This window comes from Streptomyces graminofaciens (assembly GCF_030294945.1).
GTDB classification, from domain to species: Bacteria; Actinomycetota; Actinomycetes; order Streptomycetales; family Streptomycetaceae; genus Streptomyces; species Streptomyces graminofaciens.
The window spans coordinates 4,657,031-4,714,189 of sequence record NZ_AP018448.1 but is presented as its reverse complement, the minus strand read 5'-3'; the positions used below and the strand labels follow the sequence as shown (position 1 = coordinate 4,714,189).

Below are 57,159 nucleotides of genomic sequence, written 5' to 3'. Positions count from 1 at the left end.
GCGCCAGTGCCCGGCGCAGCAGATCGGATCCACGGTCGAATTCACCGCGCTCGACCGCCGCGGTGCCCTCCTCCGCCAGCAGTTCGTACTCCGTGATGTCGAGGGCCACCCGCGAAGTGGACAGGACATAACTGCTGCCCTCGGTTATCAGAATTTCCTCGGAAACCACGGCGACACTTGTCCTGAGTGCTTCTGCCAGGATGCGCCGGACATGGCCTATGTAGGTCTGAATCGTGGCTGTCGCGGTTCGTGGGGGGTTGTTCCCCCAGAGTTCTTGCATGAGTGCGTTGACGGATATCGCGCGATCCGCGTTGACCGCGAGTAATGCGAGAAGTTTGCGTGGCTTCGGTGGCAGGATCACCGGCTCCGACTCCTCGTCGAAGACGGTCATCGGGCCGAGGACATGAATCTGCACCATTCCCCCTTATTGGTACATTACATTCCGCTCGCTGGCGGAATGCGATATTCCCCTTCTCTCAAGGTCTCTCATACATGTAACCCTGAGTGACCATTCCACTGTATCAGGGTTCTGGCTTGAAACCGCTGGATTGTTTTATGGAGCAGGCAATATTTACCGGGGGGAGCGCTTGCTGTTACCAATCTCACTTCGGCCGAAAAAGGCGGAAAGCCACGGTGAGTCAATCACCGTGGCTTTCTCGGAGGTGCGGATCCGTGAGCGGAATGTAGGAATCCGCTCAGGGGGCCGAGCCCAGTGAACCCAGCAGAGCGATCGCCCGTTCCAGGTATTCCTCGAACTGGGCCAGTTCGTCCGGCGTGAACTCGGCGCTCAACGCGCCCTCGACGCGAAGCGCGGCCTTGTCGGCCTTCCGCGCGACCGCGCGCCCGGCCCGGGTCGCACGGTTGACCACGACCTTCTGATGGAGCTCCGAAGGCTCGCGCACCACCAGGCCGGCCTTCTCCAGGTTCGTCAGGACCGTGGCCATCGTCTGCGGGGTGACCATGCACTCGCGCGCGAGCTGGGCCGCGGACATGCCGTCGGAGACCGACAGCAGCAGCAGCACCGAGTACTGCGGCACCGTCAGGTCGAACTCCCGCAGCACTTGCGTCTTGCGTGCGATGAGAGCCTGCTCGGCTCTCTTGATCGTGTGCCCGAGTCGGCCAGCGGCGACCGTCTCCGTCGTCGTGTTCGCCATATCAATAGTCTTGCATACGACAGAGGACGAAGCATGAGCCCCGCAGTGCCGTCGCCCTGTCGGTCCCCGGCCCCCCGAAGGGGCCGTCACCGCGGCTTCCGGCGCCTGGTCGACGGAATCGCACACGTCAGCCGGGCCGTACAGGTGCGCCGGTCCCGCTCGTCGGTGATGACGATCTCGTACGTGGCCGTGTGCGTGCCCACGTGCAGCGGTCGGCAGACGCCGGTGACCAGGCCCGAGCGGGCGCCGGCATGGTGGGTGCAGGACAGTTCCTGGCCGACGATGATCCGGTCGGCGCCCGCGTGCACCCAGGCCGCGAGCGAGCCGAGCGTCTCGGCGAGGACCGCGTTGGCCCCGCCGTGCAACAGTCCGACGGGCTGCCGGTTGCCGTCCACCGGCATGGTGCCGACGACCAGGTCCGGCTCGCAGACGGTGATCTCGATACCGAGGCGCTCCACCAACTGCTGGTCGGCGTAAGGGGGCAGGACCTCGACGGGCCCCAGGGCGGTCTGGGTCACGGCCGGCCCCTCAGTGCGCCGAGGCGGGCTCGGGCGCCGCCGAGGCCGTTCCGCCGGAGGACTCGGAGGACTCGGCGGGCGCGTCGCCGGACGGCTTCGTGCCCGACAGCAGGAAGCCGACGGCGACCGCGCTGGCGGCACAGGCCGCCGCGACGATCCACATCGTGGTGTGCAGCCCGCTCGCGTACGCGTCGGCCATCGCGCCCACGACCCGGTCCCGCACCTCGCCCGTCGGCAGCTTCTCGGCGGCCTCGGTCAGCCCGCCCTGGAGCGCGCGGGACGTCAGCGCCTCCCCGCCGCCCGGGTACGCGGAGACCGCGCCGTTGTCGAGGGCGCTCTTGGTGAGCGCGGTGACCAGGGCACCCAGGCCGGCCATGGAGACCGCGTCGGAGGCGAGCCGGACCGTGTTGAACATGCCAGCCGCCATGCCCATCCGCTCCGGCTCGACGGCCGAGACCGCCGCGCCGTCCAGGATGCCCAGCGAGATGCCGTACCCGATGCCCAGCAGGAGCAGCGGACCGGCCAGCGCGGCGGCCGACGCGCCCGGCTCCACCAGGGTCAGCCAGGCGGCGCCGACCGCGGAGCAGCCCAGCAGCACCATGAACAGGGCGCGCTGCGAGACCTTCTGCGCGAGCAGCCCGGTGAGAGCGGGCATCACCAGCGACGGGCCGGTCAGCAGCAGCAGGACCACGCCGATGCGCAGCGCCGACATACCGCTCGTGGACGTCAGATACGGCGGCAGCACGATGACCAGCGCGACGAAGCTGAACGCCAGTACCAGCGGCACCAGGCAGACGGCCAGGAACTGCGGCCGGGCGAACAGGCCCAGGTCGAACATCGGGTGCTCGGTACGGCGCTCCACGGTCACGAACACCGCCAGCAGCACCAGGCAGCCGGCGGCCGCGCCGAGCACGACCGGGTCGGTCCAGCCCCGGCCCGGACCCTCGACCAGGGCGAGCACGAACAGGGCGACACCGAAGCCGAACGTGAAGCTGCCGGCCCAGTCGAAGCGCGGCCCCTTGTGGGGCTCCGAGTGCGGCAGCAGCGGGGTGCTCAGCAGGATGAGCGCGGAGACCGCGGCCAGTACGAGGAAGACCGAGCGCCAGCCCCACAGGTTGACGAGGGCGCCGCCGAACGCGGGGCCGAAGGCGAGGCCCGCGCCCAGGAACGTACCGAAGAGGCCGAACGCCTTCGCGCGGGCGGCGCCGTCGAAGGCCTGGGCCAGGATCGCGGTGATGGAGGCGAGCGCGGCACCGCTGCCGAAACCGGCGATCGCCCGCGACAGGTCGAGCAGCAGGATGCTGTTCGCCAGGCCGGAGACGGTCATCCAGAAGGCGAAGAAGGCCATGCCCCAGGTGAACATGCGCCGGTGGCCGACGCGGTCGGCGAGCGAGCCCATGGCCGCGAGGCTGCTGGACGCGGTCAGCATGTAGCCGTCGACCACCCACTGGGCGGCGGCGAGTGAACTGTGCAGATCGGCGCCGATGTCGGGGACGGCCACGGACGGGCCGGTCACCACCAGGGTCATGAGCGGGCCGACGACGCACGCCGCGGCGAGCGTGGCCCGCGGGTTGCCGGTGGACACGGGGAATCACCTCTGTCTGTTCGAGGGCAGGTATGAAGCAGAACTCTGTCATAGGTTAGAGGTCTAACCGACTCTGCTGTCAATGTCGTATGCCAGAGTTCTGTGTAAAGATGAGGGCCTGTCACTCAGAAGCGGGAAGGCGGTGCGCACGGCGATGCGCAGGATTCAACTGGGCGGCTCACAGCGGACCTTCGCGGCCGTCGGCCTCGGCTGCATGGGCATGTCGTGGGGCTACGACGAGCTGGGCCGGGACGAGACCGAGTCCATCGGGGTGATACGTCACGCGGTCGAACTCGGCGTCGATCTGATCGACACCGCGGACCAGTACGGCCCGTTCACCAACGAGCTGCTGGTCGGCAAGGCGCTGAAGGGGTACCGCGAGAAGGTGCTGCTCGCCACCAAGGGCGGGCTGGTGGTGGACGACCCCGCGACCTATCGCAGCCACCGCGACGGGCGGCCGGAGTATCTGCGCTCCGCCGTCGAGGAGAGCCTGCGCCGGCTGGACGTGGACCACATCGACCTCTACCAGCTGCACCGCATCGACCCCGGGGTCCCGGTCGAGGAGAGCTGGGGCGCGCTGGCGGAGCTGGTGAAGGAGGGCAAGCTCGGCGCGCTCGGGCTGTCCGAGGCGTCGGCCGACGAGATCGGGCGGGCGCACGCGATCCACCCCGTGGCATCCGTGCAGAGCGAACTGTCCCTGTGGAGCCGTGAGGCCCTGACGGACGGGGTGGTGGAGTACTGCGGCCGCGAAGGCATCGCGTTCATCGCCTTCGCCCCGCTGGGGCGGGGCTTCCTGTCCGGGCTGATCGCCGCCCCGAAGGACCTCCCGGAGGCGGACGGCCGGCATCGGCTGCCGCGTTTCCAGGCCGAGGCACTGGCCGCGAACCAGGGCATCGTCGACCGTATGCGCGGGGTGGCTGACGGGCTCGGCGCGACCGTGGCGCAGGTGGCGGTCGCGTGGGTGCTGGCGCAGGGGGAACACGTGGGTGTCATCCCCGGCACGAAGACGCGGCGCTATCTGGAGGACAACGTCGGGGCGGGTTCTTTGACGCTGTCGGCGCAGGCGTTGGCGGAGCTGGCGGGGGTTCCGGAGGCGACGGGCTCGCGCTGAATAGGGCGAGCGCGGGTTGTGGGTTGCTCGCGCGGTTCCCCGCGCCCCTGAGAAGACCGGGCTGCGCCCTGGTCTTTTCAGGCCCGCAGGGCCGTTGAGCCTCCGCCAACTTGAAGGCGCAGGCCAAAGGGCTGGTGTGATGTCTTCGGCCGGCGCCACCAACCAGCAGACGTACAGAGATCCCCGAGTCGTGGAATTCCAACGTTGTCCGACACGGGCTTCCAGGGGGCGCGGGGAACCGCGCGACCAGCCCCCATCGGGCCGCAGCAGGACAACCCACCCCGCCGCCCCTGCCCGACCCGGAGGTCCGGGGGCGGAGCCCCCGGCTTGGATGGGACGGGTAGGGGCGGCGGGGGCGAAGGCAGCCCGGGGCACTACACCGGCTGGCGCTGCGTCCCCGACGCGAGGGTCGCCGGGATCACTGGCCAGCCACGTTCCGCCGCCTGCGCCGTCATCGTCGGATTCGCGCCGACCACCGTCGGGTGACCGACCATGCGGAGCATCGTCAGATCGCCCGGATCATCGCCATAGGCGTAGCAGTCCGCCGGGTCCGCACCGAACTTGGCCAGCGCCTCCCGCACCGCCTCCGCCTTCGCCGGCCCGAACATCGCGTGCCGGATCGCCCCGGTCATCCGCCGGCCCTCGTCCAGCTCCGGCTCGGTGCACAGCACCAGATCGATGCCGAGGTCGTCGGTGATGGGGTGCAGCGTCGCCGGCCACGAGCCCGAGATCACCACCGTGTGATGCCCCGCCTCCTGGTGGCGACGCAGCCGGGCGACCGTCGGCTCGATGAACGGCGCACCGTGCTCCCGCAGTTCGGCGTACCAGGCGCGAGCCTCCGCGAGCAGATGGTCCCAGGGAGTGCCGGCGTGCAGCTCGTAGAACTTGGACACCACCTCGACCGGGGTGACCCCCATCGACGCCAGCCGCCGCAGCGGCTCCACCATCCGCTCGTACGCGGCTCCGGTGACATCCCCCTGACGCCGCAGCCGGTACCGCAGCAGCGAGAACGGGCTCTTCATCGCGATGAGCGTCTCGTCGGCGTCGAAGAACGCCACCACGGGGCGGGAGTGGCCGGAGGCCGGGGGAGTGGGGGCGGGGGAGGGGAACGTCGTCATGGCCGGCTCCTTCGGTGTGCCGCTCGGTCGAGCAGTCGCGCGGTGTCCTGTGGCCGCCCGGGGTCGCACCGGGCCAGCAGATGGCCGTCCGGGCGGACCACCGCCACGGTCGGCGCGGGGCCCAGCGCCCGCGCCGGACCCGAGGGCAGCGCCCGGGTCAGGTCGAGCACCGGCGTCCCCTCGGGCAGCGCCTCGCGCACCCGGTCGCGCGTGCGCTGCCAGTCGGGCGGCGGCGTACGGGTGCCGGGCCACAGCAGTACGGTGTGCCGGTCCCGGGCGATCACCGGCCAGCCCCCGCTGCCGAGGTACGGCGCGTCGTCGGCCGCGCCCGCCACCTTCAGCGGCAGCCGGGGATGCCGGTCGCCGTCGTAGCTGACGGCCGTCTGACCGAGCTGCGGGGCGACCTTGCGCTGGAACACGCCCGTACGGTCGGCCGCCATGAACGCCGCGTCGCGCAGCGCGACCTTCGCCGGCGTGTTGACCAGGCCCGCCTTGGTCAGCCACTCCGTCGAGCGCGCCACCTCGTGGGAGACCGCCCGCCGCTCGCTGTCGTACGAGTCGAGGATGCCCTCCCCGAACTCCCCGCGGATCACCCCGGACAGCTTCCACGCCAGGTTGAACGCGTCCTGCATCCCGGTGTTCATGCCCTGGCCGCCGGCCGGGCTGATCACATGCGCGGCGTCGCCCACCAGGAAACAGCGGTCGCTGCGGAACGCGGACGCGATCCGGACCCGTACCCGGAAGGAACCGCTCCACAGCAGCTCCTCGACCACACTGCGCCCGGCCGCCCGGTCGTCGACGACCTGCTGGAACATCTCGCGCGGCGGCGGACTGTCCTGGTCGTACATGTCGTGCGGCACGTTCAGGGCGATCCGGTGGACGCCGTCGCCCATCGGGCCGAGCACGATGGCGCCGCTCGGCGCGTAGCAGTAGTGGGACAGGTCCTCGGGGAGGCTGGTGGTCAGCCGGGCGTCGGTGATGGCGAACGACACGTCGACCGGCGGACCGTCGTACGCGACGCCCAGTTCCTTGCGTACGGTGCTGTGGGCCCCGTCCGCGCCGACGAGCCAGCCCGGTTCGAGCTCCTCGACCCGGCCGCCCTCGTGCTCCAGCTTGACGGACGGCACGCCTTGCGCGTTGTCCAGGGAGGTCAGCCGTACGCCCTCCTCGACCGTGCCACCGAGCGCGGTGAGCCGCCGCCGGAGCACCCGCTCGGTCTCGTTCTGCGAGATCGTGAGCGCGAACGGGTACGGCGAGTCGGGCAGTCTGCTCATCCAGGCCGTGGCCAGGCGGCGGCCGCGCGAGTAGAACGCCGTCCCCGCCAGCCGGTGCCCGACGCCGAGCAGGTCGTCGGTCACCCCGATCCGGTCGAGCAGTTCGAGGTTGCGCGGCCAGATGACGTTCGCGCGGGAGTGCTCCGAGGGACCGCGCCCCGCGTCCACGACCCGTACCGCGACGCCGCGTTGGAGCAGCTCGCAGGCGACGACCAGACCGACCGGGCCCGCGCCGACGACCAGCACGGACCGCTCGGGCCGCGCCGGCCGGTCCTGTGTCACGCCGCCCACATCAGCCCCCCGTTGACCTCGACCACGCTGCCGTTGACGTACGAGCTGTCCCGCGAGGCGAGGAACACGGCGGTGGCGCCTACCTCCTCGGGGCGGCCGAGCCGCCCGGAGAGCAGCCGGCCGCGGTAGCTCTCCCAGGCGCGCTCGTTGGAGGCCAGCTCCTTGCCCATGCCCTCGTCGATGTAGCCGGGCGACAGGCAGTTGACGGTGATGCCCTTGGGTGCCAGCTCCGCCGCCGACGTCCGCGTGAACATCTCCACGGCGGCCTTGCTCGCGCTGTACGCGGCGGCCCCGATCGCGGCCCGCCCGGCCACGCACGACGACACGTTGATGATGCGGCCGCCCGCACTCGTCGCCTTGTCCGGCGCGGTCATCGGGGCGATCACCGCGCGGGTGCACAGGAACACCCCGGTCAGATTGGTGGCCAGCGTGGCGTTCCAGTCGGCCACCGACAGCCGGGCGATCTTGCCGTCCCGGCTGACGCCCGCGTTGTTGACCAGGACGTCGATGCCGCCGAACGCCTCGACGGCGGCGGCCATCAGCCCGGCCACCGACCGCTCGTCGGTGACGTCCGTCTGGTGGTAGAGCAGCCGGTCGCCGTGCTCGTCGGCCAGCTCCTTGATGTCGTACGGGTTGCGCGCGGCGACCACCACCGAGGCGCCCTCCGCGAGGCAGGCCTCGGCGATCGCCCGGCCCAGGCCCCGCGTGCCGCCGGTGATGACGGCGGTCTGTCCGTCGAGCCTCATGGCTCCTCCATCCGCTGCGTGTGATTGGTGTGTGCGTACGGCGACGGGTGACAGGGCGTCAGTACCAGGTCAGCAGCGCCGCGCCCGCCGTCATGCCCCCGCCCACCGACGCCAGCAGCACCCGTTCGCCGCGCCGCAGGGGCCGCTCCCGGTGGGCGGCGTGCAGGGTGAGCGGTACGGACGCGGCGACGGTGTTGCCCAGCTGCGGCGCGGTGTAGGCGACGCGCTCCGGGTCGATGCCCGCGTCCGCCACGAAGGTCTCCAGGAGCCGGGTGTTGGCCTGGTGGAAGACGAACCGGTCGATGTCCTCCAGGGCCAGCCCGCACTCGTCGAGGGTCACGGCGGTCAGCTTCGCCAGCACCGACAGCGCGTAGTCGCGCACCGCGCGCCCGTCCATCCGGAAGAAGTGCTCCCCGGCCTCCCGGGCCCGCGCGTCGAGCGGTGTCCGCGTACCGCCGGCCTCCACCCCGACGTAGTGGTGGAACTCCCCGTCCGTGACCAGATGCACCGACTGCAGCCCGTAGCCCTCGGGGACCGGGCCCAGTACGACGGCGCCCGCGCCGTCGCCGAACAGGCTCACCGTGCGCCGGTCGGACCTGTCCATGATCGTGGAGAACATGTCGGCGCCGACCAGCAGGACGTGCTCGCCGTGGCGCCCGGCCCGGACCAGCCCCTCGGCGACCGAGAGGCCGTAGAGGAAACCGCTGCAGACGGCGTTGATGTCGAAGGCGGGCAGCGCGGAGAGCCCCAGCTTGTGCTGGAGGATCGCCGCGGTGGACGGCTGCGGCACGTCCGGGGTGCTGGTCGCCACGACCAGCGCGCCGAGCCGTGCGCGCACCTCGGGGCCGACGCCGTCGAGCGCCTCGCGGGCGGCCGGGACGGCGAGGTCGGACGTCGTGGTGCCCGGCTCGGCGTACCGCCGCTGGAGCACCCCGGTGCGCTCGGTCACCCAGGACTCGGGCATCCCCGTCCAGGTGCTGATCTGCTGGTTGTCGACGACCTTGTCCGGTGTGTAGGAGCCGATCGACAGGACACCGACTGGCATGGTTTCCCTCTCTTGTTCCTGTGCTTTCGTGGAGTGGTGGACGCGGGGCACGGGGCGTCAGTGACCCATGCCGAGCCCACCGCTGACCGGCAGCACGGCGCCGGTGACGTACGAGGCCTGCTCACTGCTGAGGAACCCGACGGCCGCGGCCACCTCGTCGGCGGTTCCGGCCCGGCCGAGCGGCGTCATCGCCAGGTACTGCTCCAGGCGGGCCGGGCGCACCTCGCGCAGCATGTCCGTCTCGACGAGGCCGGGGGCGACGACGTTCACGGTGATGCCGCGACCGCCGAGCTCCCAGGCGAGGGAGCGGGCGAGGCCCACGAGAGCGGCCTTGGCGGCGGTGTAGTTGGTCTGGCCGGGCGACCCGGTGAACGCGACGGCCGAGGAGATGAGCACCATCCGGCCCCAGCGCCCGCCGAGCATGGCCCGGGCGGCGTGCCGGGCGACCCGGATGACCGCCCGCAGGTTGGTGTCGAGCACCTCGTCGACCGCGTCGTCGCCGAGGGCCAGCAGCAGCCCGTCCCGGGTGATCCCGGCGTTCGCGACCAGCACCTCGACCTCGCCCTGCGCGGCCGCGACCTCCTTGAACGCCCGCTCGACCTGCGCCTCGTCCGTGACGTCGCAGCGCACGCCGAACAGCCCCGCCGGGGGCTCACCGGTGCGATAGGTGACCGCCACCCGGTCGCCGCGCGCGGCGAGCGAGCGGGCGACGGCCAGACCGATGCCCCGGTTGCCCCCGGTGACGAGGACGGAACGGCCGGTGGGCGTAAGGGAGTTGCCGGGGCCCGGGGTCCCGGGCGTACCGGCGTTCGTGCTCTCCGCAGCCGTACTCACGCCGGAGTCACCACGATCACCGCGTTCTGGCCGCCGAAGCCGAAGGAGTTGTTCACCGCGGCGCCGATGTCCAGCGGGCGGGCCTCCTTGGCCACCACGTCCACCCCGATGCCCGGGTCCTGACTCGTCAGGTTGGCGGTCGGCGGGACGAGGCGCCGCTCGACGGCGAGCACCGTGTACACCGCCTCGGCGGCTCCGGCCGCGCCCAGCAGATGGCCCACGACCCCCTTGGTGGAGGTCACGGCGGGCTTCTCGCCGAAGACCCGGCGGATCACCCCGGACTCGGTGATGTCGTTGAGCGGGGTGGACGTGCCGTGCGCGTTGACGTGGTCCACCTCGGACGGGTCGACCATCGCGTCGGCGAGCGCCGCCCTGATGGCCCGTTCGGCCCCGCCGCCCGTCGGATCGGGCGCCGACGCGTGATGGCCGTCGGCGGACGCGCCGAACCCGGAGACCCGGGCCCGGATGCGGGCGCCCCGCGCCCGCGCGTCCTCGACCCGCTCCAGCACCAGCATCGCCGCCCCCTCGCCCGCGACGAAGCCGTCACGGTCGGCGTCGAACGGGCGCGAGGCGGACGCCGGGTCGTCGCCACGGGTGGACAGCGCGCCCGCCCGGGCCAGACTGGCCATCGCCGTCGGGGACATCGCCGCCTCGGCGCCGCCCGCCAGGACGATGTCGCAGACCCCGGACTCCAGCAGCGCGCGGGCGTACCCGATCGCCGTGTTGCCGGAGGCGCAGGCCGTGGACACGACCTGGTTGGGGCCCAGCGCCTTGAGGTCCATGGCGATGTAGCCGGCGGTCATGTTGACCGGCCCCATCACCATCAGCAGCGGCGAGACGAACGCGGGGCCGTCGGCCAGCCGGTTGCCGTGCTCCCGCTCGACCGTGGACCAGCCGCCCAGCGACGTACCGACGACCACACCGACCCGGGGGCCCTCCCAGGCGGCCGGGTCGAGCCCGGCGTCCGCCACCGCCTGCCGGGCCGCGACCACACCGAAGTGGCTGACCGGGTCCATCCGGACGGCACTGCGCCGGCCCAGCAGCGCGCCGGCGTCGAAGTCCGGCACACGGCAGGCGAAGTCGACGGGCAGGCCGGTGAGGTCCGGGTCGGCCGCCGCCGTGGAGACGCCCGACCAGACCCGCTCCACATTGGCCTCGACGCCCAGACCGGCCGGGGTGACCAGGCCGACCCCGGTGACGGCGACGTCGAAGCGTCGGCCGCGCCCGGGACGGGCCTGCGTGCGTATGTCCGTCATCAGGCCACCGCGGCCGTGGTGTCGATGACGGAGAGGACATCGGCGAAGGTGTTGTCGGGCGTCAGCGCGGTCTCGTCGATCTGGACGCCGAACTCCTTCTGCACGATGACGCTGAGCTCGATCAGCGCGAGCGAGTCCAGGTCGAGCGCGTCGAAGGTGGCGGTGGTGTCGAGGTCCTCGGGGGCGACGCCGAGCTTCTCGGTGACGAGGGCGAAGAGACGGTCCTGGTGTGCGGACATGAGTGGATCTCCTTGGATCGTGTCGGTTGCTGCTCGGTGTTGAGGTGGGTGTGAGAGGCGGCGGATCAGGGCCTGCCGACCACCACCGCGGTGAACGTGAACCCGCCGCCGCCGTTGAGCACGAGCGCGAACTGCCCGGGCTCCAGCAGATCGGTGCGGGCCAGGTCGGCGAGGGAGGCGTTGAGATCGCCGGCCCCCACGTGCCCGGTGGCCCGGCCGAGGTCGAGCACCTGCGCCGAGGTGACGTCCGTCAGCGGCGGGATGTACGCCTCCGCCATGGCCTTGCTCCCCAGCCTGGGGATCACGGCGTGCCGCAGCCGAGGGTCGTCCGGGGCGAGCCCGGCGTCGGCCAGGCACTCCTCGACGACGGCACGGATGCGCCCGGCGGCGGTCTTGAGGAAGAAGTCGACGCCGTACGCCTTGATGAACGCGCGCTTGGTGCGCCGTACGTCGATCATCGAACTGTGGCCCATGGGCGTCGCGTTGAGCTCGTCGTCACCGCGGTGCATGACTTCGAGTTCGGCCGCGACATCGGTGGCGAGGGAGTGCAGCAGCAGGTCCGGTGCGAGCGCGTGTGCCGTGCCCTGAGCCCCGGAGGCGACCCGGTGGACGAGGACGGCCGTGGCCGCGTCGCCCGCCGCCATGCCGTAGTCGCTGAGCCAGCGGTGCCAGCTCGGCATCAGGAACCGGTCGGCCGTCGTCACCAGCGCGGGCCCGGCGGCCGGGTCGCCCTGCAGGCGGCTCGCGGCGAGCTCGATGCCGATGGCGCCGCCGTTGCACTGCTGCAACAGGCCGATCGGTACGGCACGGTGGGCGCCCAGCCGCCGGGCCACGTAGTGCGGGGCGGACCAGGCGTCATGACCCTGGTGGTGGACGCTCGCGTGCAGGACTAGGGACAGCTGGGCGGCCTGGGCACCGGAGAGCCGCAGCACCTCCGCCGCCGCCTCGACGGCCATGTCCGGCGGCGCCGTGCGCTCGCTGACCGGAAGGGACGTGTAGCCGAGTTCGCGGGCCGTACGGCTGTCGATGTCGCCGGCGGCCAGGGCCTCCTCGACCGTCTGCCGTTCCTTCGGGTACCAGGCCGCGGCGATCAGCCCGAGCGGTGAGTCCAGTCGCACGGACCGTCACCCGCCGTCCGTGGTCGTAGCCGCAGCCGCCGGGAGCCCGGCGACACCGACGGTGGCCGTGCAGACGGACGCGCCGTCCTGCCGGAAGTCGACGGTGAAACGCTCGCCCGAGGGCTCCACGGTGACCGTCACCGGGCTGTCCAGCTCCACGAACCGGCTGAACGTCGCGTCGAAGGCGTACGCGTACCGCCGCTCCGCCGGCGCCCCGGCGGCGAGCACCGCCGCCTGCCGGGCCGCCTCCAGCAGCGCCATCGCGGGCACATGGTCCAGCGGGTGGTCGTACATCGCCGGGTGCTGTACGGGCACGTCGAGCGAGGCGCGCAGGAGAGCGGAGCCGCCCGGCTGTTCCACATCGGTCAGCACCACGTTCCCGGCCCGCTCCCGGCCCACGAGCCCGGGCGCCACGGGGACACCGGCGCGCTCGACCGGCATGGCGGAGGAGAGCGGTGGAACGTTTCCCCGGCTCTTCTCGCGGTGCGCCAGGTAACCGTCCCGGCTGAGATAACCGGCCACGACGCGGCTCGTCCCGGCACGCCGGCCCCCGACGACGAACACGCACTCCAGCGTGGCGGCCAGCAGCCTCGTACCGCGCCGCTTCAGATCACGGGTGGTGACCTCGACGACGAACTCGTCCGGCGCGTCGCCACGGGTCCGCAGCGCGGCCGGCTCCGGGAACTCGGTGGTCCAGTCGCTGATCAGGAACGAGGTGTCGTACGAGACCCCGAGCCACTGGTGCGCCACGACGGTGACCGCCTGCCGGGCCGCCTCAAGGAGGAACAGCGGGTCGAGCAGCGCGGGCCGCTGGGTGTGGTCGTTGTAGTAGCTGTGCGCCCGGGGCGCCTGGACCGCCACGGCGAACGTGTCGTCGCCGAGCCGCGCCGCGTCCGTGACGAAGACCTCCATGACGGCGCGGCGGTGCACCAGCACCCGGTCCATCGAACGCTGGTAAGCCGGTTCGGCCGAGGCCGCGGCCGGGGCGGCGTCCGGCCGCTCCTGCTCAGCAATGGTCATGCCAGTCCCGTTCGTTCGTCCGTGGTTTCGTTCGGCGGCCCCTGGAAGGCGTTCTGCAAGGCGTCCCGGGAGGCGTGAAATCAGCCTTGCAGCCGCCTCTGGGGCTTCGGCCGAGAACACCGAGGGGTTTCACCGACGGCTCCGCCACGGCTGGGCCGAGACTCCGGCAGGACCGGCCCGAGAGCCGCTCAAGGCTCACTGAAGAGCCGGAAGGAGGCGCGCCGGACACGGAACCAGGCATGAGAAAAGGGCCGCCCGACCAGGGACGGCCCTTCCGCGCTCGTACTGCTGACCACCTACGGCCTACGTCTTCGGGGTCAGGCCGGCGTCACCGCCAGAACGACCTTGCCGCGCACATGCCCGGTCGCCACCAGCTCATGGGCGCGCGCGGCGTCCGCGAGCGGGAACTCGGCGCTGACATGGACCCGTACCGCGCCACGGTCCGCCAGCGCGACCAGTTCGGCGAGGTCGGCCGGGTCGGGGCGGACGAACACATAGCGCCCGCCCAGCCCGGTCACGTCCCCGGAGATGGACGCGAGGCGCCCGCCCGGGCGCAACAGGGCGGGCGAACCGTGCAGCGTGTCACCGCCCATGAGGTCGAACACCGCGTCGACGCCGTCCGGGGCCAGCGCCCGCACCCGGTCGGCGAGGCCGGGGCCGTACGTCACGGGCTCGGCGCCGAGCGAGCGCAGGAAGTCGTGGTTGCGCTCGCTCGCCGTGCCGATGACCCGCGCGCCGAGCGCCCGCCCGATCTGTACGGCGAGGGAGCCGACCCCGCCGGCCGCCGCGTGCACGAGCAGTACGTCACCCGGGCCGACCTCCAGATGGCGGCGCAGCGCCTGGTAGGCGGTGAGCCCGGCGGCCGGAAGCCCGGCTGCGGCCCGCCAGTCGAGGGCGCGCGGCTTGTGCGCCAGGGTGCGGACGGGGGCCGCCACCAGCTCGCCGTACGTGCCGCGTTGCATGTGGTCGGCGCGGACGTAGCCGACGACCTCGTCGCCCGGGGCGAACTCGGTGACGCCGATGCCCGTGCGCTCGACGACACCGGACAGGTCGCAGCCCATCACCATGGGGAAGTGCGACTCGAACCAGTCGTCGATGTACCCCTCGCGGATCTTCCAGTCCGCCGGGTTGACGCCCGCGTAGCGCACGCGGACGAGCACGACGTCCGGGCCTAGACGCGGTTCGGGCAGGTCCATGAGCTCCAGGACCTCCGGCCCTCCGTAGCGCTGGATGGCGACGGCCTTCACGTACGAACCCCCTGTCTGTTGCGGGCTATGCCACTCGGCACTATAGATGAGCGATAAGCCAGAGCTCTGCTTCACAAACGGCAATTGACATATGGCCGAGGACTCCGACAGAGTCGAAGGCATGCTCGTACTGTCCGCCACCACCGGCAAGTTCGGCACGAACGTCCACGTCGTCGCCGCGGGACCCGGATCGCCGTGCCTGATCATCGACCCCGGTCACGACTCCGCCGACGCGGTCGCCGAGGCCGTCCGCACGCACCGGCTCCAACCCGAGGCGATCCTGATCACACATGGCCACATGGACCACACCTGGGACGCCGTGCCGCTCGCCCGGCGCTACGGCATCGCCGCGTGGATCCACCCCGCCGACCGCTACCAGTTCGGCGCCCCCGCCAAGGGGCTGCCGGACTCCTTCCCCCGTGAACTACTCGTCGGCCACCCCGACCAGGAGCCCGACGAGGTCGGTGACCTGCCCGAACACGGCGGCGAACTGGCCTTCGCGGCGGGCCGGGTCACCGTGCTGCACACCCCCGGTCACACCGGCGGCTCCGTGATGTTCCGCTTCGACGGCGACGAGGCACCACTGCTCGCCACCGGCGACACCCTCCTCGCCACCGGCGGAGGACGCGCGGACGCGCCCGGCGCCAGCCCGGCGAGCCTGGACGCCTCCCTCCGCACGATCGCCACCGCCTGTCCCGGCGGCACCCGCCTGCTCACCGGACACGGCCCCACCAGCACTCTCAGCGAGACAGGAATCCGATGACGAACACCTCCCAGACCCCCGCGGCCCCGATGCGCACGGTCCGTGTCGACTCGTTCGGTGGCCCGTCCGTCCTGACCGTCACGGACGCGCCGACACCCGAGCCGCAGCCCGGACAGATCACCGTCGACGTCGAGTACGCGGGGGTGAACTTCGCCGAAGTGATGTTCCGACGCGGCCAGTTCCCCGTGGACCTCCCGCACTTCCCGGGCCTGGAGGCGGTCGGCACGGTACGCGCCGTCGGCACCGACGTCACCGGTTTCGCCCCCGGTGACCGCGTGGCCGCCCTCACCCTGGGCGGCGGCGGAAACGCCGAGGTCGTCGCGGTGGGCGCGGAACACGCCGTACGGCTGGACGGCGAACTCGCCGAACTGGACGGCGCCCTGGCGGCCGGCGCCCTCTGCAACGTCACCACCGCCCTCGGCGTCCTCACTTCGGCCGGCCACCTCACCGAGGGCGAGACCGTGGTCGTTCTCGCCGCCGCGGGCGGAGTCGGCACGGCCGCCGCCCAACTGGCCCGCTCGCTGGGAGCGGCCACGGTGATCGGCGTGACCAGCACCCCGGCCAAGGCCGAATACGCGCGCGGCTTCGGCTACGACAGCGTGGTGTCGTACGAGGAGATCGAGCGGGAGGTCTCCGAGCGGACCGGCGGAGCGGGCGCCGACCTGGTCCTGGACTCGGTGGGCGGCGCGTTCCGCTCCTCCGTGACGGGCTTGCTGGCAGCCTTCGGCCGGCACATCGTCTTCGGCAACGCGGCGGCCGAGGACGTGACATTCGAGGGCAACCACCCCTGGTACACGAACAGTTCGCTCGCCGGCTACAACCTCGGCGGCGTCGCCGGCCGCGCCCCCGAACTGTTCCGCGCCCACCTGGAACGTGCCCTGACGGAGGTCGCGAAGGGCGAGGTCCGCGTCGACGTGAAGGTGCTGCCCCTGAAGGACGTCGTACACGCCCACGAACTCCTGGAGACGAGGGCGTCCACGGGCAAATACGTACTCGACGTCCGTTCCTGACACCACCACCGGCACCATCACAGGCATCAGCATCAGGGGGAACGCATGCGCGAGTCGGAGTCCGGACTGCCCATCGAACCGGTCTACGGTCCCGGGGACCTGGCCGGCTGGGACCCCGCGGAGAAGCTGGGCGAGCCGGGCGCGTACCCCTTCACCCGTGGCGTCTACCCGTCGATGTACACGGGCCGGCCCTGGACCATGCGTCAGTACGCCGGCTTCGGTACGGCGACGGAGTCCAACGCCCGCTACCGGCAGCTGATCGCCCACGGCACCACGGGCCTGTCGGTCGCCTTCGACCTGCCGACCCAGATGGGCCACGACTCGGACGCCCTGATCGCCCACGGCGAGGTCGGCAAGGTGGGCGTGGCGATCGACTCGGTCGACGACATGCGGGTGCTGTTCGACGGGATCCCGCTGGACCAGGTCTCGACGTCGATGACGATCAACGCCCCCGCGGCGCTGCTGCTGCTGATGTACCAGCTGGTGGCGGAGGAACAGGGCGTACCGGCGCGGCAGCTGACGGGCACGATCCAGAACGACGTGCTGAAGGAGTACATCGCGCGGGGGACGTACATCTTCCCGCCGAAGCCGTCGCTGCGGCTCATCGCCGACATCTTCAGGTACTGCCGGACCGAGATCCCGAGGTGGAACACCATCTCGATCTCCGGCTACCACATGGCGGAGGCGGGGGCCTCGCCCGCGCAGGAGATCGCCTTCACGCTGGCCGACGGCATCGAGTACGTCCGCACCGCGGTGGCGGCCGGAATGGACGTCGACGACTTCGCCCCGCGGCTCTCCTTCTTCTTCGTGGCCCGTACGACGATCCTGGAGGAGGTGGCCAAGTTCCGTGCCGCCCGCCGGATCTGGGCCAGGGTGATGCGGGAGGAGTTCGGCGCCCGCGACCCCAAGTCGCTGATGCTGCGCTTCCACACCCAGACGGCCGGGGTCCAGCTGACGGCCCAGCAGCCGGAGGTGAACCTGGTCCGGGTCGCCGTCCAGGGCCTCGCGGCGGTGCTCGGCGGCACGCAGTCGCTGCACACGAACTCCTTCGACGAGGCGATCGCGCTGCCGACGGACAAGTCGGCGCGGCTGGCGCTGCGTACCCAGCAGGTCCTGGCGTACGAGACGGACGTGACGGCGACGGTCGACCCGTTCGCGGGGTCGTACGTGGTCGAGAGGATGACGGACGACGTGGAGGCGGCCGCGCTCGACCTCATGCGCAGGGTCGAGGACCTCGGGGGCGCGGTGGCGGCCATCGAGCACGGCTTCCAGAAGAACGAGATCGAGCGCAGCGCCTACCGGATCGCGCAGGAGACCGACTCCGGTGAGCGGGTCGTGGTCGGGGTGAACCGTTTCCAGCTGGACGAGGAGGAGCCGTATGAGCCTTTGCGTGTCGACCCGGCGATCGAGGCGCGGCAGGCGGAGCGGCTGGCGAGGCTGCGGGCGGAGCGGGATCAGTCGGCGGTGGACAGGGCGTTGGCGGAGCTGAGGAAGGCGGCGGAGGGCACGGACAACGTCCTCTACCCGATGAAGGACGCGTTGAAGGCCCGCGCCACGGTCGGCGAGGTGTGCGACGCGCTGCGTGAGGTGTGGGGGACGTACGTGCCGTCGGACGCCTTCTGACGACAGCCGAGAGGAGACAGGAAACCGCAGTGACACCGACACCGACATCGACACCCGTTCGCGTCGTGATCGCCAAACCGGGGCTGGACGGCCACGACCGTGGCGCCAAGGTCATCGCCCGCGCCCTGCGGGACGCCGGGGTGGAAGTCGTCTACACCGGGCTCCACCAGACACCACGCCAGATCGTGGACACGGCGATCCAGGAGGACGCCGACGGAATCGGCCTCTCGGTACTGTCCGGCGCCCACATGACCCTCTTCGCCGAGGTCCTCAGACTTCTGAGGGAAGCCGACGCGGAGGACATCACCGTCTTCGGCGGCGGCATCATCCCGGAGGCCGACATCCCGACGCTACGGAACATGGGCGTAGCGGCCCTCTTCACCCCCGGCGCGACGACACACGACATCGCCGAGTGGGTGAGGACGAGCGTGCGCGCGGGGTGAAGTGGGAGTGCGAGGGGCCGTCCCCTCAGCACTCGATGATGTTCACCGCGAGCCCGCCCCGGGCCGTCTCCTTGTACTTCACGCTCATGTCCGCGCCCGTGTCCTTCATCGTCTTGATGACCTTGTCCAGGGACACCTTGTGCGTGCCGTCGCCCCGCATCGCCATCCGGGCCGCCGTGACCGCCTTCACCGCGGCCATGCCGTTGCGTTCGATGCACGGGATCTGGACCAGGCCGCCGACCGGGTCGCAGGTCAGGCCCAGGTTGTGTTCCATCCCGATCTCGGCCGCGTTCTCGACCTGCTCGGGGGAGCCGCCGAGGACCTCGGCCAGGGCGCCCGCCGCCATCGAGCAGGCGGAGCCGACCTCGCCCTGGCAGCCGACCTCGGCGCCGGAGATGGAGGCGTTCTCCTTGAAGAGCATGCCGATCGCTCCCGCGGCCAGCAAGAACCGCACCACCCCGTCCTCGTCCGCGCCCGGCACGAAGTTGGTGTAGTAGTGCAGGACCGCCGGGATGATGCCCGCCGCGCCGTTCGTGGGAGCCGTCACGACACGGCCGCCGGCCGCGTTCTCCTCGTTCACGGCCATCGCGTACAGCGTGATCCACTCCATCGAGCGGGCCAACGGGTCGCCCTCCGCCCGGAGTTGGCGGGCCGAGACGGCCGCGCGACGGCGTACGCGCAGGCCGCCCGGCAGGATGCCCTCGCGGGACATGCCGCGCGACACGCACGACTGCATCACCCGCCAGATGCCCAGCAGGCCCTCGCGGATCTCCTCCTCCGTCCGCCAGGCCCGCTCGTTCTCCAGCATCAGCGCGGAGATCGACAGACCCGTCTCCTTCGTCAGGCGCAGCAGCTCGTCGCCCGTGCGGAAGGAGTACTTCAGAGCTGTGTCGTCGAGTTTGATGCGGTCCGCGCCCACCGCGTCCTCGTCCACCACGAAGCCGCCGCCGACCGAGTAGTACGTCTTCGAGAGCAGTTCGGCGCCCGCCGCGTCGTACGCCCAGATCGTCATGCCGTTGGCGTGGTACGGCAGCGCCTTGCGGCGGTGGAGGACCAGGTCCTTGTCGAAGTCGAAGGGGATCTCGTGGTCGTCCAGGAGACGGATCCGGCCGGACGACTTGATCGACTCCACCCGGTCGTCGGCCCCCTCCACGTCCACCGTCCGCGGTGAGGCGCCCTCCAGACCCAGCAGTACGGCCTTGGGGGTGCCGTGGCCGTGGCCGGTCGCGCCCAGGGAGCCGTACAGCTCCACGCGTATCGAGGCCACCCGCGCCAGCAGCTCCTCGTTGCGCAGTCGGCGGGCGAACATGCGTGCGGCCCGCATCGGGCCGACCGTGTGGGAGCTGGACGGGCCGATGCCGATCGAGAACAGGTCGAAGACCGAGATGGCCACGGTGACTCCTCAGATACGGGGGGAGGGGTTGTGCAGGGGGTGGGGCACCGCGCTCACTCCAAGTGTGCGCGGTGCCCCCGAAGAGCGGGGCTACGTGCCGATGAAGGCGGGGTTACTTCCCCAGGCCCGGGTACAGCGGGTGCTTGTCCGCCAGGGCCTTGACCCGGGCCTTCAGGCCGTCGACGTCGTACGACGGCTTCAGCGCCGCCGCGATCACGTCCGCGACCTCGGTGAAGTCCTCGGCCGTGAAACCGCGCGTCGCCAGCGCCGGCGTGCCGATGCGCAGGCCGGAGGTGACCATCGGTGGGCGGGGGTCGTTCGGGACGGCGTTGCGGTTGACCGTGATGCCGACCTCGTGGAGGCGGTCCTCGGCCTGCTGCCCGTCCAGCTCGGACTCGCGCAGGTCGACCAGGATCAGGTGCACGTCGGTGCCGCCGGAGAGGACGTTGACCCCGGCCTCACGGGCGTCCGGCGCCGTGAGCCGCTCGGCGAGGATCTTCGCGCCCTCGACCGTACGGCGCTGCCGCTCCTTGAACTCCTCCGAGGCCGCCACCTTGAAGGACACCGCCTTCGCCGCGATCACATGCTCCAGGGGGCCGCCCTGGAAGCCGGGGAACACGGACGAGTTCAGCTTCTTCGCGAAGTCCTTCCTGGCGAGGATGATGCCGCCGCGGGGTCCGCCGAGCGTCTTGTGCGTCGTGGACGTGACGACGTCCGCGTACTCCACCGGGTTCGGGTGCAGCCCGGCCGCGACCAGGCCCGCGAAGTGCGCCATGTCGACCCACAGATACGCCTCGACCTCGTCGGCGATCCGGCGGAACTCGGCGAAGTCCAGCTGACGCGGGTACGCCGACCAGCCCGCGATGATCACCTTCGGGCGGTGCTCCTTGGCGAGCCGCTCGACCTCGGCCATGTCGACCAGACCGGCGTCGTCCACGTGGTAGGGGACCACGTTGAACTGCTTGCCGGAGAAGTTCAGCCGCATCCCGTGGGTGAGGTGGCCGCCGTGCGCCAGGTCCAGGCCGAGGATGGTGTCGCCGGGCTGGGCCAGGGCGAACAGCGCGGCCTGGTTGGCGGAGGCACCCGAGTGCGGCTGGACGTTGGCGTACTCGGCGCCGAACAGCTCCTTGACCCGGTCGATCGCGATCTGCTCGGTGACGTCGACGTGCTCGCAGCCGCCGTAGTAGCGGCGGCCGGGGTAGCCCTCGGCGTACTTGTTGGTCAGCACGGAGCCCTGGGCCTCGATGACCGCGACCGGAGCGAAGTTCTCCGAGGCGATCATCTCCAGGGTGGACTGCTGGCGCAGCAGCTCGGCGTCGACGGCGGCGGCGACGTCCGGGTCGAGCTCGTGCAGGGGCGTGTTCAGAAGCGACATACGTACGACCTCGTCTTCTCAGCCGGCGGTGTGGGCGGTGTACTCGTCGGCGGAGAGCAGATCGGCCGGCTCGTCCGTGACGCGTACCTTGAACAGCCAGCCGCCCTCGAACGGGGCGGAGTTCACCAGCGACGGGTCGTTGACCACGTCCTCGTTGATCTCTGTGACCTCACCGGTGACCGGGGAGTAGAGGTCGCTGACCGACTTCGTGGACTCCAGTTCGCCACAGGTGTCGCCCGCGGTCACCGTGGAGCCCACCTCGGGGAGCTGGGCGTAGACGACATCGCCGAGCGCGTTCGCCGCGAACTCCGTGATGCCGACCGTCGAGACGCCGTCCTCGGCGCCCGACAGCCACTCGTGCTCCTTGCTGTAGCGCAGCTGCTGGGGGATGTTCATGGCCTGAATTCTCCTGTACGCGGGGGAGTGATGATGAATGGGGGACTGCTGAGACCGCTGTTGAGCAGCACGGATGTGCCCAGCCTCACTCTGCCGAACCTCTGCCGAACGTCTACTGAATGTCTGTCGAACTTCAGTCGAACGACTACGAAGGTGTCACTTCTGGCGCTTGTAGAACGGCAGCGCCACGACCTCGTACGGCTCGTGGCTGCCCCGGATGTCCACACCGACCCCGGCCGTCCCCGGCACGGAGTGCGCGGCGTCGACGTACGCCATGGCGATCGGCTTGCCAAGAGTGGGGGAGGGGGCACCGGAGGTGACCTCGCCGATCACCTTGCCGTCGGCGACCACCGGGTACCCGGCGCGCGGGACCCGGCGGCCCTCGGCGACGAGCCCGACGAGGACGCGCGGGGGCGCGGCGGCGGCCCGCTCGGCGGCGGCCTCCAGCGCCGTACGGCCGACGAAGTCGCCGTCCTTCTCGAACTTCACGACCCGCCCGAGCCCGGCGTCGAACGGCGTCAGCTCCGTGGACAGCTCGTGCCCGTACAGCGGCATGCCGGCCTCCAGTCGCAGGGTGTCCCGGCAGGACAGCCCGCAGGGGACAAGCCCGGCGCCCTCGCCTGCCTCGGTCAGTGCCTGCCACAGCTCCACGGCGTGATCCGGCTTCACGAACAGCTCGAAGCCGTCCTCGCCGGTGTAGCCGGTGCGCGCGATCAGCGCGGGGACGCCCGCGACCGTGCCGGGCAGCCCGGCGTAGTACTTCAGGCCGTCCAGGTCGGCGTCGGTGAGCGCCTTGAGGATGCCGGGGGACTCGGGGCCCTGCACGGCGATCAGCGCGTACGCGTCCCGGTCGTCCCGCACCTCGGCGTCGAACCCGGCCGCACGCTCGACGAGCGCGTCCAGCACGACCTGGGCGTTGGAGGCGTTGGCGACGACCATGTATTCGGTTTCGGCCAGCCGGTAGACGATCAGGTCGTCGAGGATGCCGCCGTCCTCGCGGCAGATCATGGTGTAGCGGGCGCGGCCCGTCTTCACAGCGCCGATGTTGCCGACCAGCGCGTGGTCGAGCAGGGCCGCGGCCTGCGGGCCGGTGACGGTGATCTCACCCATGTGGGAGAGGTCGAAGAGTCCGGCCCGGGTGCGTACGGCGTGGTGCTCGTCGCGCTCGGAGCCGTACCGCAGGGGCATGTCCCAGCCGGCGAAGTCGGTCATCGTGGCGCCGAGCGAGCGATGCAGCGCATCGAGCGCGGTGAGGCGCGGTCCAACGGGGGAGTTACTGCTCATCGGTTCTGCTCCCAGGGCATGACAGGCGAGGAAAGTTCCTCCCCATCTGTCATCGGAACCTGAGAGGTTCACCACGACCGTACGTATCGGTGGTCGTGACTTGCACCGTGGGTGGAGCCACCGGTCACGGCGACTCGCTTTTCAGATGTGCCTCGCCCGCGCGGTATCTGGGCCTGAGAGATTCAAGGGAGGGACTTGCTCCTTCGGCGCCCCAGCGGTCTGCTGGGAGCTCTCCCGCGCGGATTCAAGCGGCCGGTATGCAGTTGGCGCGCACATCATTGCACGCATCGGCACGGCACGGCAGAGGGAGCCTCACCGGTCCCGCAGGGGGGAGACACAGCGGTTCGTAGCACGCTTGTGTCCATACGAGGACTGAAACAGGAGCGATCGGGCATTACCTTCTCTTTACAGTCTGTGGGGATGGGGCCTCCAACCCCTGGGGAGGACGATCACGGTGAACAGGACCAGGGCGTACGCGACGACCTCGGGCATCGCGCTGCCCAAGCGGCCCGCTGTCCCGGCCGGGGAGGCATGCGGCCCGTTCCCGACGGCGGTCGTCCGCGACCTCAGGGACCGCTCCGGCCGCAGCCCGCGCGAGCTGTCCTTCGGACCGGACGACCTCGTCGTCGTCACCGGGCTGCCCGGCAGCGGCAAGTCGACGCTGATGCGACGGGCGGTGCCGGGCCGGCGGATCGACTCCCAGGACACCCGCGACCGCTACGACGCGCGCCTGCCCCGCGTGCTGCCGTACGCCGTGTACCGGCCGTTCGTGCGCCTCGCCCACTACGGCGGGCTGTGGCGGGCGCTGCGGTCCGGTGAGGGTGTCGTCGTGCATGACTGCGGGACGCAGGCGTGGGTGCGGGGCTGGCTGGCTCGGGAGGCCCGGCGGCGTGGCGGCACCCTGCACCTGCTGTTGCTCGACGTGACCGCCGGGCAGGCCCGGGACGGTCAGCGGGAGCGGGGCAGGGGCGTCTCCCGGTACGCCTTCGCCCGGCACCGCGGTGCCATGACCCGGCTGCTGCGGCAGGTGGAGAAGGGGCGGCTGCCGGAGGGGTGCGGGTCGGCTGTGCTGATCGACCGGGACGCGGCGGACGCTCTGAAGAGGATCGACTTCGCTGGGTGAGATTTCGGGAGCGCTCGGGGCTGCCGCCGTCTTCGGGCTGCGGGTCGGTGGGTGCTCGCGCGGTTCCCCGCGCCCCTTCGGGCCCGGGAGCAATTAAGGTTCAGCTACAACAGCATCACGGACCAAAGCGGCAGGCAGCAGATGGACTTCCCGGCGGACTTCCCGGCACAGGCGCACCCCCAAGGGCACGGCGGGTGGCCCGGTAACGAGCTGGAGGAGGTGCTGTCCGCGTCGCTCGGCGTGCCCTCGGCGGGCGGACGCATCGTGGAGGTGCTCTCCCGCAGCTTCGTCTGGGTGCCGCTGCCCGAGGGCGGCGGTCCGCACAGCGGTCCGCTCGACCTGCCCACGATGGACATCGGCGGCCAGGTCTTCGTACCGGTCTTCAGCTCGGAGGAGCAGTTCCGCCAGGTCGTCGGCAGCCATATGTCGTACACGATCGCGCCCGCCGTCGAGTTCGCGCGGGGCCTGCCCCCGCAGGTCGGCCTCGCGCTGAACCCCGACGGCGTGGTGGGCGTGCCGCTGCCGCCGCCCGCCGTCGCCGAGCTGTGCCGGGCCGCGCGGACCCCGCTGGACGGGTCGGCGGGCGGCGCCCGGGTGCGGCTGTTCGAGCCGGACTGGCAGGACGACCCGGTGGACTTCCTGGCCGTCGCCGCGGAGGAGTTCGCGGCGAGCGGGGTCGTGCTCTCCGCCCGGCGCTGCCTGGCCGCCATCGAGACCGCCGAGCCCGTGATGTTCATCGGCGTCGAGCTGGGCTCCTGGGAGTCCGACCGCACGCTGCCGCTGGACGCCCTCGGCCGGGCGCTCGGCCGGGCACCCCTGAAATGGGCGGTCAACATGGTGTTCCTCGACGTGGCCCAGGACCCGGTGGGCGACTGGATGCGCGAGCGCGTACGGCCGTTCTACCAGCATGGGTACTGAACGGTACTGACCGGCGGGACAGCGGCGCGGACACCTCCGGTGATGTGCGTCAAGTCGCTGTCAGAATCGCCGATTACCCTGGTTTGATAGCTCGGGGGAACTGGGTCGTGAGCCCGCCCCGCAGGAAGCCGCCGAGGGGCGCCGTTCGGCCAGGACGAGGCAGAATGGCCCGGTCGGGGTGTTGTCGGGGTGCCGTCGCGGTGCCGACGGGATGTCGACGGGTCGTATGGGGCGAGTTGGTCGTGATGGTGTGGCGAAGGGGCGGTAGAAGGTGAGCGCGTCGGGCACGGCCGCGACCGGACAGGTCGAGCACATGCTGCGCCAGGTGACGCCCGGGCGTTACGACGCCTACGAGGCGTTGCTGCGTGCCCTCGCGATCCCGGCCGGCGGCCAGATCTGGATGCTCCTGTGGCACGGCCAGGCCGGCTCCCCCGACGCCCAGTACGGGAACATGGAGGTCGACGGGTTCAACTACGCCCCGTGCGTCACCTCCGCCCAGGAACTCTCCGCCAGCGGCTGGAACAGGTCCTACGAGGTGGTCGACGGCCTCGACGTGGCCCGCACCCTCTATCCCGACCACTACGGCCTCTGGCTGAACCCGCACGCGCCGGGCGGTGGCGTAGGCATCCCGTGGCTCGACCTGCGCCGTATCGCCACCGGCCTGGAGCGCCAGCCCGCGGGCCCGCTCCGGCTCAGCGAGCCGGCCATCGAGATCCCCCAGTTCTACGCCCTGCTCACGCAGAACGCCCACCGCACCCCCGCCGTGCGCTCCCTGCGCCGCGCCTGGGTGCAGCCCGCGCTCGGCGCCCCCTATCTGGCCATCGGCCTGGACGTGTACGACACCTCGCCGCCCGCCGTCGACTCGGTGCGCGCGATGATGCAGCAGTCCATCGGCGCGGTCCCCGACGGGCTGCCCGTCTCCACCGTCGCCATGTCCGACGAGTACGACCCGGTCGCGATGTGGCTGCGCGCCGGCGCCCGCCCCTTCTACGACCGCGAGGCCCACGCCGCCCCGGCCCAGGCCCCCGCGGCGGGCGGGTACGGATATCCGGGCGGGTACTGAGGCCCCGACAGCGAGGCCCCGACAGGCGAACGGCCGGCGCCCCCGGTTCCGGTTCCGCTCGTGCGAGCTTCTCCGGAGCCGGGGGCGCCGTCACACATCAGGCGTCACCCGTCATGCGTCAGGCGCATGCGTCGGGCGTCGGGCGTCGGGCGTCAGCAGAACTTGGCCTGCGCCGCGCTCGCCAGCGGGTTGTTGACCACCTTGGTCTTGCAGTTGATCGCGCCCTTGGTCAGCTTGGTCCAGCTGACGGCCTGGCCCTTCTTGGCGGTGCCGTAGCCCGTGCCCTTGGAGTTGCAGGTCCGGGCCTCGTACTTGCCGGACGCCTTGGTGGTGCCCGCGTAGAAGATCGTCTTGCCCGGTGTGATCTTGGCCGTGGCGGACAGGGTCCCCGGCGTCGCCTTCTTGTTGGGAGCCAGCTTGGTCCCGGTCTGCTTGCCGAGGCTCGCGATGACCGCCGACGGCTGCGCCGGGCCGCTCACGTTCGCCCACACCCGGGCGACCATGCGCAGACCCACCGTCACCGTGCCCGGCGCCGAGGCGTTCCGGGCCACGCCGTGGGTCAGTATCTGCCGCTTGGCGGCGGACGGCCAGCTGATCTTCGTGCTGCCCGGCGTACAGACCTTCGCCTGCGCGTCGGCGCTCGCCGGAGCGGCCACGAGCAGCGGCACCATCGCGCCGACGGCGACCGTCGTCATGGCACCGGCAATGAGCTTCTTCATTTCTTTTTCCCCGTTCCCCGTTGATCTGGTGAGTCGTTGGTCGATCTGCTGAGTCATCTGCGGCCGGTCGAGCCGTAATTTCCCCGTAGCGGTGCTGAATTCCCCCGCATTTACTTCTCAGGCTGTGCCCCGTGTTGCGGCCGAAGGATGGTCGTGTGGGTCCTGGCCAGGGACTCCCGTGGTGCGGGGAAGAAGGTAGCCACCGGCCCGGACGGCGCGCAACGGAGAACGAGTTCTGTTACGAACCGGCACCCGAACCGGCCTCGAATTCGCCGGAAGATATCAGCGATTGCATTTCCCTCATGCGACCTTCGCCCGAATTGACGGGCCACCTAAGGGGCGAGGGCGGGTGATCCGGACATGGCATGCCTGATATGTGGCCTGCGCCACACGTAACGGCGCCCGCCAGGTGCCCGCCACCGCTCACGCGTCCGCGGTGTTCGGATTCCGGAACCTCGCTGGCCACATCACGGTTGCGCATACATTCGCCGTCGGGTCTGGTGCCTGATCGCGCGACCGTTGAAGACTCCCCCAGAGCGGTGGGGGGATCGGACGAACGTGCTGTTCATATGGTGAAGTTCTGCGCCGGGCCCCATCTCCCGCTCCATGGCCTCGGCTCGACACCGGCGTCGACACCCGGCCATGGCGGACAAGCAGCAGAACAGAGAAGAAGAACACCAGTGGCAACGGACCGCACCGCAGACCCGGGCGGCCGCCAAGCGCAGTCGGCAACCACCGGCTCGGGCAAGCACGAGGGACGATGACCGCACCCATTGAGACGACCGGTTCGCAGGCCGAGGCACAGCCCGAAGCCGTGCTGGACGGCGTCGAGGCCAAGAAGATCGAGGGCCGCTCGCTCGGCCAGATCGCCTGGACCCGCTTCAAGCGCGACAAGGTGGCCGTCGCCGGCGGCGTCATCGTCATACTCCTGATCCTGGTCGCGGTCCTCTCCCGGCCGATCCAGTCGATGCTCGGCCTCGACCCCAACGCGCTCGACCAGGACCTCATCGACGCCAACACCTCCCTTCCCAAGGGCGACTTCGGCGGGATGAGCTGGGACCACCCGCTGGGCGTCGAGCCCAAGTTCGGGCGCGACATCCTGGCCCGCGTCCTGGAGGGCTCCTGGGTCTCCCTGGTCGTCGCCTTCGGCGCGACCATCCTGTCCAATGTGATCGGCGTGGTCCTCGGGCTCGTCGCCGGCTACTACGGCGGCCGGGTCGACTCCATCGTCAGCCGGCTGATGGACACCTTCCTGGCGTTCCCGCTGCTGCTCTTCGCCATCGCCATCTCCGCCACGCTCCAGGGCGGCGCCTTCGGTCTCGAAGGACTGCCCCTGCACATCTCGGTGCTGATCTTCGTCATCGGTTTCTTCAACTGGCCGTACATGGGACGCATCGTGCGCGGCCAGACCATGGCGCTGCGCGAGCGAGAATTCATCGACGCCTCCCGGGGGATGGGGGCTGGCGGCCCGTACATCCTCTTCAAGGAGCTGCTGCCCAACCTCGTCGCGCCGATCGTCGTCTACTCGACGCTGCTCATCCCGACCAACATCATCTTCGAGGCTTCGCTCAGCTTCCTCGGCGTCGGGATCCAGCCGCCGCAGGCCTCCTGGGGCGGCATGCTCAACCAAGCGACCCGGTACTTCCAGGTCGACCCCCAGTACATGATCGTCCCCGGCCTCGCGATCTTCATCACGGTGCTGGCCTTCAACCTCCTCGGTGACGGCCTCAGGGACGCCCTCGATCCCCGCAGCCGCTGACGTCTGCGGTCGCGGCGCCCACGCGTCCTGCTCAACTGTCCAACTACGAAGGGGATACCGACCATCATGCGAAGGTCAGCAATGGCCGTAGTCGCGGCCATCAGCAGCGCCGGACTGCTTCTCGCCGGCTGCAGCAAGGCCGACGAAGGCGGAGACGACGACGGCAACACCAAGGCCGCCGGCGCCAACGCCGCGACCAAGGAAGTCGTCAACGCCTCCACGAAGAAGGGCGGCACGGTCACCTACGCGATGGCCGACGCCCCCGAGTCCTTCGACCCGGGCAACACGTACTACGGCTTCATCTACAACTTCAGCCGGCTCTACGCGCGTCCGCTCATGACCTTCAAGCCCGCGCCGGGCGAGAAGGGCAACGAGCTGGTCCCCGACCTGGCCGAGGCCGCGGGCACGCCCAGCAACGGCGGCAAGACCTGGACGTACAAGCTCCGCAAGGGCGTCAAGTACGAGGACGGCACCGAGGTCACCTCGAAGGACGTCAAGTACGCCGTCGAGCGCTCCAACTTCGCGCGTGACGTGCTCTCGCTCGGCCCGAACTACTTCCAGCAGCTGCTGGAGGACAAGAGCAAGTACAAGGGCCCGTACAAGGACAAGAGCGAGAAGGGCCTGTCGTCCATCGAGACCCCGGACGACCAGACCATCGTCTTCAACCTGAAGCAGGCCTTCACCGACTTCGACTACCTGGTGAGCGCCCCGCAGACGGCGCCGGTGCCGCAGGCCAAGGACACGGGCGTCGACTACACCAAGAAGGTCGTCTCCTCCGGCTCGTACAAGTTCGCGAGCTACGACGAGGGCAAGCAGGTCACTCTGGAGCGCAACCCGGAGTGGAGCGCCGACACGGACCCGCTGCGCAAGCAGTACCCGGACAAGATCGTCCTGACCCTCGGCGTCAACCAGGCCACGATCGACAACGACGTGATGTCGGGCGCCACCCTGGTCGACCTGGCCGGCCGCGGTGTCGACACGCAGACCCAGGCCGACCTGGTCAACGACAAGGAGAAGATGGCCAGCACGGACAACGCGCTCGGCGGTCGTCTGATCTACACGGCGATCAACACCAAGGTGAAGCCGTTCGACAACGTCGAGTGCCGCAAGGCCGTGCAGTACGCCATCAACAAGGTCTCCGCGCAGACCGCGATGGGCGGCCCGATCCGCGGTGACGTCGCGTCCACCGTGCTGCCGACCGACATCCCGGGCTACGAGAAGTTCGACCTCTACGCCACCAAGGACAACAAGGGCGACGTGGCCAAGGCCAAGGAGCACCTGAAGGCCTGCGGCCAGGAGAAGATCAAGACCTCCATCTCCGCCCGTAGCGACCGTCAGAGCGAGGTCGACGCGGCCACCACGATCGTCGCGGACCTGAAGAAGGTCGGCATCGACGCGACGATCAAGCAGTACCCGTCGAGCAAGTACTTCTCCGACTATGCGGGTGTCCCGAACTTCACGAAGAAGCAGAACATCGGTCTGATCATGATGCAGTGGGGTGCCGACTGGCCGACCGGCTACGGCTTCCTGCAGCAGATCGTGCACGGCAAGGCCATCGGCCAGTCCGGTAACACCAACCTGTCCCAGCTGAACGACCCCGCGGTCAACAAGCTGCTGGACGACGCGATCGGCAACACCGACGAGGCCGCCCGCAACAAGGCGTACGCCGAGGTCGACAAGAAGGTCATGGAGCAGGCCGTCATCGTCCCGCTGACCTACTTCAAGGTCCTGCTGTACCGCTCGCCGTACGCCACCAACCTGGTGTCGACGTCCGCCTTCAGCGGTGAGTACGACTACCTCAACATCGGCACCACCAAGAAGTAGCCCCGGAAGGCAGGTGAAGGCATTGGCGCCCGCGGGTTTCGCCACCCGCGGGCGCCGGCGCCGGTCCCCGTGATCTCGTACATCATCCGCCGGACGATCGCGGCAGTGATCCTGCTGCTCGTCGTCACCGCGGTCACCTTCGGCATCTTCTTCATCCTGCCGAAGCTCGCCGGACAGACGGCCGACCAGCTGGCACAGCAGTACATCGGCAAGAACCCCACGCCCGAGGACATCGCGGCGATCAAGCGAAACCTCGGTCTGGACGAGCCGGTCTACGTCCAGTACTGGGACTTCGTCAAGGGGATCGTGACCGGTGCCACCTATGACCTCGGGCCGACCACGGCCCGCTGTGACATGCCGTGCTTCGGCTACTCCTTCCGGACCCACGAGCAGGTCTGGCCGCAGCTGATGGACCGGCTGCCGGTGACCATCTCGCTCGCCGTCGGCGCGGCTGTGCTCTGGCTGATCGGCGGCATCGTGGCCGGTGTCATCTCGGCCCTGAAGCCCGGCTCGATCTTCGACCGGTCCGCGATGGGCGTGGCCCTCGCGGGCGTCTCCCTGCCCATCTTCTTCACCGGCCAGCTGTTCCTGCTGCTGTTCAGCTACAAGCTGGAGATCTTCGGCAGAACGTACGTCCCGTTCACCGAGAACCCCTCCCAGTGGGCCAACACCCTGTTCCTGCCCTGGTGTTCGCTGGCGCTCCTCTACTCGGCCATCTACGCCCGGCTCACCCGCTCGGGCATGCTGGAGACGATGAACGAGGACTTCATCCGCACCGCGCGCGCCAAGGGTCTGCGCGAGCGCAACGTGGTCACCAAGCACGGCCTGCGGGCCGGACTGACCCCGCTGGTCACGGTCTTCGGCATGGACATCGGCCTGCTGCTCGGCGGCGCAGTCATCACCGAGTACGTGTACTCGCTGCACGGCATCGGTGAGTACGCGGTGCGGAACATCACCGCCAACGACCTGCCCCCGATCCTCGGGGTGACCCTGCTCGCGGCGTTCTTCGTCGTCTTCATGAACCTTGTGGTGGACCTGCTGTACGCCACGATCGACCCGCGGGTGAGGCTCTCGTGACCGAACTGTCCAAGACCGGGGCCGCCGTGGGCGAGCCCACGCGCACCGAGGCTCCCTCCGGGGCGTTCCTCGACGTACGCGACCTCAAGGTGCACTTCCCGACCGACGACGGTCTGGTCAAGTCCGTCGACGGGCTCTCCTTCCAGCTGGAGAAGGGCAAGACCCTCGGCATCGTGGGCGAGTCCGGCTCCGGCAAGTCGGTGACCTCGCTCGCCGTCATGGGCCTGCACCGGCTCGGGGCGCGCGGGAAGAACGTCCAGATGTCCGGCGAGATCTGGCTCGACGGCAAGGAACTCGTCGGGGCGAGCCCCGACGAGGTGCGGCGGCTGCGCGGCCGCGAGATGGCGATGATCTTCCAGGACCCGCTGTCCGCGATGCACCCGTACTACACGGTCGGCAACCAGATCGTGGAGGCGTACCGCGTCCACAACGACGTCAGCAAGAAGGTCGCCCGCAAGCGCGCCGTCGAACTCCTCGACCGCGTGGGCATCCCGGAGCCGAACAAGCGGGTCGACAACTACCCGCACGAGTTCTCCGGCGGTATGCGCCAGCGCGCCATGATCGCCATGGCCCTGGTCAACAACCCCGAGCTGCTGATCGCCGACGAGCCCACCACCGCCCTGGACGTCACCGTCCAGGCGCAGATCCTGGACCTCATCAGGGACCTGCAGAAGGAGTTCGGCTCCGCGGTCATCATCATCACGCACGACCTCGGCGTGGTCGCCGAGATCGCCGACGACATCCTCGTGATGTACGGCGGCCGCTGCGTGGAGCGCGGACCGGTCGACGACATCTTCTACAAGCCGCAGCACCCCTACACCTGGGGCCTGCTCGGCTCGATGCCGAGGATCGACCGCGAGCAGACCGACCGGCTCATCCCGGTCAAGGGCCAGCCGCCCAGCCTCATCAATGTCCCCTCGGGATGCGCGTTCAACCCGCGCTGCCCCTACGCGGACCTCCCCAAGGACAACATCACCCGGACCGAGCGCCCCGAACTGCGCGAGGTCGGCGGCAGGCACTTCACCGCCTGCCATCTGTCGCAGGAGGAGCGCACGCGGATCTGGAACGAAGAGATTGCGCCGAAGCTGTGAGCGAGACTGAGACCCCGGCGGGGACCAAGACGGCGAAACCGGCCGCGGACGAGACACCGTTGCTCAAGGTCGAGGGCCTGGTCAAGCACTTCCCCATCAAGAAGGGTGTGCTCCAGCGCCAGGTCGGCGCGGTCAAGGCCGTCGACGGCATCGACTTCGAGGTGCGCCGCGGCGAGACCCTCGGTGTCGTCGGCGAGTCCGGCTGCGGCAAGTCGACCATGGGCCGGCTGATCACCCGCCTCCTCGAACCGACCGGCGGGAAGATCGAGTTCGACGGCACGGACATCACGCACCTCGGCACCGGCGGCATGCGCCCGCTGCGCCGCGACGTGCAGATGATCTTCCAGGACCCGTACGGCTCGCTGAACCCCCGGCACACCATCGGCACCATCGTCTCGGCGCCGTTCAAGCTCCAGGGCGTCGAGCCCGAGGGCGGGGTGAAGAAGGAGGTCCAGCGCCTGCTGGAGCTGGTGGGCCTGAGCCCCGAGCACTACAACCGCTACCCGCACGAGTTCTCCGGCGGTCAGCGTCAGCGCATCGGCATCGCCCGCGCGCTCGCCCTCAAGCCCCGTATGGTCGTCGCCGACGAGCCGGTCTCCGCGCTCGACGTGTCGATCCAGGCGCAGGTCGTCAACCTGATGGACGACCTCCAGGACGAGCTGGGCCTGACGTATGTGATCATCGCGCACGACCTGTCGGTGGTCCGCCATGTCTCCGACCGCATCGCCGTGATGTACCTCGGCAAGATCGTGGAGCTGGCCGACCGGGACTCGCTGTACCGGGCGCCGATGCACCCGTACACCAAGGCGCTGCTGTCGGCCGTGCCGATCCCGGACCCCAAGCGCCGCAGCGCCAAGAGCGAGCGGATCCTGCTCAAGGGCGATGTGCCCTCGCCGATCGCCCCGCCGAGCGGCTGCCGCTTCCACACCCGGTGCTGGAAGGCGACGCAGATCTGCTCGACCACCGAGCCGCCGCTGGCCGAGCTGAAGCCCGGGCAGCGGGTGGCCTGCCACCACCCCGAGAACTTCGAGGACCAGCAGCCCCAGGACGTCGTCCTGCTGACGGCCGCGAAGGAGGCGGGGAAGCTGGTGCCGGAGCAGACGCGGGCGGAGCCGGCTGCCGCTTCGGAGGAGACCTCTCCTGCGGAGACCTCTCCTGCGGAGACCTCTCCCTCGGAGGCCGCTCCGGCGGAGGCGGTGGAGGCCACGGCCGAGGTCGAGTCGCCTGCCGAGACCGAGGTCTCCAAGGAGACCGACGACAAGTAAGCAGAAATGAGCCCCTGCCTTGCATTGCAAGGCAGGGGCTCATTCTTGCGTCACAATACAAAGGTGCTTCAGCAACTCTTCACCCCTTCCGTCCAGCACACACTCGACCTGATAGGCATCTTCGTCTTCGCCATCTCCGGCGCGCTGCTGGCCGTCCGCAAGAACTTCGACGTCTTCGGCATCGCCGTCCTCGCCGAGGTCACCGCGCTCGGCGGAGGGCTCTTCCGGGACCTGGTCATCGGCGCCGTACCGCCCGCGGCCTTCACCGACCTCGGCTACTTCCTCACACCGCTGCTCGCCGCCCTCCTGGTCGTCTTCCTGCACCCGGAGGTCGAGCGCATCCAGAACGCGGTGAACGTCTTCGACGCGGCCGGCCTCGGCCTGTTCTGCGTCGCGGGCACGACGAAGGCGTACGAGTACGGGCTGGGCCTCACCGCCTCCGCGACCCTCGGGCTGGCCACGGCGGTCGGCGGCGGTGTGCTGCGGGACGTGCTCGCCAACGAGGTGCCGTCGCTGCTGCGCTGGGACCGTGACCTGTACGCGGTGCCCGCGATGGCCGGCGCCGGGATGGTCGTGCTCTGCATCCGCCACGAGGTCCTGACGACCTTCACCTCGGCGCTCGCCGCGGTCACCGTCTTCGTCCTGCGGCTCCTGGCCATGCGCTACCACTGGCGGGCGCCGCGGGCCTGGAACCGGCGGTCGACGGCGACGGAGGTGCAATGAAGGGAGGTGCAATGAGCGGGGGTGGAAGCGGGGTGGATTGGTAAAAGCTACCGCTTAGTAATGGCCTGTTGTACGGTTCATCCATGGCAGAAGCAGCTTCCGTACGGGCCGCGATCGGCGACAGCGAGTTCGACCGGGACACCGCGGTCACCCTGCGCGAACCCGGCGTCTACGACATCGACCTCTCCGCCGGCTGGACGATCATCGGCGCCGTCAACGGCGGCTACCTGCTGGCCGTCCTCGGCCGTGCCCTCGCCGACGCCCTCCCGCACGGCGACCCGTTCACCATCTCCGCGCACTACCTGACTGCCTCCCAGCCGGGCCCGGCGGTCGTGCGCACGGACGTCGTACGCACCGGACGCACGCTGTCCACCGGCCAGGCTTCCCTGTTCCAGATCGACGAGGACGGCAACGAGGTCGAGCGCATCCGCGTCCTCGCCTCCTACGGCGACCTGGGCTCCCTCCCGGACGACGTCCGTACGACGGCCAAGCCGCCCGTGATCCCGCCGGTCGAGCAGTGCTTCGACCCCCAGGACGCCCCCGACCCGGTCCCCGGCGGCTCCGCGATCACCGACCGGCTGTTCCTCAAACTCGACCCGACGACCCTCGGCTGGGCGCTCGGCGCGCCCTCCGGCAAGGGCGAGATGCGGTCCTGGTTCGGGCTCGCCGACGGCCGGGACCCCGATCCCTTCGCGCTGCTCCTCGCGGTGGACGCGCTGCCGCCGACCGCCTTCGAGCTGGGGATATCGGGGTGGGTCCCGACGGTCGAGCTGACCGTGCACGTGCGGTCATGGCCGGCGCCGGGCCCGCTCCGGGTCTCCATCACCACCCGCAACCTCGCCGGCGGCTTCCTGGAGGAGGACGCCGAGGTCTGGGACAGCGCCGACCGGCTGGTGGCGCAGTCCCGGCAGCTGGCGCGGGTCAAGCTGTCGGGCTGAGGCCCGCCGGCGTCACCGCGCCGCGCCGAGCGGCCCGCGGCCCAGCCAGGCCGCCAGCCGGCCGTAGGCGTCGGCCCCTTCGGGAGCCGGCAGCGCGGGGTCGAACGGACGGCCCTCGCGTGGCCCGTCGGGCAGGGCGACCCGCGCCGCGGCGAGGGAGAACTCGGCCAGCTCCGGGTCCAGCGCCAGCGGCCGCCCGAGCCCCTCGGAGAGGTCCCAGGTGTGCGCCACGATCTCCATGACGTACGCCGACAGCGCGTCCCGCCCGGGGATGTTGCCCCACGGCACCCGCACCGGTGACGTCATCCGCTCGTCGCCCGACCAGGCGCGCAGCACCCGGGTCCTGATCTCGTCGTACGCGCCCGGCCAGCCGTCGTCCGCGACCCCGTCCACGAACATCCGTACGGCGAGCCCGTCGCCGCCCTCGCCGACGACCGCGATGCGCAAGGTGCCGCCCACGATGTGGCTGAGCAGGGTGCGTACGTCGTACTCGGCGCAGGGCGTCGGGCCGCTCAGCCGGTCCGGTCGTACGGTCGCGATCAGTTCGGCCGCCTGTGCGGTGGCGCGGGTGTAGAGGGGGCGGGGGTCGACGGTGTCCGCGGTGGTCATGGAGGTCTCCGGCTGGGGTCGACAACACGGTGGTCAGCGGTGGTCCTCGTAGGCTTCCCGCCGGAGGCGGCTCGGGCTGCGGGCTTTCGCCGGGACAACCCGCATGAGGGATCCCTCCCCATGGGGGACGCTGATCCGGTGAAGGCCGACCGACTGCTCTCGATCCTGTTGTTGCTCCAGACCCGGGGCCGGGTCCCGGCGCATGAACTCGCCGAGCGGCTCGAAGTGTCCGTACGCACCATCTACCGCGATGTCGAGGCCCTGTCGGCGTCCGGCGTGCCCGTGTACGCCGAGCGCGGGCGGCACGGCGGGATCGAGCTGCTCGCGGGCTTCCGTACGGATGTCACGGGGCTGACCGCCGACGAGTCGCGGGCCCTGTTCGTGCTGGCCGCGCAGGGCGCGCACGCCGCCCTCGGGCTGGACGCGGCGCTGGCCGGCGCGCTGCGCAAGGTGATGGCCGCGCTGCCCGCCCCGCACCGGCCCGCCGCGGAGACCGCGGGCCGCCGCATCCTGGTGGACTCCGCCCGCTGGAATCGCGGCCCGCAGCAGCCGGTGGACCTGGAGACGCTCCAGGACGCCGTCTTCGCCGACCGGCGGCTGCGGCTGCGCTACCGGCACGGCGGGGACAAGGCGCCGCGTACGTACACCCTCGACCCGTACGGCCTCGTCTCCAAGGCGGGCGTCTGGTATCTCGTCGCCGACCGCCGGGCCCAGCCCCGTCTCTTCCGGGTGGACCGGGTGCGCTCGGCGACCCTCCTCGACGAACCCGTGCGGCGCCGGCCCGGCGTCGAACTGGTCGACGCCTGGGAGGCGTTGCGGCGCCGGGTCGAGGAACGGCCGGGCGGCATCGACGTCACCGTACGAGTGCGGCGCCCCTTCCTCGACATGTTCCTGCGGCTCCAGGCCTCCTGGCTGGCGGCGGCGCCCGAGGACGACGACGGCGAGAGCGAGTGGGTGACCGCGCGTCTGTCGTACGGCCTCCTCGGCGAGGTGCGCCAACTGCTGGTCTTCGCCGACCGGCTGGAGGTGCTGGCCCCGCCCGAAGCGCGCGCCGAACTGGCCGCCGCGGCCGCCTCTGTCACGAGCCTGTATCAGAGATGAGTCGCGGCGGAGAAGCGAAAGCCCAGGTCAGAGGCGGTTGTTGGTGATCGCTTTGCTGTTCGCACAGGGGTGGCACAGCCTGAACCCAAGAAGCGCCCAAGCTGCGTTGATTCGATGCGCGCCACGAACTCCCTCATCTTTCTTGGAGTTGTTTCTCATGAAGCGTGCACGTCTCGTCCCCGCCGTCGCCCTGCTGGCGGCCGCACCCCTCTTCCTTGTGGCGTGCGGCTCCAGCGACTCGTCGTCGTCCACCTCGAACAACGGAAACTCCGGACAGCAGAGTTGCCAGGCCCCGTCGGGGGCTCCGTCAGGCGCTCCCTCGGGCGCCCCGTCCGGCGCACCCTCCGCGAACGGCCAGGCGCCGTCCGGTGCCCCGTCGGGCGCGCCCTCCGGCCAGCCGTCCGGCGCGCCGAGCGGCGCCCCCGGCGGTGGCGGCCAGGGCGGTGGCCCCGGCGGCGGTGGCGGCTGTGGCGGCCCGGGCGGCGGTGGCCAGCCGGGCCAGGGCGGCCAGGGCGGTCAGGCCCCGAGCGGGGCGCCGAGCCAGGAAGCCTCCGCGTCGGCGTCCAAGGACAGCTGACCTCGGGGTCCATACGCACAGCTGAGGGCGCGCCCGGTGAACGGGCGCGCCCTCAGCCGCATGCCGGAGGGCCTCAGCCGCATTTCGGAGGGCCTCAGCCGTAGCCGGAGGGTGGAGCTCAGTCCAGCCAGTGGCGGCAGCCGATGCTGATCAGGCGCATCCGGCGGCTCGCCAGCCGGGTCACCCGGGCCCGCTCCTCCTCGGGTTCGTCCAGGGCCTCCAGGAAGAGCGAGGCGGTCACCAGCATCTGGTCGACGTACAGGCCGGCGAGCATGAGCCGGTCGTCGTCGCTCCACCCCTCGCCCTCGGGCCGCCGGGCCAGCTCGCCCCGCACCTCCTCGGCGAACCTGGCCAGTTGCCCCTGGATGGCCTCCCGCACCGGCTGGACCCCGCCGTGCCGCTCCCGGGCGATGAAGCGGACGTGCGCCGGGTACGTGTCGACATGGCCGGCGATCAGCTCGACGGCGCGCTCTATGAGTTCGTCGCTGTCGCCGACCGCGGCCATCAGGTCGCCCAGCACCGGATGCAGACTCCCCAGGGCCTCCTCGACCAGCGCCACACCGAGGTCCGCGGTCGAGTGGAAGTGCCGGTAGAACGCGGTCGGGGCGACGCCCACGGCCCGGGTGACCTCGCGCAGGCCCAGGCTGCTCAGACTCTGGTTCTCCAGCAGGCCCAGCGCGGCGTCCAGGAGCGACTGCCGGGTCTTCTGCTTCTGGGCCTGCCGGATGCCGAGAGTGTGACTCATGCCATGCAGTTAACAACTGTTCTCTGTAATTGCAAAGCCGTGCGACGCGCTAGACTCGGGAGTCAGTGAACAACTGTAACCACAATCGTTCACCGAACTGTCACGAGAGATCGTCACGAGAGGCTGTCCCGCCATGCTGTTCCTCGTCGCCGCGCTCATGCTGCTGGGTGTCGTCATGGGCACCGTGGCCCATGTGCCCCTGTCCGTCTCCTGCGCCATCGCGGCCGCCATCGGCGTGTGGCTGGCGATCTTCGCCGCGCGCGAGCGCCACGCCCGTCGCCGCCGCGCCGCCAACTGACCGCGAACCGATCGCGAACCGACCCTGAACCGATCGCGAACCGACCCTGAACCGATCGCGAACCGACCGTGAGTCGATCGCCTAAAAGCACCTGTTGGGAGCAGACCGAACCATGCAACTCACCGCCGCACCGAACCGCCCCGCCCGCACCGGCACCCGCGACCGCGTGAAGGACGCCGACGGCATGGCCGTGGCCTCCTTCGTCCTGGGCCTCCTCGGCCTCCTGGTCCTCAACCTCTTCCTCGGGCCCATCGCCATCGCCCTTGCGGCCCTCTCCCTCAAGCGCGGCACGACACGCAGGGGCCGCGCCTTCCTGGGCCTGGGCCTGGGCGTCGCGGACCTGGCGGTCCTGCTCGCCCTGATGCAGATGAGCGAGACGGTGTCCTGGAGCCTGTGAGACGAGGGGTGACCGGCTGTCACTCGCTGTGGGTGATCGTCAGCCGTCGGCGCCGCTGTGTGCAGTCGTTCCGCAGGGCGGAACGGATGGGCACGGCCGACAGCGCCGGGCGCCTCGCACGAGAGTCCAAGTACGCCCCGGGCAAGGCGCAAAACGCACCCCGAGCGCCCTTCGGAGAGACCCCCACACCCGCCGGACCTCAGGCCAAGGAAAGTCGGCCCGTAAAATCGGGCTCACTATGGCTTACCTCGACCACGCGGCGACGACTCCCATGCTCCCCGAGGCGGCAGAGGCCCTGACCGCCCAGCTGAGCATCACCGGCAACGCCTCCGCGCTGCATGCCTCCGGCCGCCGCGCGCGGCGAACCGTCGAGGAGGCCCGCGAAACCCTCGCCGAAGCCCTCGCCGCCCGCCCCAGCGAGGTGGTCTTCACCTCTGGCGGCACCGAGGCCGACAACCTCGCCGTCAAGGGCCTCTACTGGTCCCGCCGCGACGCCGACCCGGTCCGCACCAGAGTCCTCGCCAGCCCCGTCGAACACCACGCGGTCCTGGACGCCGTCCACTGGCTCGGCGAGCACGAGGGCGCCACCGTCGAGTACCTCCCGGTCGACTCGTACGGCCGTGTCCACCCGGACGCCCTGCGCGAGGCAATCGCCCGCGACCCCGACGACGTGGCCCTCGCCACCGTCATGTGGGCCAACAACGAGATCGGCACGCTCATGCCGGTCCGCGAACTCGCCGACGTCACCGCCGAGTTCGGGATCCCGCTGCACGCCGACGCCGTCCAGGCCTTCGGCCAGGTCCCGGTCGACTTCGGCGCCTCCGGCCTCGCCGCGATGACGGTGTCCAGCCACAAGATCGGCGGCCCGTACGGCATCGGCGCGCTGCTCCTCGGCCGCGAGTACAGCCCCGTACCCGTACTGCACGGCGGCGGCCAGGAGCGCCACGTCCGCTCCGGCACCCTCGACGTCCCGGCCATCGCCTCCTTCGCGGTCGCGGGACGGCTCGCCGCCGAGCAGCAGGAGTGGTTCGCCCGGGAGATCGGCGCGCTCCGGGACAGCCTGGTCACCGCGATCCGTGCGGCCGTGCCGGACGCGATCCTCGGCGGCGACCCGGTGGACCGCCTCCCCGCCAACGCGCACTTCACCTTCCCCGGCTGCGAGGGCGACTCCCTGCTCCTCCTCCTCGACGCCCAGGGCATCGAGTGCTCCACGGGCTCCGCCTGCACCGCGGGCATCGCCCAGCCCAGCCACGTCCTCCTCGCCACCGGCACCCACCCGGACCTCGCCCGTGGCACCCTCCGCTTCTCCTTCGGCCACACCTCCACGGAGGCGGACGTCGAGGCCGTCGCCAAGGCCATCGCCCCGGTGGTGGAGCGCGCCCGCAGCGCAGGGCTGACCTAGCCCCAACAGGCAACGTTCGCCCCCGTCGCGACGCCCGGCACGCTCCCCCACTGCCTCAAGTGCGTGGGAGGTGCCCCCACTCACCGCACCGGACACAAGCCCAAGTACGTCCAGTACGAGGGCTTGCGCCCGGCACGCCGAGAGCACGCACCGGACGCCGCTCCTTGACGGGCAAACGTCGCCTGCCGCGGCACCAGGCAGGCGAGCGACACGCGGATTCAGCCCCAACCCCACTGTGAACAGGGGGAGTCAGGGCTTTCTCCTCAGTGATCTCACGGTCCGTCGCCAAGGCGCCCGGTGGGACGACCTGCGGTGCTGGTCGGCCCCCGCGACCGAAAACGCGGCGCGCGGCCCGGACTCTCGGCCACCGGACCTCCGACTGGCTGCCGTCGGCACTCGCACTGCCGACGGCAGCCTCCCGGGGAGGCGGGTCTGGGCTGGACCCCCGGACCGCTAGCTCTCCATGACCATGAGGCCGGCCATCATGCCCTCGTCCTCGTGCTGGAGGAGATGACAATGGAGCATGTACATGTAGGTGTCGTCGGCGAAGTCGGTGAACTCCATGGCGATCTTGATGGAACCGCCGCCGACGACCTCATAGGTGTCGAACCAGCCGAGATCGACCCCGGTCGGCTCCGTACCGTTGATCTCGATCAGCTGGAACGGCACGTCGTGCAGATGGAACGAGTGCTCCAGCATCGTGTTGTTGGTGATCGTCCAGATCTCCTTGGAGCCGAGGGTCGTCATGATCGTCGCCATGGAGTCCATGGTGGTGCCGACCGATCCGTTGATCGCCATCTCCAGGCCGTCCTGGTCGAGGGTGATCTCGCGCGCGGTGAAGCTCGACGTGTCGTAGCGCTCGATCGTGTTGAGCGAGGACGGCAGGTCGTCCGGGGTGTCCGAGGCGTCCGGGGTGACGGTCAGGAAGTCGTACGTACCGCTGCCGCCCCGCACCCAGCCGGTGGTGATGACGGCCTGGAGCGTGACCGCGTCGCTGAGGTCCATGACGAACTCGGCGCGTCCGCCCGCGACCAGTCTGATGGTCGCCACCTCGGCGGCCTCGGTGAGATAGCCCTGGTCGGTGGCGATCTGGGTGAGCGTGCCGCCGTCGCCGCGCTGGACGGTGATGATGTCGGACGGCGAGGCGTTGAGGACCCGGAACCGGGTGCGCGTCTTGGACGCGGTGAACGTCAGGGTGGTGTCGTCGACGTTCGTGCCGTTGCACAGCACCGGGAAGACGAGGTTGTTGCTCAGATAGCCGGTCAGGTTGTACTTGACGTCGCCGGAGGTGTCGGAGGCCAGGCACTGCAGGACGATCGGGATGTCGTCGACGCCGTACTCGCTCGGCAGCGCCGCCGACGCGTCCGAGTCGTCCTCGACGATGATCATGCCGGCCAGGCCCTGGACGACCTGCTCGGCCGTGGTGCCGAGCGCGTGCGGGTGGTACCAGAGGGTCTTGGCCTCGTCCTTCACCTCGAAGGTGGGGGACCAGGTCTTGCCGGACGCGAAGGCGTTCTGCGGGCCGCCGTCCATCTCGGCCGGGATGTGGGCGCCGTGGAAGTGGACGGTGGTGTCGGCGTCGAGGTTGTTGGTGATGTTCAACAGGACGGTGTCGCCGCTGGTCCACTTCATCGTGGGGCCGAGGTACGACTGGTTGTAGCCCGCGGTCGAACTGGTGACTCCGCTGACCACCTCGCTCGTGCCGGTCTGGGCGGCCAGGGTGAAGGTGGTCGTGCCGTCGGAGGTGGTGCCTTCGAGGAGGTCCGGGATGTTCAGGGTGGCGGTGTTGGTCGCGGCGCCCGCCTTGTTGCCCTTCGCGTCGGTCAGCAGTGAGAAGGCCGTACCGGCCGCCACGACCGCCCCCAGTCCGACCCCGGCCATCCCGCCGAGGAACTTCCGCCGGTGCAGTCCCTTGCCGCCCCGGCCCCTGCTCTCCTTGGTGTGCTCGCCCTTGCCGCCCCGACGGCTTTCCTTGGCGTGGGCACCCTTGCTCTGCCGGCTCGCACTCGCGGCGGGCTCTGTCGTGTCATCCATGGTCGGGGAGCCTCGGGCCAAAGATTATGGGAAGGCTGAGGCGAAGTTAGGAGCGAGCCGGGGAAGCTGTGCGACTGCCGTGTCTGTCAACGTCCCTGATACGTAACGAAGTTGGCGCCACCGCAGGTCGCGATCAAGGCGCGGGACACATCGGACGCGGGTGGCACCGGAAGCGCTCGATGGATCGCGATGCTGTGAGGTGCGTCACATTTCACGGAGTCTATGTCGACGCTGTACCGGCACCTTCGCGGTGCTGTGGCCCGGCTGTCGCGCTCTGGAGCGGACTCTCCGGACCTGGCAGCGGATCGACCAGGCGTGCAGGGGCTCCGCCAGTAGGTGACGAACTCCCCCCTCAGAACCAAGGGAGTCGGTGCCCCGTCGGCCAAACGTCAGGCGGCCGTCGACTCCTTGGCGGCGGCGCGCACCAGCTTCATGTACCGGTCCCAGTCCCAGCCCTCGCCGGGGTCCGTGTGGTCCGTCCCCGGCACTTCCACGTGGCCGATGATGTGCTTCCGGTCCACGGGGATGTCGTACCGCGCGCAGATCCGGGCCGTGAGCCCGGCCGACGCCTCGTACATCTCGTCCGTGAAGTCCTCGGGGCGCTCCACGAAGCCCTCGTGCTCGATGCCGACGCTCCGCTCGTTGTAGGCGCGGTTGCCCGCGTGGTACGCCACGTCCAGCTCGCGGATCATCTGCGTGACGCGCCCGTCCTTGCGGACGATGTAGTGCGCCGCCGCGCCGTGCTTCGGGTCCCGGAACACCTTCACCGCGCTGTCGTAGCCGCCCTGGGTGACGTGGATGACCACCATGTCTATGCCGTAGTCGTCCGGCCGGTCAGCCATCCGCCAGTTCGCGTCCGAGGCCGCCACCCACTTGGCGCTCGCGAAGTCGACCTCGCCCTCCTTGCGCGGCTTCCTGACGCCGGGCACGCGCCACCACACGCGCCCCAGCTCGTCCCGCGCCACCACGGCCGTGCCGACGGCGGCCAAGGCCGTACCGATGAGGAGGGCCCGCCGCCCGACGCGCCGGTCCCCGTCCTTGCCCCCGGAAGCGCTGCCCTTTGATGCCTTTCTGGTGCCCACGAGATCGTCAACGGATACGCGCGGGCTTCGGTTCCCCGCGCCCCGTACCCTGGAGGGGTTATGACTGAGACCTCGCAGCCCCGCCCCCTTCGCGTCCTCGCCGCCATGTCCGGCGGGGTCGACTCCGCCGTGGCCGCCGCCCGCGCCGCCGAAGCCGGGCACGACGTGACGGGCGTCCACCTCGCCCTCTCCGCGAACCCGCAGTCGTTCCGTACCGGCGCGCGTGGCTGTTGCACCATCGAGGACTCGCGCGACGCCCGCCGCGCCGCCGACGTCATCGGCATCCCCTTCTACGTGTGGGATCTCGCCGACCGCTTCCGCGAGGACGTGGTCGAGGACTTCATCGCCGAGTACGAGGCCGGGCGGACCCCGAACCCCTGCCTGCGCTGCAACGAGAAGATCAAGTTCGCGGCCCTGCTCGACAAGGCGCTCGCCCTCGGCTTCGACGCGGTCTGCACGGGCCACTACGCCAAGGTGATCGTCCGCGAGGACGGCACGCGCGAGCTGCACCGCGCCTCCGACATGGCCAAGGACCAGTCGTACGTCCTCGGCGTCCTCGACGACAAGCAGCTCGCCCACGCCCTGTTCCCCCTCGGCGACACGGTGACCACCAAGGACGAGATCCGCGCGGAGGCCGAGCGCAGGGGCCTCGCCGTCGCCAAGAAGCCCGACTCGCACGACATCTGCTTCATCGCCGACGGAGATACCCAGGGCTTCCTGGCCGGCCGCCTCGGCAAGGCGGAGGGCGACATCGTCGACGAGTCCGGCAATGTCCTCGGCACCCACGAGGGCGCGTACGGCTTCACCATCGGCCAGCGCAAGGGCCTGCGCATCGGCACCCCGGCCGCCGACGGCAAGCCGCGCTACGTCCTGGACATCTCCCCGGTGAACAACACGGTCACGGTCGGCCCGGTCGCCGCCCTCGACGTCAGCGCCCTCACCGCGATCAAGCCCCGCTGGTGCGGCGCCGCCCCCACCGGCCCCGGCACGTACACGGCCCAGCTGCGCGCCCACGGCGGCGAGACGGAGGTCACCGCGGAGCTGGTCGACGGCTCCCTGGAGGTCACCTTCACCGAGCCCGTCCGCGGCGTCGCCCCCGGCCAGGCGATCGTCCTGTACGACGACACGCGCGTGGTGGGCTCGGCGACGATCGCGGCTACGGTACGGGCGGCGACGGCGGCCGTCTGAGCGCCTCCACCGTCACGGCCGTCACCGCCTCCGCACGACCGCCGCACTTCTCTACTTCTCTCTGTCACGATCGTCCCCCTTCGGGTAGCCGTCCCGCCGGGCATGGCGCACGCTGCTGGTGAGTTCTCCCAGGAGTCGGAGGAGGTCCTTGTGGCAGCTGTGGATCGGGCCGGAAACCCGTCCAGGAAACCGTCCGGGAATCCGTCCAGGAACCGGCGAAGTCTCACCCACCGGGTCCGCTACGCCCTGAGCAACCCGAAACGGGTGCCCGCCCACGCTCGGCGAGCGGCGCGCGACGCCTGGCTGCGGTTGAAACACCGCGACCACATCGCGTACTACCGCGCCGTGATGGCCTCCGACACCGCCCGCAGCCCCGAGGCGGCCGTCGGACACAACCCGTCGGCCGCGAAGTGGGAGCGCGTCGGCCGGATGCAGTACGACTACCTCGTACGGCACGGGCTGCAGCCGGGGCACCGGATGCTGGAGATCGGCTGCGGGAACCTGCGCGCCGGGCGGCTGTTCATCGACCACCTGGACACCGGGAACTACTACGGGATCGACATCTCGCCGGACATCCTCCTGGAGGCCCAGCGCACCCTCGTACGAGAGGGTTTGCAATCCAAACTGCCTCATCTGACCGTCGCCGGAGACCTGACCTTCGCCTTTCTCCCCGACGCGCACTTCGACGTCGTCCACGCGCACAGCGTGTTCTCGCACTCCCCGGCGCACGTCATAGAGGAGTGCTTCGCCCACGTCGGCCGGATCCTCGCCCCCGGCGGCTTCTTCGACTTCACCTTCGGCCGCACCACCGGAACCGAACACCAGGTGCTGCACGAGGACTTCTACTACCGCACCGAGACCCTGGTCGAACTCGCCCGGAAACACGGCCTGTCGGCGCGCTTCATGGCCGACTGGGAGGACCTGCCGCACCGCCAGTCGAAGATCCGCCTGAGCGTGCCGGTGCCGGCCGACGCCCTGGACCAGGAGCCCGGTGATCAGGGGCCCGATGTCAGTGCCGCCCCGTAGCGTGGGGCCATGAACATCTGCGTCTTTCTCTCCGCCGCCGACCTCGACGACCGCTACACACGCCCCGCGCGGGAGTTCGCCGAGCTGATCGGCAAGGGCGGGCACACTCCCCCACTGCCTTGAAGGCGTGGGGGGACCCCCAGGTGGGGCGGTTCTGACGTCGGCCTGATGAAGGTGGTCGCCGACGGCGTCCAGGAGACGGGCGGCGGACTGCTGGGCGTCTCGGTCGAGTTCCTGGCCGCCAAGGCGCGGCCGGGCACCGACGAGATGGTGATCGCGCGGGACCTCGCCGTGGGGGTACCCCCACGCCCTTTAGGCAGTGGGGGAGCAAGCGGCTGCTTCTGGAGAAGGCCGACGCGGTCGTCATCATGGTCGGCGGCACGGGCACGCTCGACGAGCGGCGACCGAGATCCTGGAGCTGAAGAAGCACGGCCACACGGACAAGCCGGTGGTCCTGCTCAACACGGCGGGCTTCTACGACGGCCTGAAGGAGCAGTTCCGGCGCATGGACGACGAGGGTTTCCTGCCCCGCCCGCTCGCCGAGCTGGTGTTCTTCGCGGAGGAGCCGGTGGGGGCGCTGGCGTACCTGGAGGAGAGCCGGGGCGTGCAGTGACCGGTAAGGATCGGCGGGGGTGAGGGCGGGGTGCGGATGATGCGAGCATGACGGCATGGCTACTCATGTGATCACCGGGGCGGGCTCCGGTATCGGCGCCGCCGTGGCCCGCCGTCTCCACGCGCGCGGCGACGACCTCGTGCTGCACGCGCGTGACGCGGGCCGGGCGAAGGAGCTGGCGGCGGAGTTCCCCGGCGCCCGGACCCTGGTCGGAGACCTGGCGGACCCCGACAAGCTGTCCTGGGCCTTCTCCCACCAGACGCTCCCGGACCGCGTGGACTCGCTGCTGCACATCGCCGGGGTGGTCGACCTCGGCCCGGTCGGCGAGCTGACCCCCAAGACCTGGCGCCACCAGCTCAACGTCAACCTGATCGCCCCCGCCGAGCTGACCCGCCACTTCCTGCCCCAACTCCGCGCCACCCGGGGCCATGTGGTCTTCGTCAACTCGGGCGCCGGTCTGCACGCCCACGCCGACTGGTCGGCGTACGCCGCCTCCAAGCACGGCCTGAAGGCCCTCGCGGACTCCCTCCGCCACGAGGAGCACGCGGGCGGCGTCCGCGTCACCTCGGTCTACCCCGGCCGCACGGCCAGTCCCATGCAGGCGAAGGTCCACCAGCAGGAGGGCAAGGAGTACGACCCGACGAAGTGGATCGACGCCGAGTCGGTCGCGACGACGATCCTCATGACGCTGGACCTGCCGAGAGACGCGGAGATCAACGACGTGACGGTACGACCGGGCAGGTAGCAGCTGTTGGTCCCCGCCCCCCCCGTGAGGGCGCGGGGAACCGCGCGAGCGACCACGACGATCCCGCACACGCCGAACCAGTCGCACCTTCCGAGCTCTCATGCGCGGGCGCCCCCCCCCCGCAGACTTACGTAGGCTTCCCCAAGTGAACGCACACCCCACCTTCGGCCCCGCCACCGGCATCGGCTCCCTGCCCGGCGGTGACGCCCGCGAGGCCGCCAAGACCGCCACCGGCAGCTTCGAGGACTTCCCCTTCCTCCCCGAGCTCCCCGCCCGCGGCCCCGGCGCCGACATGATCGGCCGCACCGCCGGCATGCTCGTCGAGCTGTACGCGCGCGTGGAGCCCAGCGGCTGGCGGATCGGCGACCGACCGGGCCGGGACACCAAGCGGGCCTGGTCCTGGCTCGGCGAGGACCTCGACGCGCTGGAGGAGTTCACCCAGGGGTACGAGGGGCCGCTCAAAGTACAGGCCGTCGGCCCCTGGACCCTCGCCGCCGCACTGGAGCTGCGGAACGGCGAGTCCGCCCTCTCCGACCCCGGCGCCTGCCGCGACCTCACCGCCTCCCTCGCCGAGGGCCTGCGCCTCCACCTCGCCGAGCTACGGCGGCGCGTACCCGGCGCCCAACTCGTCCTCCAACTCGACGAACCCTCCCTCACCGCCGTACTGGGCGGCCAGGTGAGGACGGCCAGCGGCTACCGCACCCACCGCGCCCCCGACCGCCAACTCGTCGAGGCCACGCTGCGCGACGTCATCGGCGTGCACTCCCCGGAAGGCGCCGTCGTCGTGCACTCCTGCGCCCCCGACGTCCCCTTCGCGCTGCTGCGCCGCGCCGGCGCCGGCGCCATCTCCTTCGACTTCTCCCTGCTCACCGAGCGTGACGACGACCTGATCGGGGAAGCGGTGGAAGGGGGCACGAAGCTGTTCACCGGTGTCGTGCCGGGCACGGACGGCCCATTGTCAGACCCTGCCGGTAGCGTCATGGGTGTCAGGACGTTGTGGCGCAGGCTGGGGCTGCATCCGGGGCTTCTCGCGGACGCGGTCACGGTCACTCCGTCGTGCGGACTCGCGGGGGCTTCCCCCGCGTACGCCCGCACGGCACTCGCCCACTGCGCCCGGGCGGCGAGATCACTCGCGGACAACCCAGAGTAACGGGAGGACAACACGGTGGCCGGCGACAAGGACGCACAGACTGCCTCGAACGCATCATCCGTACCCGCCGAGGCACGGGAGAAGCACGCGCGGCTCGCGGAGCAGGTCGAGGAGCACCGCTTCCGGTACTACGTGAAGGACGCTCCCGTCGTCAGCGACGCGGAGTTCGACCAACTCCTGCGCTCCCTGGAGGCGCTGGAGGAGGAGCATTCCGAGCTGCGTACGCCCGACTCCCCGACCCAGAAGGTCGCGGGGGCGTACGAGACGGAGTTCACCTCCGTCCAGCACCGCGAGCGCATGCTCTCGCTCGACAACGCCTTCGACGACCTGGAGTTGGCGGCCTGGGCCGAGCGCGTGCACAAGGACGTCGGCGCCTCCGCGTACCACCTGCTGTGCGAGCTGAAGGTCGACGGCCTCGCCGTCAACCTCACCTACGAGCACGGCCGTCTCACGCGCGCGGCGACCCGCGGCGACGGCCGCACGGGCGAGGACATCACGCCGAACGTCCGCACGATCGCGGAGATCCCCGACCGCCTGAAGGGCGAGAGCGTCCCGGACGTCGTGGAGATCCGCGGCGAGGTCTACTTCCCGATGGAGGAGTTCGAGAAGCTCAACGCCCGCCTCGTCGAGGCCGGCGACAAGCCCTTCGCCAACCCGCGCAACGCGGCGGCCGGTTCGCTCCGCCAGAAGGACCCGCGCGTCACCGCCACCCGCCCGCTCCACATGGTGGTCCACGGCATCGGTGCCCTGGAGGGCTTCCAGGGCCTCACCCGCCTCTCCGAGGCCTACGACCTCCTCAAGACCTGGGGCCTGCCCACCGCCCGGCACAACAGAGTGGTCGACGACCTCGACGGCGTACGGGAGTTCATCGCGTACTACGGCGAGCACCGCCACTCGGTGGAGCACGAGATCGACGGCGCGGTGGTCAAGCTCGACGAGATCCCGCTCCAGGGCCGCCTCGGCTCCACCTCCCGCGCCCCGCGCTGGGCCATCGCGTACAAGTACGCGCCGGAGGAGGTCAACACCAAGCTCGTCAACATCCGCGTGGGCGTGGGCCGCACGGGCCGCGTCACGCCGTACGCGCAGGTCGAGCCGGTGACGGTCGCGGGCTCGGAGGTCGAGTTCGCGACCCTGCACAACCAGGACGTGGTCAAGGCCAAGGGCGTCCTCATCGGCGACACGGTGGTGCTGCGCAAGGCCGGCGACGTCATCCCCGAGATCCTCGGGCCCGTGGCCGACCTGCGGGACGGCAGCGAGCGCGAGTTCGTGATGCCGGCCGAGTGCCCCGAGTGCGGGACGGCGCTGAGGCCCATGAAGGAGGGCGACGTCGACCTGCGCTGCCCCAACTCCCAGAGCTGCCCGGCCCAGTTGCGCGAGCGGCTGTTCTACCTCGCCGGACGCAAGTGCCTGGACATCGAGAACTTCGGCTACGTCGCCGCCGCAGCGCTCACCAGGCCGCTGGAGCCGTCCGAGCCGCCGCTGATCGACGAGGGCGACCTCTTCGACCTCACCATCGAGCGACTGCTGCCCATCAAGGCGTACGTCCTCGACCAGGACAGCGGGCTGCCCAAGCGCGACCCGAAGACCGGCGAGGAGAAGATCGCCACGGTCTTCGCCAACCAGGAGGGCGCGCCGAAGAAGAACGCGGTCGCGATGCTGGAGAACATCCAGGCCGCCAAGGAGCGGCCGCTCGCCCGCATCCTGACGGGCCTGTCGATCCGGCATGTCGGACCGGTGGCGGCCGAGGCGCTGGCGCGCGAGTTCCGCTCCATCGACCGCATCGAGCAGGCCACCCAGGAGGAGCTGGCCACCACGGAGGGCGTCGGGCCGATCATCGCCGCCTCCCTCAAGGAGTGGTTCGCGGTGGACTGGCACAAGGAGATCCTCCGCAAGTGGAAGGCCGCCGGCGTCCGCATGGAGGACGAGCACATCGGCGAGGACGAGGGACCGAGGCCACTCGAAGGGCTCACCGTCGTCGTCACGGGCACGCTCGAACGCCATACGCGGGACGGGGCGAAGGAGGCACTGCAGAGCCGGGGCGCGAAGGTGACCGGTTCGGTTTCGAAGAAGACCTCATTCGTCGTAGTCGGCGAGAACCCGGGATCGAAGTTCGACAAGGCGATGCAGCTCAAGGTGCCCGTTCTGAACGAGGACGGCTTCGCCGTGCTGCTCGAACAGGGACCGGAAGCGGCCGCGGAAGTCGCGCTTCCGACCGAGGAGTAGGGGTTGAAGGCCACCCGTTCGGCGCATACCAGATGCATACGGGTGGCCGGTCGCATTCGGGCAACCGACGTCGACCGCTGCCCGTGGAAGCCTTCTGCGGCCTACTGTTGAGGTGTGCGCCTGCCGTGCCCAGACGCGTGGTGGGTTTTCAGACGAGGTGCCGTTGAAGGTTGTCGGGAGCAACGGGCCGCGTGGCGTGGGCACCGCCGGCTGTGAGAGGGACGGAATGGAACCGACCGAGAGCGCCGCCCCGGACTCACGGCTGCGTCCGCGCCGGGTGTCCGGGGCCTGGCGATGGGGGCGCTCGCTGTTCGCTGGGGGACGCCCGTTCGAGGGACACCGGGAACTCGCGGAGGGCTGGGCACAGGACCGCACGGCCGCGAGCACCCCCGGCACCGACGTACGGGGACCGGTACAGCTCACCGCCCGCACCGGAGCGGCCCCCGGTGTGCCCCGTCCCGTCACGGCCGGGCTCGGCGACGGGCGCGGTCACGCGCTGCCGGGCCACGACAGTGAACGGCACATGTCCTGGCCCGCGCTGCCCGCCCTGATCGTGGGCCTCGCGGGCGCGGTCCTCGGCGCCGGTTTCTACCGCGCCCTCCTCGGGCAGCAGGCCCTCTTCCCGTCCGGCACGGTCGGCTGGTCCCTCGCCCTGCTGAGCGGCATCATCGTCGGTCACCTCGTCGCCATGGGCCGCGCCCGCTGGTGGGGCGGCACGGGCTCCGGCGCCGCCCTCACCCTCGCCGTCCTGCTGCTCTACGGCTGGGTGCCCGCCGGCATGGTCAGCCTCACCGTCGTCGTCCTCGTGGGCATCGCCCGCCGGGGACGCTGGCGGCAGGGCGTGCTGCACGGCGCGGTCGACATCCTCGGCATCGGCGCCGGTGCGCTCGTGCTCGCCGTGTTCGGCCGGGTCCCGTCCGTGGAGAAGCCCTGGGACCCCGACAGCTGGAACTTCTACTCGGCACCCCAGGTCGCCCTGGTCGCCATCGCCTATCTCGCCGTCACCCGGGCCCTGCTGTGGTACCTGCACTCCGCGCGCGGCGGCGGACTGCCCACCGTCGCCCGTACGGCCCTGGCCAGGCAGGGTCTCGTCGCGGTCGCGCTGCTCGGCATCACTCCGCTCGTCTGCGTCGTGGCCGCCGCCCAGCCCCTGCTGCTGCCCCTGTTCGCCATCCCCCTCATCGCGCTCGACTCCACCCTGTGGATCGCCCGCGCCCGCGCCGAGGAACAACTGCGCGACCCGCTCACCGGGCTGCCGAACCGTCAGTGGCTGCTCGAACGGACCTGGACCGCGCTGGACGACGCCGAGCGCATCGGGGCACGATCCGCCCTGATGCTGATCGACCTCGACCGCTTCAGGTCGGTCAACGACACCCTCGGACACCTGGCCGGTGACCGGCTGCTGCTCCAGATAGCCGACCGGCTGCGGGTGGCGCTGCCGCGCGGAGCGGAGGCCGCACGGCTCGGCGGCGACGAGTTCGCCGTACTGCTGCCTGTCGCCGACTCCACGACCTCCGCGTCCCGCGTCGCCCGCAACCTCGTCGCCGCGCTCGGCTCACCGCTCGACCTCGACGGCCTCACCCTCGTCCTGGAGGCCAGCGCCGGGCTCGCCGTCTTCCCCGACCACGCGCTCGACGCGGAGGGGCTGCTGCGCCGGGCGGACGTGGCGATGTACCAGGCCAAGCGGGACCGTACGGGGGTGGAGGTGTACGAGTCCAAGCGGGACTCCAACACCCCGGACCGTCTCGGCCTGCTGGGCGACCTGCGGCGCGCGCTGGACGCGCACGAGGTGGATCTGCACTACCAGCCGAAGGTCCGCTTCGACGGACAGGTCGCCGGTCTGGAGGCGCTCGTGCGCTGGGTGCATCCCGAGCGGGGCAAAGTGCCGCCGGACGAGTTCATAGCGATCGCCGAGTCGTCCGGGCTGATGCCGCATCTGACGGAGTACGTGCTGGAGACGGCGCTGGGGCAGGTCGCGAAGTGGCGGGCGCAGGGGCTGCACGTACCGGTCGCGGTGAACGTGTCGCCCCGGGACGTCCACACGCCCGGTTTCGCGGGAGCGGTGGCCGCGCGGCTGGCGCGACACGGGGTGCCCGCGGGGGCTTTGCAACTGGAGATAACGGAGCATGTGCTGCTCGAAGATCCCCAGCGGGCCGCGGACACGCTGGCCGGGCTGACCGGTTACGGCGTGAAGATGTCGCTGGACGACTTCGGGACCGGGTACTCGTCGCTGGTGCATCTGCGGCGGCTGCCGGTGAGCGAGCTGAAGATCGACCGGTCGTTCGTGGCACGGCTGGCGGTGGACACGGAGGACGCGGAGATCGTGCGGTGCACGGTCGATCTCGCGCATTCGCTGGGGTTGCTGGTCGTCGCGGAGGGTGTGGAGGACGACGAGACGTGGGAGCGGTTGCGCGATCTCGGGTGTGACGCGGTGCAGGGGTGGCTGGTCGCCGCCGCGATGCCTCCTGAGGAGACCACGGCGTGGTTGCGGGCGCGGGGGTCCCGGGGGTGGCAGCGGCCGGCTGCGGCGTTGCCTGCGGCGACGGCGGACGAGTAGTTTTTCGCCCCCGCTGCGCCTGCGAGCTCGGGGTGTCCGCACGCGTCGGCGGGTGCGGGTTGTGTGTCGTTCGTCGGCCGCAGTCGCCCGACGAACCCCGCCCACCGGAGCTCTTAGGCACCCGTTCGTACGGCGGAGCCACTCGCTCCCCCTAGGATTGGGCCCAAACCACACACACTCACCCCAGAGGATCGCTGCATGCCTGGCATCACGCGCGAGGAGGTCGCCCACCTCGCCCGGCTGGCGCGTCTGGAGCTGAAGCCCGAAGAGCTCGACCACTTCGCAGGCCAGCTCGACGACATCATCGGCGCGGTCGCCCGCGTCAGCGAGGTCGCCGACCAAGACGTACCACCGACCTCGCACCCGCTCCCGCTGACGAACGTCATGCGCGCGGACGAGGTCCGACCCTCGCTCACCCCCGAGCAGGCGCTCTCCGGCGCCCCGGCCCAGGAGCAGCAGCGTTTCAAGGTGCCGCAGATCCTGGGGGAGGACTGATCACGTCATGACCGACAGCATCATCAAGCTCACCGCGGCCGAGACCGCCGCGAGGATCGCCTCCGGCGAGCTCACGGCCGTCCAGGTCACCGAGGCCCACCTGGCCCGGATCGAGGCGGTCGACGAGAAGGTCCACGCCTTCCTGCACGTCGACCGTGAAGGCGCCCTCGCCCAGGCCCGTGCCGTGGACGAGAAGCGGGAGCGGGGCGAGAAACTCGGCCCGCTCGCCGGTGTTCCGCTCGCGCTCAAGGACATCTTCACCACCGAGGGCATCCCGACGACCGTCGGGTCCAAGATCCTCGAAGGGTGGATCCCGCCCTACGACGCCACCCTCACCAAGCGGCTCAAGGCCGCCGACGTCGTCATTCTCGGCAAGACCAACATGGACGAGTTCGCCATGGGGTCCAGCACCGAGAACAGCGCGTACGGGCCGACCGGGAACCCGTGGGATCTCACCCGCATTCCCGGTGGCTCCGGTGGCGGTTCCTCCGCCGCGCTCGCCTCCTTCCAGGCGCCCCTCGCCATCGGCACCGACACCGGCGGCTCCATCCGCCAGCCGGCCGCCGTCACCGGCACGGTCGGTGTGAAGCCGACGTACGGGGCCGTCTCCCGGTACGGCATGGTCGCGTTCTCCTCCTCCCTCGACCAGGGCGGGCCCTGCGCCCGCACGGTCCTGGACGCGGCGCTGCTGCACGAGGTGATCGCCGGGCACGACCCGCTCGACTCCACCTCCATCGACGCCCCGGTCCCGCCGGTCGTCGAGGCCGCGCGCAACGGCAGTGTCGCCGGGATGCGTGTGGGCGTCGTCAAGCAGTTCCGCGGTGAGGGCTACCAGGCCGGTGTGCTCCAGCGGTTCGACGAGTCGGTCGCGCTGCTCAAGGAGCTGGGTGCCGAGATCGTCGAGCTGGACTGCCCGTCGTTCGACCTGGCGCTGGCCGCGTACTACCTGATCGCGCCGAGCGAGTGTTCGAGCAACCTGGCCCGCTTCGACGGACTGCGCTACGGCCTCCGTTCCGGCGACGACGGCACCCGTTCCGCCGAGGACGTCACCTCCCTCACCCGTGAGGCGGGCTTCGGCCCCGAGGTGAAGCGCCGCATCATGCTCGGCACGTACGCGCTCAGCTCCGGCTACTACGACGCGTACTACGGCTCCGCCCAGAAGGTCCGTACGCTCATCACGCGGGACTTCGAGAAGTCGTTCGAGAAGGTCGACGTCATCGTCTCGCCGACCACGCCCACCACCGCCTTCCCGATCGGCGAGCGCGCCGACGACCCGATGGCGATGTACCTGGCGGACCTCTGCACCATCCCGACCAACCTCGCGGGCAACGCCGCGATGTCCCTGCCCTGCGGCCTCGCGCCGGAGGACGGGCTGCCGGTCGGGCTGCAGATCATCGCCCCGGCACTGAAGGACGACCGTCTTTACAAGGTCGGCGCCGCCGTCGAGGCCGCCTTCGTGGAAAAGTGGGGGCACCCGCTCCTCGAGGAGGCTCCGTCGCTGTGACCAACGCACTGTCCAAGGCCAAGGACTTCCAGAAGTCCAAGTCCGGCACGTACGTGTCCATCGCCACCACCGCCTTCGGCGCGTGGGGCATCGCCAAGCGCATCAAGAAGGCCCGCGCCGAGCAGGACACGCTGCGCCTGATCGACGCGACGGTCGCCGCCGTCGGCATCGTCACCGGCCTCGCCATCCTGTACCGCGAACTGAAGCGGCTGGGCGACGACGACGTCCTGCTGGGCTGAGAGGGAAGTTTTCACCGTGACCACCACGACCGACCTGGTGTCGTACGAGGACGCGCTGGCGTCGTACGACCCCGTCATGGGCCTCGAGGTCCATGTCGAACTCGGCACCAAGACCAAGATGTTCTGCGGCTGTTCGACCGAGCTCGGTCAGGACGCCAACACGCAGACCTGCCCCACCTGCCTCGGCCTGCCCGGCTCGCTCCCGGTCGTCAACGCGACCGGCGTCGAGTCCGCGATCAAGATCGGTCTCGCGCTGAACTGCGAGATCGCCGAGTGGTGCCGCTTCGCCCGGAAGAACTACTTCTATCCGGACATGCCGAAGAACTTCCAGACCTCCCAGTACGACGAGCCGATCGCCTTCAACGGCTACCTCGACGTACAACTGGAGGACGGCGAGACCTTCCGCGTGGAGATCGAGCGCGCCCACATGGAGGAGGACACCGGCAAGTCCACCCACGTGGGCGGCGCGACCGGCCGTATCCACGGCGCCTCGCACTCGCTGCTCGACTACAACCGCGCGGGCATCCCGCTCATCGAGATCGTCACCAAGCCGATCGAGGGCGCGGGCGAGCGTGCTCCCGAGGTCGCCAAGGCGTACGTCCGTGAGCTGCGCGAGGTCATCAAGGCGCTCGGCGTCTCGGAAGCCCGTATGGAGATGGGCCAGATGCGCTGCGACGTGAACCTGTCGCTGCGCCCGCACGGCCGCGAGAAGTTCGGCACGCGCTCCGAGACGAAGAACGTGAACTCGCTGCGCAGCGTCGAGCGTGCCGCGCGCTTCGAGATCCAGCGGCACGCCGCCGTACTCGACAGCGGCGGGACGATCATCCAGGAGACCCGGCACTTCCACGAGGACACGGGGTCGACGACCTCGGGCCGCGTGAAGGAGGAGGCCGAGGACTACCGGTACTTCCCCGAGCCGGACCTCGTTCCGGTGGCCCCCTCGCGCGAGTGGGTCGAGGAGATCCGTGCCGGTCTGCCCGAGCTGCCGCTGGCCCGTCGTACGCGGCTGCTCGCCGAGTGGGGCATCGCCGCCACCGACATGCAGGCCATCCTCAACGCCGGTGCGCTGGACTTGATCGTCGCCACGATCGAGGCCGGGGCCGACGCGGCCGCCGCCCGCAAGTGGTGGATGGGCGAGCTGGCGCGCAGCGCCAACGAGTCCGCCAAGGCCCTGGAAGAGCTGGCCATCACGCCCGAGCAGGTCGCCCGGGTCACCCAGCTCGTGGCGTCCGGCGACCTGAACGACAAGCTGGCCCGCCAGGTCATCGAAGGCGTTCTCGCGGGCGAAGGCACCCCGGACGAGGTCGTCGACAAGCGCGGTCTGAAGGTCGTCTCCGACGAGGGCGCCCTGACCACGGCCGTCGAGGAGGCCATCGCCGGCAACCCGGGCATCGCGGACAAGATCCGCGGTGGCAAGGTCGCCGCGGCCGGCGCCCTGGTCGGCGCGGTCATGAAGGCCACGCGCGGCCAGGCGGACGCGGCCCGCGTCAAGGAGCTGATCCTGGAGAAGCTGGGCGTCAGCGAGGGCTGAACAACCAGGAGTCCCACTCCGTATGCCTGGGGGCGGCGCATCACCGCGATGTGCCGCCCTCAGGCGTGTGCGGGGCTGTGACGCGGGGCGACAGAGTCGCTGGGATTGTCCTGTGAGTTGACTCCCACTGATGTGAGGAGACCCTCAAAGGGTCCAAATGATCACTTCAGGGTGCAAGAGTTACCAGGCATTGCTCATGCGTTCTTTGCGTACTGTTCAGTTCCATCTGCGGCTGTACACGGTCAAAGATCAATAATCCACCCCCCAGGAGCGCGATCCGTGGCAGCCCTTGCGCGCTGG

The 57,159-nt window shown here is 70.6% G+C and carries 54 protein-coding genes, 1 pseudogene and 1 riboswitch (2 of these 56 only partly in view); of the genes and pseudogenes, 32 read left to right on the top strand and 23 right to left on the bottom strand.

Features of this window, described 5'->3' with window-relative positions; genetic code table 11:
• From SGFS_RS19965 to SGFS_RS19950, 4 genes are all read right to left on the bottom strand, one after another.
• Window positions 1–418, bottom strand: partial view of an AfsR/SARP family transcriptional regulator gene (locus SGFS_RS19965; protein WP_286252109.1) — the 5' portion only. Its footprint begins 473 nt before the window's first position; only the first 418 of its 891 coding nucleotides appear in the window; it begins with the start codon at window positions 416–418; the stop codon falls past the left edge of the window.
• Window positions 419–695: 277 nt separating this feature from the next.
• Entirely contained in the window at window positions 696–1,154 is a 459-nt protein-coding gene (locus tag SGFS_RS19960; RefSeq protein ID WP_286252108.1) for a MarR family winged helix-turn-helix transcriptional regulator, read from the bottom strand.
• A gap of 86 nt (window positions 1,155–1,240) precedes the next feature.
• Window positions 1,241–1,672: a hotdog fold thioesterase gene (locus tag SGFS_RS19955; RefSeq protein WP_286252107.1), complete on the bottom strand. Its 432-nt coding sequence runs from the start codon at window positions 1,670–1,672 to the stop codon at window positions 1,241–1,243.
• A gap of 10 nt (window positions 1,673–1,682) precedes the next feature.
• Window positions 1,683–3,257 carry an MFS transporter gene (locus SGFS_RS19950; protein WP_286252106.1) on the bottom strand — a complete coding sequence of 525 codons (1,575 nt, stop codon included), beginning with the start codon at window positions 3,255–3,257 and terminating at the stop codon, window positions 1,683–1,685.
• Window positions 3,258–3,411: 154 nt separating this feature from the next.
• On the opposite strand from SGFS_RS19950, the gene SGFS_RS19945 reads away from it, so the two are divergent.
• Window positions 3,412–4,368: an aldo/keto reductase gene (locus tag SGFS_RS19945; protein WP_286252105.1), complete on the top strand. Its 957-nt coding sequence runs from the start codon at window positions 3,412–3,414 to the stop codon at window positions 4,366–4,368.
• A gap of 374 nt (window positions 4,369–4,742) precedes the next feature.
• On the opposite strand, the gene SGFS_RS19940 is transcribed toward SGFS_RS19945, so the two are convergent.
• The 10 genes from SGFS_RS19940 to SGFS_RS19895 all read right to left on the bottom strand — a co-directional run bounded on the left by SGFS_RS19940 (window position 4,743) and on the right by SGFS_RS19895 (window position 14,556).
• Window positions 4,743–5,486, bottom strand: a complete 744-nt coding sequence (locus SGFS_RS19940; protein WP_286252103.1) for an HAD family hydrolase — start codon at window positions 5,484–5,486, stop codon at window positions 4,743–4,745.
• Window positions 5,483–7,042 carry an FAD-dependent monooxygenase gene (locus tag SGFS_RS19935; protein ID WP_286252102.1) on the bottom strand — a complete coding sequence of 520 codons (1,560 nt, stop codon included), beginning with the start codon at window positions 7,040–7,042 and terminating at the stop codon, window positions 5,483–5,485. The genes SGFS_RS19940 and SGFS_RS19935 overlap by 4 nt, the downstream gene beginning before the upstream one ends.
• Window positions 7,039–7,797 (bottom strand): SDR family NAD(P)-dependent oxidoreductase, encoded by a 759-nt coding sequence (locus tag SGFS_RS19930; protein WP_286252100.1) that lies wholly within the window; start codon window positions 7,795–7,797, stop codon window positions 7,039–7,041. The genes SGFS_RS19935 and SGFS_RS19930 overlap by 4 nt, the downstream gene beginning before the upstream one ends.
• Window positions 7,798–7,855: 58 nt before the next feature.
• The gene (locus tag SGFS_RS19925) at window positions 7,856–8,842 is read right to left on the bottom strand and encodes a 3-oxoacyl-ACP synthase III family protein (RefSeq protein WP_286252099.1); all 987 of its coding nucleotides are present in this window, start codon (window positions 8,840–8,842) and stop codon (window positions 7,856–7,858) included.
• Window positions 8,843–8,899: 57 nt separating this feature from the next.
• Complete coding sequence (locus SGFS_RS19920; RefSeq protein ID WP_286252098.1) at window positions 8,900–9,676, bottom strand: SDR family oxidoreductase; 777 nt, start codon at window positions 9,674–9,676, stop codon at window positions 8,900–8,902.
• Window positions 9,673–10,932 (bottom strand): beta-ketoacyl-[acyl-carrier-protein] synthase family protein, encoded by a 1,260-nt coding sequence (locus tag SGFS_RS19915; RefSeq protein ID WP_286252096.1) that lies wholly within the window; start codon window positions 10,930–10,932, stop codon window positions 9,673–9,675. The genes SGFS_RS19920 and SGFS_RS19915 overlap by 4 nt, the downstream gene beginning before the upstream one ends.
• On the bottom strand, window positions 10,932–11,171 hold the full coding sequence (locus SGFS_RS19910; RefSeq protein WP_286252095.1) for an acyl carrier protein: 240 nt from the start codon (window positions 11,169–11,171) through the stop codon (window positions 10,932–10,934). The genes SGFS_RS19915 and SGFS_RS19910 overlap by 1 nt, the downstream gene beginning before the upstream one ends.
• Window positions 11,172–11,236: 65 nt before the next feature.
• Complete coding sequence (locus SGFS_RS19905; RefSeq protein WP_286252094.1) at window positions 11,237–12,289, bottom strand: beta-ketoacyl-[acyl-carrier-protein] synthase family protein; 1,053 nt, start codon at window positions 12,287–12,289, stop codon at window positions 11,237–11,239.
• 6 nt (window positions 12,290–12,295) lie between these two features.
• Window positions 12,296–13,309, bottom strand: a complete 1,014-nt coding sequence (locus SGFS_RS19900) for a ScbA/BarX family gamma-butyrolactone biosynthesis protein (RefSeq protein WP_286252092.1) — start codon at window positions 13,307–13,309, stop codon at window positions 12,296–12,298.
• Between the two features lie 317 nt (window positions 13,310–13,626).
• Window positions 13,627–14,556, bottom strand: a complete 930-nt coding sequence (locus tag SGFS_RS19895) for an NADP-dependent oxidoreductase (RefSeq protein WP_286252090.1) — start codon at window positions 14,554–14,556, stop codon at window positions 13,627–13,629.
• 121 nt (window positions 14,557–14,677) lie between these two features.
• Between SGFS_RS19895 and SGFS_RS19890 the strand changes: the two genes are divergently transcribed.
• From SGFS_RS19890 to SGFS_RS19875, 4 genes are all read left to right on the top strand, one after another.
• Entirely contained in the window at window positions 14,678–15,319 is a 642-nt protein-coding gene (locus tag SGFS_RS19890) for an MBL fold metallo-hydrolase (protein WP_286252088.1), read from the top strand.
• Window positions 15,316–16,329, top strand: a complete 1,014-nt coding sequence (locus SGFS_RS19885) for a quinone oxidoreductase family protein (RefSeq protein WP_286252087.1) — start codon at window positions 15,316–15,318, stop codon at window positions 16,327–16,329. The genes SGFS_RS19890 and SGFS_RS19885 overlap by 4 nt, the downstream gene beginning before the upstream one ends.
• Before the next feature lie 45 nt (window positions 16,330–16,374).
• The gene (locus SGFS_RS19880) at window positions 16,375–17,952 is read left to right on the top strand and encodes an acyl-CoA mutase large subunit family protein (RefSeq protein WP_286252086.1); all 1,578 of its coding nucleotides are present in this window, start codon (window positions 16,375–16,377) and stop codon (window positions 17,950–17,952) included.
• A gap of 65 nt (window positions 17,953–18,017) precedes the next feature.
• Window positions 18,018–18,395, top strand: coding sequence for a cobalamin B12-binding domain-containing protein (locus SGFS_RS19875; protein ID WP_286252085.1), 378 nt, complete (start codon window positions 18,018–18,020; stop codon window positions 18,393–18,395).
• A gap of 25 nt (window positions 18,396–18,420) precedes the next feature.
• On the opposite strand, the gene SGFS_RS19870 is transcribed toward SGFS_RS19875, so the two are convergent.
• From SGFS_RS19870 to gcvT, 4 genes are all read right to left on the bottom strand, one after another.
• Complete coding sequence (locus SGFS_RS19870; protein WP_286252083.1) at window positions 18,421–19,788, bottom strand: L-serine ammonia-lyase; 1,368 nt, start codon at window positions 19,786–19,788, stop codon at window positions 18,421–18,423.
• A gap of 112 nt (window positions 19,789–19,900) precedes the next feature.
• Window positions 19,901–21,163: a serine hydroxymethyltransferase gene (gene glyA, locus SGFS_RS19865; protein WP_286252081.1), complete on the bottom strand. Its 1,263-nt coding sequence runs from the start codon at window positions 21,161–21,163 to the stop codon at window positions 19,901–19,903.
• 18 nt (window positions 21,164–21,181) lie between these two features.
• A complete protein-coding gene (gene gcvH / locus SGFS_RS19860) occupies window positions 21,182–21,559 on the bottom strand; it encodes a glycine cleavage system protein GcvH (protein ID WP_286252080.1) in 378 nt (125 codons plus the stop codon).
• A 156-nt stretch (window positions 21,560–21,715) separates the two neighbouring features.
• Window positions 21,716–22,843, bottom strand: coding sequence for a glycine cleavage system aminomethyltransferase GcvT (gcvT, locus tag SGFS_RS19855; RefSeq protein ID WP_286252079.1), 1,128 nt, complete (start codon window positions 22,841–22,843; stop codon window positions 21,716–21,718).
• Between the two features lie 151 nt (window positions 22,844–22,994).
• Window positions 22,995–23,090: riboswitch (glycine riboswitch) on the bottom strand.
• A gap of 207 nt (window positions 23,091–23,297) precedes the next feature.
• Between gcvT and SGFS_RS19850 the strand changes: the two genes are divergently transcribed.
• The 3 genes from SGFS_RS19850 (at window position 23,298) to SGFS_RS19840 (ending at window position 25,947) form a co-directional block, all read left to right on the top strand.
• Entirely contained in the window at window positions 23,298–23,966 is a 669-nt protein-coding gene (locus tag SGFS_RS19850) for an AAA family ATPase (protein WP_286252078.1), read from the top strand.
• Between the two features lie 141 nt (window positions 23,967–24,107).
• A complete protein-coding gene (locus SGFS_RS19845; protein ID WP_286259982.1) occupies window positions 24,108–24,884 on the top strand; it encodes an enhanced serine sensitivity protein SseB in 777 nt (258 codons plus the stop codon).
• Between the two features lie 271 nt (window positions 24,885–25,155).
• Window positions 25,156–25,947: an enhanced serine sensitivity protein SseB C-terminal domain-containing protein gene (locus tag SGFS_RS19840; protein ID WP_286252076.1), complete on the top strand. Its 792-nt coding sequence runs from the start codon at window positions 25,156–25,158 to the stop codon at window positions 25,945–25,947.
• Between the two features lie 152 nt (window positions 25,948–26,099).
• Here the strand turns inward: SGFS_RS19840 and SGFS_RS19835 are convergent, their stop codons facing one another.
• A complete protein-coding gene (locus tag SGFS_RS19835; RefSeq protein ID WP_286252074.1) occupies window positions 26,100–26,666 on the bottom strand; it encodes a hypothetical protein in 567 nt (188 codons plus the stop codon).
• A 760-nt stretch (window positions 26,667–27,426) separates the two neighbouring features.
• Between SGFS_RS19835 and SGFS_RS19830 the strand changes: the two genes are divergently transcribed.
• The 7 genes from SGFS_RS19830 to SGFS_RS19800 all read left to right on the top strand — a co-directional run bounded on the left by SGFS_RS19830 (window position 27,427) and on the right by SGFS_RS19800 (window position 35,343).
• Window positions 27,427–28,425 carry an ABC transporter permease gene (locus SGFS_RS19830; protein ID WP_286252071.1) on the top strand — a complete coding sequence of 333 codons (999 nt, stop codon included), beginning with the start codon at window positions 27,427–27,429 and terminating at the stop codon, window positions 28,423–28,425.
• A 66-nt stretch (window positions 28,426–28,491) separates the two neighbouring features.
• A complete protein-coding gene (locus SGFS_RS19825; protein WP_461850750.1) occupies window positions 28,492–30,249 on the top strand; it encodes an ABC transporter substrate-binding protein in 1,758 nt (585 codons plus the stop codon).
• Between the two features lie 69 nt (window positions 30,250–30,318).
• Window positions 30,319–31,326, top strand: a complete 1,008-nt coding sequence (locus tag SGFS_RS19820) for an ABC transporter permease (protein WP_286252068.1) — start codon at window positions 30,319–30,321, stop codon at window positions 31,324–31,326.
• Window positions 31,323–32,417: an ABC transporter ATP-binding protein gene (locus SGFS_RS19815; protein WP_286252067.1), complete on the top strand. Its 1,095-nt coding sequence runs from the start codon at window positions 31,323–31,325 to the stop codon at window positions 32,415–32,417. The genes SGFS_RS19820 and SGFS_RS19815 overlap by 4 nt, the downstream gene beginning before the upstream one ends.
• Window positions 32,414–33,682, top strand: coding sequence for an ABC transporter ATP-binding protein (locus SGFS_RS19810; RefSeq protein WP_286252065.1), 1,269 nt, complete (start codon window positions 32,414–32,416; stop codon window positions 33,680–33,682). The genes SGFS_RS19815 and SGFS_RS19810 overlap by 4 nt, the downstream gene beginning before the upstream one ends.
• A 63-nt stretch (window positions 33,683–33,745) precedes the next feature.
• Entirely contained in the window at window positions 33,746–34,405 is a 660-nt protein-coding gene (locus tag SGFS_RS19805; protein WP_286252063.1) for a trimeric intracellular cation channel family protein, read from the top strand.
• A gap of 83 nt (window positions 34,406–34,488) precedes the next feature.
• Window positions 34,489–35,343, top strand: a complete 855-nt coding sequence (locus tag SGFS_RS19800; RefSeq protein ID WP_286252062.1) for a thioesterase family protein — start codon at window positions 34,489–34,491, stop codon at window positions 35,341–35,343.
• A gap of 12 nt (window positions 35,344–35,355) precedes the next feature.
• On the opposite strand, the gene SGFS_RS19795 is transcribed toward SGFS_RS19800, so the two are convergent.
• The gene (locus SGFS_RS19795; protein WP_286252060.1) at window positions 35,356–35,952 is read right to left on the bottom strand and encodes a TIGR03086 family metal-binding protein; all 597 of its coding nucleotides are present in this window, start codon (window positions 35,950–35,952) and stop codon (window positions 35,356–35,358) included.
• Between the two features lie 138 nt (window positions 35,953–36,090).
• Here SGFS_RS19795 and SGFS_RS19790 point away from each other — a divergent pair, with 138 nt between their 5' ends.
• Together SGFS_RS19790 and SGFS_RS19785 are read left to right on the top strand one after the other, a co-directional pair.
• Window positions 36,091–37,053 (top strand): helix-turn-helix transcriptional regulator, encoded by a 963-nt coding sequence (locus SGFS_RS19790; RefSeq protein WP_286259981.1) that lies wholly within the window; start codon window positions 36,091–36,093, stop codon window positions 37,051–37,053.
• Window positions 37,054–37,210: 157 nt separating this feature from the next.
• Window positions 37,211–37,630 (top strand): hypothetical protein, encoded by a 420-nt coding sequence (locus SGFS_RS19785; protein ID WP_286252059.1) that lies wholly within the window; start codon window positions 37,211–37,213, stop codon window positions 37,628–37,630.
• Window positions 37,631–37,748: 118 nt separating this feature from the next.
• On the opposite strand, the gene SGFS_RS19780 is transcribed toward SGFS_RS19785, so the two are convergent.
• On the bottom strand, window positions 37,749–38,375 hold the full coding sequence (locus tag SGFS_RS19780; protein WP_286252058.1) for a TetR family transcriptional regulator: 627 nt from the start codon (window positions 38,373–38,375) through the stop codon (window positions 37,749–37,751).
• A gap of 133 nt (window positions 38,376–38,508) precedes the next feature.
• Between SGFS_RS19780 and SGFS_RS19775 the strand changes: the two genes are divergently transcribed.
• The 3 genes from SGFS_RS19775 (at window position 38,509) to SGFS_RS19765 (ending at window position 40,472) form a co-directional block, all read left to right on the top strand.
• Window positions 38,509–38,673, top strand: coding sequence for a hypothetical protein (locus tag SGFS_RS19775; RefSeq protein ID WP_286252057.1), 165 nt, complete (start codon window positions 38,509–38,511; stop codon window positions 38,671–38,673).
• 112 nt (window positions 38,674–38,785) lie between these two features.
• A complete protein-coding gene (locus tag SGFS_RS19770; RefSeq protein ID WP_286252055.1) occupies window positions 38,786–39,070 on the top strand; it encodes a DUF4190 domain-containing protein in 285 nt (94 codons plus the stop codon).
• 238 nt (window positions 39,071–39,308) lie between these two features.
• Entirely contained in the window at window positions 39,309–40,472 is a 1,164-nt protein-coding gene (locus SGFS_RS19765; RefSeq protein ID WP_286252054.1) for a cysteine desulfurase family protein, read from the top strand.
• Window positions 40,473–40,925: 453 nt separating this feature from the next.
• Here SGFS_RS19765 and SGFS_RS19760 read toward each other — a convergent pair whose 3' ends face one another.
• Window positions 40,926–42,506 carry a multicopper oxidase family protein gene (locus SGFS_RS19760; RefSeq protein ID WP_286252052.1) on the bottom strand — a complete coding sequence of 527 codons (1,581 nt, stop codon included), beginning with the start codon at window positions 42,504–42,506 and terminating at the stop codon, window positions 40,926–40,928.
• Between the two features lie 389 nt (window positions 42,507–42,895).
• Entirely contained in the window at window positions 42,896–43,588 is a 693-nt protein-coding gene (locus tag SGFS_RS19755) for an N-acetylmuramoyl-L-alanine amidase (RefSeq protein WP_286252050.1), read from the bottom strand.
• A gap of 60 nt (window positions 43,589–43,648) precedes the next feature.
• On the opposite strand from SGFS_RS19755, the gene mnmA reads away from it, so the two are divergent.
• The 12 genes and pseudogenes from mnmA to SGFS_RS19695 all read left to right on the top strand — a co-directional run.
• Window positions 43,649–44,776 carry a tRNA 2-thiouridine(34) synthase MnmA gene (gene mnmA / locus SGFS_RS19750; RefSeq protein ID WP_286252049.1) on the top strand — a complete coding sequence of 376 codons (1,128 nt, stop codon included), beginning with the start codon at window positions 43,649–43,651 and terminating at the stop codon, window positions 44,774–44,776.
• A gap of 150 nt (window positions 44,777–44,926) precedes the next feature.
• Window positions 44,927–45,802, top strand: a complete 876-nt coding sequence (locus SGFS_RS19745) for a class I SAM-dependent DNA methyltransferase (protein ID WP_286252048.1) — start codon at window positions 44,927–44,929, stop codon at window positions 45,800–45,802.
• A 9-nt stretch (window positions 45,803–45,811) separates the two neighbouring features.
• Window positions 45,812–46,415 (top strand): annotated as a pseudogene (locus SGFS_RS51445) (LOG family protein).
• 55 nt (window positions 46,416–46,470) lie between these two features.
• Window positions 46,471–47,160, top strand: a complete 690-nt coding sequence (locus SGFS_RS19735; protein WP_286252042.1) for an SDR family oxidoreductase — start codon at window positions 46,471–46,473, stop codon at window positions 47,158–47,160.
• Window positions 47,161–47,305: 145 nt separating this feature from the next.
• The gene (locus SGFS_RS19730; protein ID WP_286252040.1) at window positions 47,306–48,310 is read left to right on the top strand and encodes a methionine synthase; all 1,005 of its coding nucleotides are present in this window, start codon (window positions 47,306–47,308) and stop codon (window positions 48,308–48,310) included.
• A gap of 15 nt (window positions 48,311–48,325) precedes the next feature.
• Window positions 48,326–50,533, top strand: coding sequence for an NAD-dependent DNA ligase LigA (gene ligA / locus SGFS_RS19725; RefSeq protein ID WP_286252039.1), 2,208 nt, complete (start codon window positions 48,326–48,328; stop codon window positions 50,531–50,533).
• A gap of 226 nt (window positions 50,534–50,759) precedes the next feature.
• A complete protein-coding gene (locus SGFS_RS19720; RefSeq protein WP_286252037.1) occupies window positions 50,760–53,090 on the top strand; it encodes a putative bifunctional diguanylate cyclase/phosphodiesterase in 2,331 nt (776 codons plus the stop codon).
• Window positions 53,091–53,288: 198 nt separating this feature from the next.
• A complete protein-coding gene (gene gatC / locus SGFS_RS19715) occupies window positions 53,289–53,585 on the top strand; it encodes an Asp-tRNA(Asn)/Glu-tRNA(Gln) amidotransferase subunit GatC (protein ID WP_018531282.1) in 297 nt (98 codons plus the stop codon).
• 7 nt (window positions 53,586–53,592) lie between these two features.
• Complete coding sequence (gene gatA / locus SGFS_RS19710) at window positions 53,593–55,089, top strand: Asp-tRNA(Asn)/Glu-tRNA(Gln) amidotransferase subunit GatA (RefSeq protein WP_286252035.1); 1,497 nt, start codon at window positions 53,593–53,595, stop codon at window positions 55,087–55,089.
• Window positions 55,086–55,328, top strand: coding sequence for a hypothetical protein (locus SGFS_RS19705; protein WP_286252033.1), 243 nt, complete (start codon window positions 55,086–55,088; stop codon window positions 55,326–55,328). Before gatA ends, SGFS_RS19705 begins: the two co-directional genes overlap by 4 nt.
• A gap of 16 nt (window positions 55,329–55,344) precedes the next feature.
• Entirely contained in the window at window positions 55,345–56,859 is a 1,515-nt protein-coding gene (gatB, locus tag SGFS_RS19700) for an Asp-tRNA(Asn)/Glu-tRNA(Gln) amidotransferase subunit GatB (protein ID WP_286252032.1), read from the top strand.
• A 279-nt stretch (window positions 56,860–57,138) separates the two neighbouring features.
• Window positions 57,139–57,159, top strand: partial view of an MMPL family transporter gene (locus tag SGFS_RS19695; protein WP_286252030.1) — the beginning only. 2,280 nt of this gene lie beyond the right edge of the window; the window shows 21 of its 2,301 coding nt (coding positions 1–21); its start codon is at window positions 57,139–57,141; its stop codon lies beyond the right edge, outside the window.

Coding starts and splice junctions, on each gene's coding strand:
- SGFS_RS19835 (WP_286252074.1), bottom strand. CDS start 26,666: ATGAAGAAGCTCATTGCCGGTGCCATGACGACGGTCGCCGTCGGCGCG.
- gcvH (WP_286252080.1), bottom strand. CDS start 21,559: ATGAACATCCCCCAGCAGCTGCGCTACAGCAAGGAGCACGAGTGGCTG.
- SGFS_RS19795 (WP_286252060.1), bottom strand. CDS start 35,952: ATGACCACCGCGGACACCGTCGACCCCCGCCCCCTCTACACCCGCGCC.
- SGFS_RS19825 (WP_461850750.1), top strand. CDS start 28,492: ATGCGAAGGTCAGCAATGGCCGTAGTCGCGGCCATCAGCAGCGCCGGA.
- SGFS_RS19900 (WP_286252092.1), bottom strand. CDS start 13,309: ATGACCATTGCTGAGCAGGAGCGGCCGGACGCCGCCCCGGCCGCGGCC.
- SGFS_RS19945 (WP_286252105.1), top strand. CDS start 3,412: ATGCGCAGGATTCAACTGGGCGGCTCACAGCGGACCTTCGCGGCCGTC.
- SGFS_RS19735 (WP_286252042.1), top strand. CDS start 46,471: ATGGCTACTCATGTGATCACCGGGGCGGGCTCCGGTATCGGCGCCGCC.
- SGFS_RS19770 (WP_286252055.1), top strand. CDS start 38,786: ATGCAACTCACCGCCGCACCGAACCGCCCCGCCCGCACCGGCACCCGC.
- gcvT (WP_286252079.1), bottom strand. CDS start 22,843: ATGAGCAGTAACTCCCCCGTTGGACCGCGCCTCACCGCGCTCGATGCG.
- SGFS_RS19880 (WP_286252086.1), top strand. CDS start 16,375: ATGCGCGAGTCGGAGTCCGGACTGCCCATCGAACCGGTCTACGGTCCC.
- SGFS_RS19940 (WP_286252103.1), bottom strand. CDS start 5,486: ATGACGACGTTCCCCTCCCCCGCCCCCACTCCCCCGGCCTCCGGCCAC.
- SGFS_RS19775 (WP_286252057.1), top strand. CDS start 38,509: ATGCTGTTCCTCGTCGCCGCGCTCATGCTGCTGGGTGTCGTCATGGGC.
- gatC (WP_018531282.1), top strand. CDS start 53,289: ATGCCTGGCATCACGCGCGAGGAGGTCGCCCACCTCGCCCGGCTGGCG.
- glyA (WP_286252081.1), bottom strand. CDS start 21,163: ATGTCGCTTCTGAACACGCCCCTGCACGAGCTCGACCCGGACGTCGCC.
- SGFS_RS19780 (WP_286252058.1), bottom strand. CDS start 38,375: ATGAGTCACACTCTCGGCATCCGGCAGGCCCAGAAGCAGAAGACCCGG.
- SGFS_RS19925 (WP_286252099.1), bottom strand. CDS start 8,842: ATGCCAGTCGGTGTCCTGTCGATCGGCTCCTACACACCGGACAAGGTC.
- SGFS_RS19845 (WP_286259982.1), top strand. CDS start 24,108: ATGGACTTCCCGGCGGACTTCCCGGCACAGGCGCACCCCCAAGGGCAC.
- SGFS_RS19960 (WP_286252108.1), bottom strand. CDS start 1,154: ATGGCGAACACGACGACGGAGACGGTCGCCGCTGGCCGACTCGGGCAC.
- SGFS_RS19785 (WP_286252059.1), top strand. CDS start 37,211: ATGAAGCGTGCACGTCTCGTCCCCGCCGTCGCCCTGCTGGCGGCCGCA.
- SGFS_RS19830 (WP_286252071.1), top strand. CDS start 27,427: ATGACCGCACCCATTGAGACGACCGGTTCGCAGGCCGAGGCACAGCCC.
- gatA (WP_286252035.1), top strand. CDS start 53,593: ATGACCGACAGCATCATCAAGCTCACCGCGGCCGAGACCGCCGCGAGG.
- SGFS_RS19760 (WP_286252052.1), bottom strand. CDS start 42,506: ATGGATGACACGACAGAGCCCGCCGCGAGTGCGAGCCGGCAGAGCAAG.
- SGFS_RS19765 (WP_286252054.1), top strand. CDS start 39,309: ATGGCTTACCTCGACCACGCGGCGACGACTCCCATGCTCCCCGAGGCG.
- SGFS_RS19800 (WP_286252062.1), top strand. CDS start 34,489: ATGGCAGAAGCAGCTTCCGTACGGGCCGCGATCGGCGACAGCGAGTTC.
- SGFS_RS19890 (WP_286252088.1), top strand. CDS start 14,678: ATGCTCGTACTGTCCGCCACCACCGGCAAGTTCGGCACGAACGTCCAC.
- mnmA (WP_286252049.1), top strand. CDS start 43,649: ATGACTGAGACCTCGCAGCCCCGCCCCCTTCGCGTCCTCGCCGCCATG.
- SGFS_RS19720 (WP_286252037.1), top strand. CDS start 50,760: ATGGAACCGACCGAGAGCGCCGCCCCGGACTCACGGCTGCGTCCGCGC.
- SGFS_RS19915 (WP_286252096.1), bottom strand. CDS start 10,932: ATGACGGACATACGCACGCAGGCCCGTCCCGGGCGCGGCCGACGCTTC.
- SGFS_RS19930 (WP_286252100.1), bottom strand. CDS start 7,797: ATGAGGCTCGACGGACAGACCGCCGTCATCACCGGCGGCACGCGGGGC.
- SGFS_RS19885 (WP_286252087.1), top strand. CDS start 15,316: ATGACGAACACCTCCCAGACCCCCGCGGCCCCGATGCGCACGGTCCGT.
- SGFS_RS19910 (WP_286252095.1), bottom strand. CDS start 11,171: ATGTCCGCACACCAGGACCGTCTCTTCGCCCTCGTCACCGAGAAGCTC.